The sequence below is a fragment of the Vibrio sp. ER1A genome (genome assembly GCF_000733315.1).
Taxonomy (GTDB): Bacteria; Pseudomonadota; Gammaproteobacteria; order Enterobacterales; family Vibrionaceae; genus Vibrio; species Vibrio mediterranei.
Map to the genome: position 1 here is coordinate 224899 of NZ_JPJA01000085.1, position 57671 is coordinate 282569.

55 protein-coding genes and 2 pseudogenes (2 of these 57 only partly in view) are annotated in these 57671 nt (G+C 43.9%); 21 read left to right on the plus strand and 36 right to left on the minus strand.

Going from position 1 to position 57671, the window contains the following annotated elements:
- Nucleotides 1-640: the 5' end (the start) of an EAL domain-containing protein gene (locus HW45_RS07155; protein WP_038225851.1), read on the minus strand. The gene continues 1334 nt to the left of window position 1, outside the view; only the first 640 of its 1974 coding nucleotides appear in the window; the start codon lies at nucleotides 638-640; its stop codon lies beyond the left edge, outside the window.
- 159 nt (nucleotides 641-799) lie between these two features.
- Between HW45_RS07155 and HW45_RS07160 the strand changes: the two genes are divergently transcribed.
- Together HW45_RS07160 and HW45_RS07165 are read left to right on the plus strand one after the other, a co-directional pair.
- A complete protein-coding gene (locus HW45_RS07160; protein ID WP_038225854.1) occupies nucleotides 800-1159 on the plus strand; it encodes a hypothetical protein in 360 nt (119 codons plus the stop codon).
- 102 nt (nucleotides 1160-1261) lie between these two features.
- Nucleotides 1262-1642 carry a hypothetical protein gene (locus tag HW45_RS07165; protein WP_038225857.1) on the plus strand — a complete coding sequence of 127 codons (381 nt, stop codon included), beginning with the start codon at nucleotides 1262-1264 and terminating at the stop codon, nucleotides 1640-1642.
- Nucleotides 1643-1656: 14 nt separating this feature from the next.
- Here the strand turns inward: HW45_RS07165 and HW45_RS07170 are convergent, their stop codons facing one another.
- Nucleotides 1657-2526, minus strand: coding sequence for a sigma-70 family RNA polymerase sigma factor (locus HW45_RS07170; RefSeq protein WP_038225860.1), 870 nt, complete (start codon nucleotides 2524-2526; stop codon nucleotides 1657-1659).
- A gap of 309 nt (nucleotides 2527-2835) precedes the next feature.
- Between HW45_RS07170 and HW45_RS07175 the strand changes: the two genes are divergently transcribed.
- The 4 genes from HW45_RS07175 (at nucleotide 2836) to HW45_RS07190 (ending at nucleotide 6712) form a co-directional block, all read left to right on the plus strand.
- Nucleotides 2836-3171: an Hpt domain-containing protein gene (locus HW45_RS07175; protein ID WP_038225861.1), complete on the plus strand. Its 336-nt coding sequence runs from the start codon at nucleotides 2836-2838 to the stop codon at nucleotides 3169-3171.
- 18 nt (nucleotides 3172-3189) lie between these two features.
- The gene (locus HW45_RS07180; protein ID WP_038225863.1) at nucleotides 3190-3783 is read left to right on the plus strand and encodes a CoA pyrophosphatase; all 594 of its coding nucleotides are present in this window, start codon (nucleotides 3190-3192) and stop codon (nucleotides 3781-3783) included.
- Between the two features lie 227 nt (nucleotides 3784-4010).
- Nucleotides 4011-5261, plus strand: a complete 1251-nt coding sequence (locus tag HW45_RS07185; protein ID WP_038225865.1) for an aromatic amino acid transport family protein — start codon at nucleotides 4011-4013, stop codon at nucleotides 5259-5261.
- 89 nt (nucleotides 5262-5350) lie between these two features.
- Nucleotides 5351-6712, plus strand: coding sequence for an L-serine ammonia-lyase (locus tag HW45_RS07190; RefSeq protein WP_006073710.1), 1362 nt, complete (start codon nucleotides 5351-5353; stop codon nucleotides 6710-6712).
- An 81-nt stretch (nucleotides 6713-6793) separates the two neighbouring features.
- Here HW45_RS07190 and queD read toward each other — a convergent pair whose 3' ends face one another.
- The 4 genes from queD to HW45_RS28335 are packed head-to-tail and all read right to left on the minus strand — an operon-like array spanning nucleotide 6794 to nucleotide 9971.
- Entirely contained in the window at nucleotides 6794-7156 is a 363-nt protein-coding gene (gene queD, locus HW45_RS07195; protein ID WP_006073712.1) for a 6-carboxytetrahydropterin synthase QueD, read from the minus strand.
- A 59-nt stretch (nucleotides 7157-7215) separates the two neighbouring features.
- Complete coding sequence (locus tag HW45_RS07200; protein WP_038225867.1) at nucleotides 7216-8349, minus strand: membrane protein; 1134 nt, start codon at nucleotides 8347-8349, stop codon at nucleotides 7216-7218.
- Nucleotides 8342-9367 (minus strand): glycosyltransferase family 2 protein, encoded by a 1026-nt coding sequence (locus HW45_RS07205; protein WP_038225870.1) that lies wholly within the window; start codon nucleotides 9365-9367, stop codon nucleotides 8342-8344. Before HW45_RS07205 ends, HW45_RS07200 begins: the two co-directional genes overlap by 8 nt.
- On the minus strand, nucleotides 9354-9971 hold the full coding sequence (locus tag HW45_RS28335; protein WP_051867857.1) for a hypothetical protein: 618 nt from the start codon (nucleotides 9969-9971) through the stop codon (nucleotides 9354-9356). Before HW45_RS28335 ends, HW45_RS07205 begins: the two co-directional genes overlap by 14 nt.
- Nucleotides 9972-10305: 334 nt before the next feature.
- Between HW45_RS28335 and HW45_RS07215 the strand changes: the two genes are divergently transcribed.
- The 7 genes from HW45_RS07215 (at nucleotide 10306) to HW45_RS07245 (ending at nucleotide 18679) form a co-directional block, all read left to right on the plus strand.
- Nucleotides 10306-11925 (plus strand): methyl-accepting chemotaxis protein, encoded by a 1620-nt coding sequence (locus HW45_RS07215; protein WP_038225872.1) that lies wholly within the window; start codon nucleotides 10306-10308, stop codon nucleotides 11923-11925.
- A 124-nt stretch (nucleotides 11926-12049) separates the two neighbouring features.
- Entirely contained in the window at nucleotides 12050-13450 is a 1401-nt protein-coding gene (gene asnS, locus HW45_RS07220; protein ID WP_006073720.1) for an asparagine--tRNA ligase, read from the plus strand.
- A 211-nt stretch (nucleotides 13451-13661) separates the two neighbouring features.
- Nucleotides 13662-13970: a hypothetical protein gene (locus HW45_RS07225; RefSeq protein WP_038226055.1), complete on the plus strand. Its 309-nt coding sequence runs from the start codon at nucleotides 13662-13664 to the stop codon at nucleotides 13968-13970.
- A gap of 275 nt (nucleotides 13971-14245) precedes the next feature.
- The gene (locus tag HW45_RS07230) at nucleotides 14246-14452 is read left to right on the plus strand and encodes a hypothetical protein (protein WP_038225875.1); all 207 of its coding nucleotides are present in this window, start codon (nucleotides 14246-14248) and stop codon (nucleotides 14450-14452) included.
- 286 nt (nucleotides 14453-14738) lie between these two features.
- A complete protein-coding gene (locus tag HW45_RS07235) occupies nucleotides 14739-15929 on the plus strand; it encodes an amino acid aminotransferase (protein WP_038225877.1) in 1191 nt (396 codons plus the stop codon).
- Between the two features lie 134 nt (nucleotides 15930-16063).
- Nucleotides 16064-17953, plus strand: coding sequence for a putative nucleotidyltransferase substrate binding domain-containing protein (locus HW45_RS07240; RefSeq protein ID WP_038225878.1), 1890 nt, complete (start codon nucleotides 16064-16066; stop codon nucleotides 17951-17953).
- 9 nt (nucleotides 17954-17962) lie between these two features.
- A complete protein-coding gene (locus tag HW45_RS07245; RefSeq protein WP_038226056.1) occupies nucleotides 17963-18679 on the plus strand; it encodes a 3'-5' exonuclease in 717 nt (238 codons plus the stop codon).
- Between the two features lie 45 nt (nucleotides 18680-18724).
- Here the strand turns inward: HW45_RS07245 and HW45_RS30325 are convergent.
- Together HW45_RS30325 and HW45_RS30330 are read right to left on the minus strand one after the other, a co-directional pair.
- Nucleotides 18725-19897 (minus strand): annotated as a pseudogene (locus HW45_RS30325) (methyl-accepting chemotaxis protein); the annotation flags it as partial.
- Nucleotides 19895-20608: pseudogene (locus HW45_RS30330) on the minus strand (cache domain-containing protein); the annotation flags it as partial. The pseudogenes HW45_RS30325 and HW45_RS30330, both read right to left, overlap by 3 nt.
- Before the next feature lie 402 nt (nucleotides 20609-21010).
- Here HW45_RS30330 and HW45_RS07255 point away from each other — a divergent pair.
- Nucleotides 21011-21643 (plus strand): CatB-related O-acetyltransferase, encoded by a 633-nt coding sequence (locus tag HW45_RS07255; RefSeq protein ID WP_038225880.1) that lies wholly within the window; start codon nucleotides 21011-21013, stop codon nucleotides 21641-21643.
- Nucleotides 21644-21719: 76 nt separating this feature from the next.
- Here HW45_RS07255 and HW45_RS07260 read toward each other — a convergent pair whose 3' ends face one another.
- From HW45_RS07260 to HW45_RS07295, 8 genes are all read right to left on the minus strand, one after another.
- Nucleotides 21720-23291 (minus strand): BCCT family transporter, encoded by a 1572-nt coding sequence (locus HW45_RS07260; protein WP_038225882.1) that lies wholly within the window; start codon nucleotides 23289-23291, stop codon nucleotides 21720-21722.
- Between the two features lie 295 nt (nucleotides 23292-23586).
- The gene (locus HW45_RS07265) at nucleotides 23587-24063 is read right to left on the minus strand and encodes a MarR family winged helix-turn-helix transcriptional regulator (RefSeq protein ID WP_006073734.1); all 477 of its coding nucleotides are present in this window, start codon (nucleotides 24061-24063) and stop codon (nucleotides 23587-23589) included.
- Between the two features lie 195 nt (nucleotides 24064-24258).
- Nucleotides 24259-24894: a response regulator transcription factor gene (locus HW45_RS07270; protein ID WP_006073738.1), complete on the minus strand. Its 636-nt coding sequence runs from the start codon at nucleotides 24892-24894 to the stop codon at nucleotides 24259-24261.
- The gene (locus HW45_RS07275) at nucleotides 24894-26243 is read right to left on the minus strand and encodes a cache domain-containing protein (protein WP_006073741.1); all 1350 of its coding nucleotides are present in this window, start codon (nucleotides 26241-26243) and stop codon (nucleotides 24894-24896) included. Before HW45_RS07275 ends, HW45_RS07270 begins: the two co-directional genes overlap by 1 nt.
- A 110-nt stretch (nucleotides 26244-26353) precedes the next feature.
- Nucleotides 26354-27637, minus strand: coding sequence for a TRAP transporter large permease (locus tag HW45_RS07280; RefSeq protein WP_038225884.1), 1284 nt, complete (start codon nucleotides 27635-27637; stop codon nucleotides 26354-26356).
- 10 nt (nucleotides 27638-27647) lie between these two features.
- Entirely contained in the window at nucleotides 27648-28190 is a 543-nt protein-coding gene (locus tag HW45_RS07285) for a TRAP transporter small permease subunit (protein ID WP_006073743.1), read from the minus strand.
- 106 nt (nucleotides 28191-28296) lie between these two features.
- Nucleotides 28297-29391, minus strand: a complete 1095-nt coding sequence (locus HW45_RS07290) for a TRAP transporter substrate-binding protein (protein ID WP_006073745.1) — start codon at nucleotides 29389-29391, stop codon at nucleotides 28297-28299.
- Between the two features lie 388 nt (nucleotides 29392-29779).
- Nucleotides 29780-30142 carry a MarR family transcriptional regulator gene (locus HW45_RS07295; protein WP_038225886.1) on the minus strand — a complete coding sequence of 121 codons (363 nt, stop codon included), beginning with the start codon at nucleotides 30140-30142 and terminating at the stop codon, nucleotides 29780-29782.
- Between the two features lie 211 nt (nucleotides 30143-30353).
- Here HW45_RS07295 and HW45_RS07300 point away from each other — a divergent pair, with 211 nt between their 5' ends.
- On the plus strand, nucleotides 30354-31025 hold the full coding sequence (locus tag HW45_RS07300; RefSeq protein WP_038225888.1) for a DUF2982 domain-containing protein: 672 nt from the start codon (nucleotides 30354-30356) through the stop codon (nucleotides 31023-31025).
- 52 nt (nucleotides 31026-31077) lie between these two features.
- Here the strand turns inward: HW45_RS07300 and HW45_RS07305 are convergent, their stop codons facing one another.
- The 9 genes from HW45_RS07305 to HW45_RS29715 form a co-directional block, all read right to left on the minus strand.
- A complete protein-coding gene (locus tag HW45_RS07305; protein WP_038225891.1) occupies nucleotides 31078-31731 on the minus strand; it encodes an MBL fold metallo-hydrolase in 654 nt (217 codons plus the stop codon).
- A 63-nt stretch (nucleotides 31732-31794) separates the two neighbouring features.
- On the minus strand, nucleotides 31795-32340 hold the full coding sequence (locus HW45_RS07310) for a YcbK family protein (RefSeq protein WP_081875772.1): 546 nt from the start codon (nucleotides 32338-32340) through the stop codon (nucleotides 31795-31797).
- A gap of 155 nt (nucleotides 32341-32495) precedes the next feature.
- Complete coding sequence (locus HW45_RS07320) at nucleotides 32496-34142, minus strand: L,D-transpeptidase family protein (RefSeq protein WP_051867860.1); 1647 nt, start codon at nucleotides 34140-34142, stop codon at nucleotides 32496-32498.
- Nucleotides 34143-34233: 91 nt separating this feature from the next.
- Nucleotides 34234-35322 carry a DUF1513 domain-containing protein gene (locus tag HW45_RS07325; protein WP_038225898.1) on the minus strand — a complete coding sequence of 363 codons (1089 nt, stop codon included), beginning with the start codon at nucleotides 35320-35322 and terminating at the stop codon, nucleotides 34234-34236.
- Nucleotides 35303-36334 carry an imelysin family protein gene (locus tag HW45_RS07330; protein WP_038225901.1) on the minus strand — a complete coding sequence of 344 codons (1032 nt, stop codon included), beginning with the start codon at nucleotides 36332-36334 and terminating at the stop codon, nucleotides 35303-35305. The genes HW45_RS07325 and HW45_RS07330 overlap by 20 nt, the downstream gene beginning before the upstream one ends.
- Nucleotides 36335-36344: 10 nt before the next feature.
- On the minus strand, nucleotides 36345-37742 hold the full coding sequence (locus HW45_RS07335; RefSeq protein ID WP_038225903.1) for a di-heme oxidoreductase family protein: 1398 nt from the start codon (nucleotides 37740-37742) through the stop codon (nucleotides 36345-36347).
- A gap of 64 nt (nucleotides 37743-37806) precedes the next feature.
- Nucleotides 37807-39066 carry an imelysin family protein gene (locus HW45_RS07340; RefSeq protein WP_038225905.1) on the minus strand — a complete coding sequence of 420 codons (1260 nt, stop codon included), beginning with the start codon at nucleotides 39064-39066 and terminating at the stop codon, nucleotides 37807-37809.
- Between the two features lie 182 nt (nucleotides 39067-39248).
- Nucleotides 39249-39896 (minus strand): GTP cyclohydrolase II, encoded by a 648-nt coding sequence (locus HW45_RS07345; RefSeq protein WP_006074877.1) that lies wholly within the window; start codon nucleotides 39894-39896, stop codon nucleotides 39249-39251.
- A 176-nt stretch (nucleotides 39897-40072) separates the two neighbouring features.
- Nucleotides 40073-40246: a hypothetical protein gene (locus HW45_RS29715; RefSeq protein WP_038225907.1), complete on the minus strand. Its 174-nt coding sequence runs from the start codon at nucleotides 40244-40246 to the stop codon at nucleotides 40073-40075.
- 229 nt (nucleotides 40247-40475) lie between these two features.
- On the opposite strand from HW45_RS29715, the gene HW45_RS07355 reads away from it, so the two are divergent.
- Both HW45_RS07355 and dbpA read left to right on the plus strand, forming a co-directional pair.
- Complete coding sequence (locus tag HW45_RS07355) at nucleotides 40476-40952, plus strand: WbuC family cupin fold metalloprotein (protein WP_038225909.1); 477 nt, start codon at nucleotides 40476-40478, stop codon at nucleotides 40950-40952.
- A gap of 108 nt (nucleotides 40953-41060) precedes the next feature.
- Complete coding sequence (dbpA, locus tag HW45_RS07360; protein WP_038225911.1) at nucleotides 41061-42443, plus strand: ATP-dependent RNA helicase DbpA; 1383 nt, start codon at nucleotides 41061-41063, stop codon at nucleotides 42441-42443.
- A 57-nt stretch (nucleotides 42444-42500) separates the two neighbouring features.
- On the opposite strand, the gene HW45_RS07365 is transcribed toward dbpA, so the two are convergent.
- From HW45_RS07365 to HW45_RS07390, 6 genes are all read right to left on the minus strand, one after another.
- Nucleotides 42501-43079, minus strand: coding sequence for a ferredoxin-type protein NapF (locus tag HW45_RS07365; RefSeq protein WP_038225913.1), 579 nt, complete (start codon nucleotides 43077-43079; stop codon nucleotides 42501-42503).
- 14 nt (nucleotides 43080-43093) lie between these two features.
- Nucleotides 43094-43702: a molecular chaperone TorD family protein gene (locus HW45_RS07370; RefSeq protein WP_038225915.1), complete on the minus strand. Its 609-nt coding sequence runs from the start codon at nucleotides 43700-43702 to the stop codon at nucleotides 43094-43096.
- A 76-nt stretch (nucleotides 43703-43778) separates the two neighbouring features.
- A complete protein-coding gene (locus HW45_RS07375; protein WP_031494042.1) occupies nucleotides 43779-44621 on the minus strand; it encodes a DmsC/YnfH family molybdoenzyme membrane anchor subunit in 843 nt (280 codons plus the stop codon).
- A gap of 1 nt (nucleotide 44622) precedes the next feature.
- On the minus strand, nucleotides 44623-45237 hold the full coding sequence (locus tag HW45_RS07380) for a DMSO/selenate family reductase complex B subunit (protein ID WP_038225917.1): 615 nt from the start codon (nucleotides 45235-45237) through the stop codon (nucleotides 44623-44625).
- A 10-nt stretch (nucleotides 45238-45247) separates the two neighbouring features.
- Nucleotides 45248-47695, minus strand: a complete 2448-nt coding sequence (locus tag HW45_RS07385) for a DmsA/YnfE/YnfF family dimethyl sulfoxide reductase (protein ID WP_038225919.1) — start codon at nucleotides 47693-47695, stop codon at nucleotides 45248-45250.
- A gap of 260 nt (nucleotides 47696-47955) precedes the next feature.
- Nucleotides 47956-48768: a LysR family transcriptional regulator gene (locus tag HW45_RS07390; RefSeq protein ID WP_038225921.1), complete on the minus strand. Its 813-nt coding sequence runs from the start codon at nucleotides 48766-48768 to the stop codon at nucleotides 47956-47958.
- A gap of 108 nt (nucleotides 48769-48876) precedes the next feature.
- On the opposite strand from HW45_RS07390, the gene HW45_RS07395 reads away from it, so the two are divergent.
- Entirely contained in the window at nucleotides 48877-49524 is a 648-nt protein-coding gene (locus tag HW45_RS07395; protein WP_038225922.1) for a glutathione S-transferase family protein, read from the plus strand.
- 114 nt (nucleotides 49525-49638) lie between these two features.
- Here the strand turns inward: HW45_RS07395 and HW45_RS07400 are convergent, their stop codons facing one another.
- The 4 genes from HW45_RS07400 to HW45_RS07415 all read right to left on the minus strand — a co-directional run bounded on the left by HW45_RS07400 (nucleotide 49639) and on the right by HW45_RS07415 (nucleotide 53115).
- Nucleotides 49639-50115 (minus strand): hypothetical protein, encoded by a 477-nt coding sequence (locus HW45_RS07400; RefSeq protein ID WP_038225923.1) that lies wholly within the window; start codon nucleotides 50113-50115, stop codon nucleotides 49639-49641.
- Between the two features lie 131 nt (nucleotides 50116-50246).
- Nucleotides 50247-51695 carry a winged helix-turn-helix domain-containing protein gene (locus HW45_RS07405; RefSeq protein ID WP_038225924.1) on the minus strand — a complete coding sequence of 483 codons (1449 nt, stop codon included), beginning with the start codon at nucleotides 51693-51695 and terminating at the stop codon, nucleotides 50247-50249.
- 204 nt (nucleotides 51696-51899) lie between these two features.
- On the minus strand, nucleotides 51900-52151 hold the full coding sequence (locus HW45_RS07410) for a DUF2999 family protein (protein WP_031497056.1): 252 nt from the start codon (nucleotides 52149-52151) through the stop codon (nucleotides 51900-51902).
- Nucleotides 52152-52230: 79 nt separating this feature from the next.
- Nucleotides 52231-53115 (minus strand): LysR family transcriptional regulator, encoded by an 885-nt coding sequence (locus HW45_RS07415; RefSeq protein WP_038225925.1) that lies wholly within the window; start codon nucleotides 53113-53115, stop codon nucleotides 52231-52233.
- Between the two features lie 119 nt (nucleotides 53116-53234).
- On the opposite strand from HW45_RS07415, the gene HW45_RS07420 reads away from it, so the two are divergent.
- Entirely contained in the window at nucleotides 53235-53906 is a 672-nt protein-coding gene (locus HW45_RS07420) for a type 1 glutamine amidotransferase domain-containing protein (protein ID WP_038225926.1), read from the plus strand.
- 70 nt (nucleotides 53907-53976) lie between these two features.
- Here HW45_RS07420 and HW45_RS07425 read toward each other — a convergent pair whose 3' ends face one another.
- Entirely contained in the window at nucleotides 53977-54918 is a 942-nt protein-coding gene (locus HW45_RS07425; protein WP_038225927.1) for a DUF3179 domain-containing protein, read from the minus strand.
- A gap of 315 nt (nucleotides 54919-55233) precedes the next feature.
- Here HW45_RS07425 and HW45_RS07430 point away from each other — a divergent pair, with 315 nt between their 5' ends.
- Nucleotides 55234-56607 carry a PTS transporter subunit EIIC gene (locus HW45_RS07430; RefSeq protein WP_038225929.1) on the plus strand — a complete coding sequence of 458 codons (1374 nt, stop codon included), beginning with the start codon at nucleotides 55234-55236 and terminating at the stop codon, nucleotides 56605-56607.
- Nucleotides 56608-56714: 107 nt separating this feature from the next.
- Nucleotides 56715-57671 carry the 5' portion of a glycoside hydrolase family 32 protein gene (locus HW45_RS07435; RefSeq protein ID WP_038225930.1) on the plus strand. The gene runs 486 nt beyond the window's last position, so the window shows 957 of its 1443 coding nt (coding positions 1-957); the start codon lies at nucleotides 56715-56717; its stop codon lies beyond the right edge, outside the window.

Here is a 57671-nt window from a genome sequence, read left to right on the forward strand (position 1 = left end):
TACCATCAGACAACTCAATTTTCTTTACACTGATTGTTTCTAGCCGAACTTGAGAGTCTCTCGCTCGGGTAATAACGGCTCCTTGCCATCGATTGGTTAGAGATATTCTTCCTTTGAATACGTCCATATGGTTAGCATCACTTTGCAGCAGTTGAATATCCGCTATGTTTCTGCCCAAAACGCTGATAGGAGAAATATTGTGCTCGTAGCACAATCGGTTGTTTGTGAAGAGCACATTGTGGTTTTGATCGGTCACCAACACGCCTCGATGCGGGTCGTCGAGCAAGTGTTCAATCATGGAAAATAAGTTGATTTGGGCTTGAGATTGAGATAGAAGCTCAACACTTCCTTTTACTTTATTGTCCAAAATTAGATAGATTTCGAACTTAACAATAAACAAGTCTTCTGAGGTAGTCTCAAGGGCAATGGGAACGGCCGCAGGTAGACCATTGAACTGGACATCCCTAATCAACAATAGAATTTGGTTTATATAATCAATTGATGGTGGCTGCACTGTGGTTCGTTTTGTCTCACAATGCAAAACCTTCTGCCAGAACTCTCCTTTAGAAATTACCGAGGTAATCTCAGAGAGATCTTCCGACCAAAAAGTTTTCTTTTCGTCATGCATGGTAGAAAGCATTCGCTTCTCACTTTTATAGTTATCTGCCAACAACGTGTTCAAAAGTAAACTAGGTAATAGGAATATGAAATCAAGTTAACTTAGGGGATGAATTAAAAGTTGAATACACCAAATTTGTTCCTAGCTTGTTCACTAGATTTGAGAGAAAAGGAGCAAGTCATGCAGTACGTTTATGTCAATGACGTGTACGATGAGCAATATCGGATAACGCCTCCTCTTCAAGTACAATTGGTGAGCGGCGATATTCCGGAGGAAGAGCTCGAAATAAGAGAAATACTTCGATGTTGGATTGATACTGGCTTGGGGCCGTTTCAAACTGCTAAAAAGTCGAAATTAGACTTCTGGAGGCACGCCAACAACTTTTCTCGGCTTAGTCTCATCTTGAACACATTGCTCAAACACAAAGCCTACTACTTCGCAGCAAAGCGGGTTGCCTCATTGTGGCGGTTTGGTTCAATTGAGAAAGCCTACCTGGAATACTTGCTAACAAAACATGTAGGCGTAAAGTCACAGGATTAATCAATTATCAAATGGAATTGCTTTTAATTTTCATTTAGCTAGATTATATTTAATATTGTCAATAGATAGCGGACGTTAGCCATACTGCTACCGTAGATAGGTATGTATAAGTATATAAACGATATTTTCGATACGGAGTATAACCAATCACTTCCTGAGCGAGTGGACTTTACCGAAAGTGAATTACCACTCGAAGAAATAGAAGTTAGGGAAATGGTCGAAGCTTGGTACCTATCAGGATATGCGCCTTGCTTTGAAAAGCACAAATCAAGTCTATCCAGCAAATTCGATGAACTTTCATTTGACACTTGCGAGAGTGCGGCTCGTTTGAAAAAGTTAGAAACGACTCTGATGCTTGTTATCAAGAATCAAGTATATAGAGCCGCGTTCAAACGTTTAATGACGACAATGAAGCCATCAAGCTCCAAAGCGAGATTAACGCTCTTATTAAATCAAGTAGAAAATGATTTAAAGATTCACTAACTATGTTACTTGAACTAGTTGATCCAGCCATCAAATTTTAGTTTGTTCTGTAATTTTTGAATCCCTTCTTGCTGCAACTGACGAACTCGCTCTTTCGACAGTCCAAACATTTCTCCCAGATTATCCAGTGTAAGTACTTCCTTGCCAAATAAACCAAAGCGGTGAATCACAATATCACGGTATTTTTCTGGCAGAGAAAGTACGACGCTTTCCAGACTCTTCAACAATTTTTCATTGTGGCATAAGTCATAAGGTTCTGGGATAGCTTCAGAACGACAAGTTTCTAAACTTTGAAACTCTTTATCTATAGTGTCAACTGACGAACTGGATTCTATAAATCCGCTCATATGGATCAAGTCACTCACTTGTGCCTGAGATTTCAGCGTTTTATCAGCAATCTCCTTCACTGAAGGAGGACGTTGAAGGTCGGCAATAATCTCATTTGTCTGTTTCGACAGTCGATTGATTTCCTTGATAACATGCACGGGTAAGCGAACTGTTCGTCCTGTGTTCATCAACGACGATTCAATACTCTCTCGAATCCACCAAACTGCGTAGGTACTAAAACGAAATCCTTTCTCGGGTTCAAATTTATCAATTGCTTTAATCAGTCCTAAATTGCCTTCTTCGATGAGATCAAGAATAGTATGATTACTCAGCCCCCTCTTCGTATAATTTCTGGCAATTTTCACAACTAAACGTAAATTGGATTCGATTAAAACGTCTCGAGCAGCCTTGTCACCTCTGCGCGCTAACGTCGCATAGTGATACTCTTGTTCCGGTGATAGCAAGTCAATACCCACAACGTCATGGATATATTTTGAATAGAAGTCCGAACCACGCTCTTCATATTGTTTGCTAAGCCTTTCTGTCCTTGTGCTCATGATTAGCTCCTTTGTATGGCGCTGCTCCTAGCCAATTAATTATTATTGATGTGATCTAAGTCGCACGAATAAGCATAGACGCGTTTATGCTATGCATCAAAATTTAGTCCTATCGAATAAGCATAATTTCCTTAAAAATAGTAGAAAAGTATTAGAAATTTGGTTTTGTGGTCATTCAAGTTTAGATCTCTTATTTCTGCAGATTTTAATTTTCTATGAACTATACTATTTTTGTAACTATCTGAAGTTGGTAGGTAATCTACTGAAGAACACCACTTATTCATTCTTTACGACAACAGGGACGCTACAATGATAGATTTTGAGGTCTTGCGCGGCTACATGGATAATGACGACGATATCATCGCCGCTGTATTCATGGCTTTTATCGAAGAACACGAAGATGGTGCGGAAAAAATCCAAACCTTGTTCAACGAACAAAATTGGAGTGAGTTATTTATTACCGCCCATTCGTTGAAAGGCATACTAGCTAGTTTTGGGGAAACTAAGGCCGTCGAAAAACTCGAAGCTATAGAAGGTTTAACCAGAAACAGTGATGCTCCTAACAGCGAAGATATTCAGTTTGTTGTTCAGGAGCTCGATGTTATCAAGGGACAAATCAACGAATATCTCGCTTCCGCCGTATAACTAAGCAGTAAGGCACCAATGACTAAGCACGAATTTTTAGAACGATTTCAGTTACATCAGTTAGCGGACTATCATGCTGGTTCTAAATTGAGGACGGAACATCTTGATAAATCAGCGCTCAGGGAAGCGAGCGTTCTTATCGGCTTAGTTGAAAGAAATCAGCGTCTTCATGTCATATTGACGAAACGCGCAAGCCATTTGAAGCATCATCCGGGACAAATTAGTTTTCCGGGAGGAAAAGTTGAAGCAGATGACCTAAACGCAACCTTCACAGCTCTTCGCGAGGCTGAAGAGGAAATAGGCGTGCGCTATGACGAAGTATCCGTCATCGGTCATCTCCCTCGCTTGGTCACCGTTACCCAGTTTAACGTGACACCCGTTCTTGCATTTGTGGACAGTAATTACCGCCCATCGATAGATGCTAATGAAGTGGATTTTCTATTTGAGGTACCACTTGAGTTTCTCGCTCACCCAGAAAACATGTCAGCAATGCAGTTTATTGTGCGTGGAAAATCACACCGCGTTCTCTCTATTCCATATAAAGAGCACTTCATCTGGGGCGTGACCGCACAAATAATTGAAAGTTTACAAACACAGCTGCAACTTAGTTAACAGACCACCAACACCAGCCAATCGATTGCGTTATTTAGCATTAGTTTTACTAATGCATCGCAATAGTCAATCTAATCTCTGGCACGTAAAAAACGTGACCCAAATAACGAATCCATCATTAGTATCAATATCCCGCTACAAATCATGACCTAGATCTAATTTTCACGTGAGAAAAGCATGCAAAATGCCCCCGACTTATTTCCTGTTCCCAAAATGAGTAACAAACTATGACTACCACAACTACTACGGCAACTAGCCGTTCTTCGTCTAAGTGGACCTATAAGGATTTCACCTGGGCTCTTTCTCTATTCGGTACAGCGGTTGGTGCTGGTGTACTTTTCCTTCCAATCAAAGCAGGTGCTGGCGGTTTTTGGCCATTAGTTATCCTAGCCCTAATTGCAGCACCAATGACTTGGTTTGCACACAAAAGCTTAGCTCGCTTCGTTCTTTCTGCTAAGAACCCAGAAGCGGATATTACCGACACAGTAGAAGAACACTTTGGTAAAACTGGTGCGAACCTCATCACTTTTGCATACTTCTTCGCTATCTATCCAATCGTTCTAATCTACGGTGTAGGTATCACAAACACAGTTGATTCATTCCTAGTGAACCAAATGGGTATGGAATCTATCCCACGCTGGTTGCTTTCAGGCTGTCTGATTGCAGCAATGACTTGTGGTGTAGTATTCGGGAAAGAGCTTATGCTGAAAGCGACTTCCGCGATGGTTTACCCACTAGTATTCATCCTACTTGCTCTATCTGTATACCTAATCCCAGATTGGAATACTTCAATGATGAGCGTTAGCCCTGACTGGGGTTCAATGCCAGCAGTTATCTGGCTAGCAATTCCAATCATTGTTTTCTCTTTCAACCACAGCCCAATTATCAGCCAGTTCTCTAAAGAACAGCGTCGTGTATACGGTGAAGATGCAGTTAAGAAGACTGACATGATCACTGGCGGTGCAGCGATGATGCTAATGGGTTTTGTAATGTTCTTCGTATTTTCTGTTGTTCTATCTCTATCTCCAGAGCAACTAGCGATTGCACAAGAGCAAAACATTTCTGTTCTTTCTTACTTAGCTAACGTTCACGAGTCTCCACTGATTTCTATCCTTGGTCCTGTTGTTGCGTTCGCCGCAATCACTTCAAGCTACTTTGGTCACTTCCTAGGTGCACACGAAGGTCTTGTAGGTCTAGGTAAGTCTCGTTCTAAAGCACCAGTTTCTAAGATCGAGAAAGCATCTCTACTATTTATCGTTATTACTACTTGGATTGTTTCTATCATCAACCCAAGCATCCTAGGCATGATTGAAACAATGGGCGCGCCAATGATTGCGGCAATCCTATTCCTAATGCCTGTATACGCAATGAAGAAAGTACCGGCTATGGCTAAGTTCCAAACTTCAGCACCTGTACAAATCTTTACAGCAATCTGTGGTATTGCAGCGATTACTTCTGTAATCTACGGCGCTTTTTAATTGACTTCGTCAGTTGAACATCTCGGTTAAACAATAACGATAATATTAGCCTCCATGTACTTTGGGGGCTTTTCTAGAGGTAAATCAGTATGATCAGTGTTTTTGATATCTACAAAATTGGTGTTGGACCTTCAAGCTCTCACACCGTAGGCCCGATGAAAGCTGGTAAAGAGTTCATCGACGACCTACGTTCAATGGGTAAGCTAAGAGACATCACCAAGATCACTGTAGATGTTTATGGATCACTATCACTGACAGGGAAAGGTCACCACACAGATATCGCAATCATTATGGGTTTGGCTGGTAACTCACCAGAAAAAGTCGACATCGATTCCATCCCAAGTTTCATTGCCCGTGTTGAAGAAACAGAGCGTCTTCCAGTTGGCATGCACTGTCACACCGTTTCATTTCCTCGTGACGGCGGCATGAATTTCCACTCCACTAATTTAGAGCTTCACGAAAACGGCATGCAGATCCACGCTTGGATCGATGACGAAAAAGCGTATTCAAAAACTTACTACTCTATTGGTGGCGGCTTTATTGTTGATGAAGAGCACTTCGGAAAAGAAGAAGTATCAGCATTAAAAGCTCCTTATGAGTTCAACTCAGCGGAAGAACTCGTAGAGCTGTGTAAAGAAAATGGCCTATCAATCAGCACACTGGTTATGGCTAATGAGCACGCTGTACACTCAGATGAAGAGACTCGTACGTACTTCGCTAATATTTGGAAAACAATGCGTGAGTGTATGGAACGCGGCATGAGCACTGAAGGCATTCTGCCTGGTCCACTGCGTGTTCCACGTCGTGCAGCAGCACTTCGCCAACAATTGATCACATCAGAAAAAACCACAACTGACCCGATGTCGGTAGTTGATTGGGTGAACATGTTTGCTTTTGCTGTAAACGAAGAAAACGCAGCAGGTGGTCGCGTAGTTACCGCTCCAACCAATGGTGCTTGTGGCATCATTCCAGCGGTACTTGCTTACTACGACAAGTTTATCCAAACCGTAACTGAAAAAGACTACATCCGCTACTTCGCTGCATCGGGCGCAATTGGTGGATTGTACAAACAAAATGCATCGATTTCTGGTGCAGAGGTAGGTTGTCAGGGTGAAGTTGGTGTTGCTTGTTCTATGGCGGCCGCAGGTCTTGCTGAACTAATGGGTGGAAGCCCTGAACAAGTTTGTATGGCAGCTGAAATCGCAATGGAACACAACCTCGGTCTAACTTGTGACCCAGTTGCTGGACAAGTTCAAGTACCTTGTATCGAGCGTAATGGTATTGCAGCGGTTAAGGCTATTAACTCAACTCGAATGGCGCTTCGCCGTGCTTCTGCACCTCGTGTGTCATTGGATAAAGTTATTGAAACTATGCTTGAAACGGGTAAAGACATGAATGCTAAATACCGTGAAACCTCTCAAGGTGGTTTGGCAATCAAGGTTGTTTGCTAATAGACAAATTCCAATAACAAAAAAACCGAAGCCTGAGCTTCGGTTTTTTTATGGTCATAGTAACGTTTAGCAGCTAGCGGTTTATTCGCCTTTGTAGATACAACCTGCAGTACACGTTTCTTTGATCTCTACTTTACTTAATAGCGGTAGGTTAGGCTTAAGCTGCCCCCAAATCCATTTGGCCAGTACTTCACTGGTAGGGTTCTCTAATCCCTCAATATCGTTCAAGTAGTAGTGGTCTAAACGATCGTAAATTGGTTTGAATGCTGCTTTGATCTCTGCAAAATCGACTACCCAACCAGTATGCGGATCGACTTCACCTTCAACATAGAGACGTACTAAAAAAGAGTGTCCATGCAGACGACCACACTTATGGCCCTCTGGCACATGCGGAAGATGATGTGCAGCTTCGAACATGAACTCTTTATACAACTCAGTTTTCATAGGATATCTCTGTTAAAAAATGACACGCAATCCTACTGAAAACCGAGCTCTATCTCAAGCTATACCGTAAAGAACGACGACGAGAAAAACCCGATAGATATAAATGTCGACATGGCTGCACCGCACAATAGCACTGGCATTTTTGCTCTTGGGTAAGATTCAAGCAGCAAGATAATCGCCAGATAAGTAGGATACAAACCAAAGATATAACGCGGCATCGCATTGACACCCGATGATAAAGGTATCACTAAGTTGATAAACATAAATAGCGCTTCAGCATAACGTTTTTTGTAGATTAGATAGCCGTTAAGTGCGAAGCCAAGTAAAGAAACAATGGTGAGATAGAGCTTTGGACCACCTCTTTCAAATCCATATTCCAACCAAACAAACGGATTACTAAAGGTTCTGCCCCACGCCACCTGAATATGACCGAATGCTAATGCATCTCCCATATGGAAGTACAAATAAGCCATGTAAGTAAAGAAGCCTAATGGGATGATCCAAATCGCCGCAATAACTGCCAAACCGCGAGTTTTAAATCGATAAAAACTACTTAACCCATAGTGCTGGATGCCAATAATGAGTACAGAGAACACTAACATCACACCTAGATTTCGAGTCACTGCAGCTAACATCCCTAATACAGCGACCAATAACCAATTCTGGCGATAACAAGCAATGAAGAGTCCTGCTACCAAGGCAATATACAGTGGCTCAGAATAGCCCGCTAATGAATAAACCGTATAAGGCGAGAAGCACATTAACCATATTGCCGTATCTTGCGCATTATTGCTAAGTTTCATTTGTTTCAATGCCATCACTAAAGCAGCTGTGCCGGCAATGAGGGTCACATTAGACACCAAAACCAATGACAGATTGATGTTATTAACGACGTAATTCACCGTTTTCGCGAGATAAGGGGACATGGGCATAAACGCCCAGTTAGCCCCGTTACTTTGCCTCATATAGCTAGGCACTAGCGCGTAGCCATCTTCCGCTATTCGCCTAAACCATACACAGTCAAAGCGACACATTTGATGCCAAATATCGACGTCCTTGACCGCTTCAGGGTTGAATGAGTACGTTCCTATTAAACCAAAAGCGGCAAAAACGATACGACTAGTGATCACTGCCAGCAAGAGTGTTATCCATTGATCTTTGGTTAGCATTATTGAAGAGTTTGGATTATGCATGAACTGAACTCACTTTCTCGGCTTGCTGCACCCTGGTTAGAGGGGGTTGTTCTGGGCTATTTCCCTTGCCATATTGACCATATATTCCTTCTACAAGGTAAATTGGTCTCTGTTTCATCTCTCGATACATTCTGCTGATATAGCCGCCGATAATGCCAAGCGAGATCAATTGAATACCACCTAAGAAAAGTACAACACTTATAGTTGAGGCATATCCCGGAGTCTTAATATCAAAGAAGGTTGCGCCAATCACTATCTTCAGCATAAATAGAAAAGCGAGTAGAGAAATCACACATCCGACAAATCCCCATATTCGTAGTGGCCATGCCGTAAAACTCAGTAAACCGTCCACAGCAAAATTCCACAATTTCCAGTAGTTAAATTTGGTTTCTCCAGCATGCCTTTCAGGACGCCTAAAAGTAATCCCTTTGGAACGAAACGCTCCCCAAGCTAGCAAACCTTTCATAAAGCGATTTCTCTCCGGTAGTTGACGCATTGCCTCTATCACTACGCGATCAATCAGACGGAAGTCACCTGCATTTTCCGGCAACGTTGTTTCTGATGCGAGCCAGTTGAAGACTCGATAAAAACCACCAGCAGAGACTCGCTTCATCCATGTGTCTTTGCTTCTATCTTCGCGCACGCCATAGATAGTGTCCCACTCACCGGTCTGCCACTCTTTAACAAACTCTAATATGAGTTCTGGAGGATCTTGAAGGTCAACATCCATAATGACACATGCATCACCTCTAACATGATCAAGACCTGCTGTCATTGCCGCTTCTTTACCGAAATTGCGGGCTAAATTGACTAAGGTGACCCGTTTATCTTTGGCTATCAATTCTTCAATAACCGTGCGGGTTCGATCAGAGCTACCATCATTGACGAAAACAATATCCAATTGGTGACGCATTCCGTTGAGAGCATTATCCAGCGCCTCAATAAAAGGTCTAACCGACTCTTCTTCATTAAACACCGGAACTAATATGGATAAACTAAACTCGTTACTGCTTTTCATCAGCCCCGTCCTTAATCGTTATTTTGGTAACCGTTAAACTTGCTGGAGTTTCAAATTGCATATATTGGATAGGACGAGCCGCATCGATATTCGTTGCGGGCAATGTGGCAGCAAGAGACAACAGACCGATAGGCTCCAATCGCGTCTTATGTTCACCGTCGATAGAAACGTAGACAGGTTCTGTAATGCTTTTAGCTAGATCGATTTTTACATACACGGAATGAGATGGATTTTGGTCAAAGTTAAAATACACACCGCCAGAATGAACTAGTCTCCTACCTTCGTTTTTATTCCGCTCAAGCTCGGTGTGTAAATCGTAGTTCCAGCCTTCCCGACTAATAAACGGGGATTGTTCTCCTGGCTCAATAATCCCCGATAAAGGCAGCACTAAGTTGTTATTATCCTTGCCCCAAAAAAGCGTCGCTTTATCAATGTAATACGTTTGATAACCCACTGTTACATTAGGTGTTGCCGCTAAATATAAAACCCACAAATAGTAGCCAGACAACGCAATCAGAATGGCAATTAGACCTATTCTAAGGCGACATTTTTTACCTTTAATATTGCCTCTAGACGTCGTGTTTTCGAGATTTTTTTCGGTCATAATTAATTTACAACTAGTTACATTTCATGATGTTTTACTCCTGCACCACGACTAGACTGTCAACATATAGTCAGAAGCTTATTAAGATTTGATTAACCGATAATTGAGCATAGGATACAAACTACCATTCATCCGTGCTTTCTATTTCACCGCCAATTTAAATTCATACGGACATATACCAACTCAACTTATATTTGTCTCATTTCTCAATTCCAAGACTAGTTGCATAAAAAACCATGAGCTTTTCGAGGTTTTACCAATAAATGCCTTCCAGAGCACCGGTAAGTTAACTTAATATTCACTCTGTCAGCCCATATCATTAACAATAAAAACTATGCGTCTAACAATTACAAATAAACTTTTAATAGCGCTTATATTGGTCTTTGGAACAGTGGTTATTATCTCGACAACTTATCAGTATAACCAACAAAGGGATCTCATCTATTCAGTCCTCAGTGAACAACTTCATGACAAAGCAAGTAACTATTTCGATAGCTTAAACATGATGATGCTCACAGGTACCATGGCTCAAAAAGAAACGCTGAGAAATAAAGCACTAGCTCAGGAGAATATTGAAAACGTTCGTGTTCTTAGAGGAGATGCTGTTTCCAAGCTTTATGGACAGGGTTTAGAAAACCAAGTAGCGGTCGATGACATCGATAAACGTGCCCTCAATGGAGAAACGGTTATAGAACCGTTTAAAGCAGATTGGGGAAGTGGTCTAGTCGTTGCCCTGCCAATGGAAGCAAGCACCAACTATCGAGGTACAAATTGCGTTACCTGCCACATGACAGAAGAAGGCGAAGTATTGGGAGCAATTCGCATCGAATACAACCTGAATCAAGTCAATGGATTAATCAATAAGCGAACCGCCATTGCTGTCGCTATTATGGCCGCCATCGCGTTTCTTGGTTACTTAGCAACGATATTTATTGCTCGTCGGTTTATTGTTGGACCCGTGCAGACCACGTCCAAATTTATGACTCGTGTTAGTGGCAGCAAGGATCTCTCCATTAGATTATCGCAAAGACAAAATGATGAAGTCGGTGATTTAACCAATGACATCAATGCATTTCTGGACACAGTCTCAGACAGCCTGACTAAAGTACAAACTACAGCGCAAACCGTCAGCGCAAATGCCGACAAACTAACAGACATTGCGGAAAGCAACGAGTCTGTCGCAAAGCGTCAGCTTGATGAAACCGCAGCAGTAGAATCCAACATGCAGATGCTGAAACAGCAACAGGCTACAGTCAGTGACGCAACCGAACGTGCATCGCAGTTGATGCAAGAGACGTGTGAACTGACAAAGGCGAGTAGCACCGAAGCTCAGTCTGCAAGTAACGATATCGAATCATTGGTACAAGATATTACTCAAGTCTCCTCCCATATCTCTGAGCTTAATGAACAGACAGAGCAAGTCTCAGCAATTCTGTCGACAATCAAAGGAATCGCAGACCAAACAAACTTGCTTGCACTCAACGCTGCTATTGAGGCTGCGCGAGCTGGGGAGCAAGGGCGCGGATTTGCTGTTGTTGCAGATGAGGTTCGCTCTCTTGCTAGCAGAACCACACAAGCGACTAATGATATTGAAGAGATCATTGCTAAATTCCAACAAGGCAGTAGCTACTCCGTTCAAGCGGTTCGAAACGTCTCCGAAACGGCCCACCAAAGAGCGGATGAGGTTCAAGCTCTGGCAGATAAAATGCAAACCGTAGTATCTCAAATCGAGGCCACGACTGACATCGCTAGCCAAGTGCAAGAGCAAATCCAAGCTAACCGAGAAACCAGCGAAAGCGTCGGTCAAAAAACCGTCGTAATTAGTGAGCACGCTAACGAAGCTTCGGACTCAGCGACTCACACTCACCAAATTAGCATGGATTTGCAGCAACTCTCCCACCAACTCGATACATTACTGAATCAATTTATGCTGAATAACCACAATAAAGGTTGAACCGTGAAAATTGACAGGTAATATGTCCCTTTGAAAAGAAATTTAGTAGCAACCCAATGAATTGGCTAAATGTTAGCCAAAGTCATTGGGTTGTATTGTTACCTCCATGGAGAAGATTAATAACATGACTTACGCGCCTGTAACTGACGTACTAAGCGGTAAGCTAGCTGTTGACAGTGAAGTCACTGTACGCGGCTGGATCCGTTCACGTCGTGATTCCAAAGCTGGAATCTCTTTCCTTGCCATCTACGACGGCTCTTGTTTCGACCCGATTCAGGCCGTGGTCCCTAATAATCTTAATAATTACGAGAATGAAGTACTGAAGCTAACAACAGGTTGCTCTGTTGAAGTAACAGGTACCATCGTAGAGTCTCCAGCAAAAGGTCAAGACTTCGAACTTGCAGCGACAGACGTTAAGGTTGTTGGTTGGGTTGAAGATGCTGATACTTATCCAATGGCGAAAACACGTCATTCAATCGAGTATCTACGTGAAGTTGCTCACTTGCGTCCACGTACCAATGTTATTGGTGCTGTTGCGCGTGTACGTAACTGCCTGTCTCAAGCTATTCATCGTTTTTATCACGAGCAAGGCTATTTCTGGATGTCTGCACCACTTATCACAGCTTCTGATGCAGAGGGTGCTGGTGAAATGTTCCGCGTGTCTACGCTAGATATGGCTAACCTGCCATTGACAGAGCAAGGTGATGTAGACTTCAACGAAGATTTCTTCGGTAAAGAAACATTCCTGACGGTATCTGGTCAACTTAACGCTGAAGCGTATGCTTGTGCTCTAAGCAAAGTGTACACATTCGGCCCAACTTTCCGTGCTGAAAACTCAAATACTAGCCGTCACCTAGCGGAATTCTGGATGGTTGAGCCTGAAGTCGCGTTTGCAGACCTTGATGACGCAGCGAAACTGGCTGAGGACATGCTGAAATATGTGTTCAAAGCGGTATTAGAAGAACGTCGTGACGATCTTGAGTTCTTTGCTCAACGCATCAACAAAGAAGCGATTACCCGTTTAGAGAAGTTTGTAGAATCGGACTTCGCGCAAGTAGACTACACTGACGCAATTCAAATCCTGCTTGATTCAGGTAAAGAGTTCGAGTTCCCAGTTGAATGGGGTATCGATATGTCTTCTGAGCACGAGCGCTACCTAGCGGAAGAGCACTTCAACGCGCCAGTTGTTGTTAAGAATTACCCGAAAGACATCAAAGCGTTCTACATGCGTATGAACGATGACGGTAAAACAGTAGCGGCTATGGACGTACTAGCACCGGGGATTGGTGAAATCATCGGTGGTTCTCAACGTGAAGAACGTCTAGAACTTCTAGACAAGCGTATGGTAGAAATGGGTATCGACCCTGAACACATGAGCTGGTATCGCGATCTTCGTCGCTATGGCACTGTGCCTCATTCAGGATTTGGTCTAGGCTTTGAACGTCTAGTATCTTACGTGACTGGCATGGCAAACATCCGCGATGTGATTCCGTTCCCACGTGCACCACGCAGCGCGAACTTCTAATTTTCTTACTCATTTTGCTCTTACGAGCTGAGATAGAATCCAATTTAAAGACCACCGCTTTTGGTGGTCTTTTTTTTGTTTCATCACATGCCAATTCAAGAGCGGATAATTGAATGCTTAATTTGCAAATTCGAATCGAATATTCAGTTGGTAATTCATCCTATTAGCACTACATTTAGAGTGTAAACTTTATATAGAACGAGGTCTCATGATGGGAAAATTTACAGTAAAAGACATTGAATACTATGGTGAATCAGACGGCGTTCATAAATGGCAAGCTTCAAGTGGTCAACCATACTACTGGCATCCTGATTGGCTACATGTTGCTGAAGATGAAACCGGATTGCACCCAAAACAAGCGCTAGAAGTGGATGACAATGAAAGCGCAACAAAAGAGCATGCAACAACCGCTATAGTTAAACATCTTAACGAATGGCTAAAAGATAAACTAACGCAAAATCCAGATCTAGAAACTCAAGCCGTTGAATCGGAGCATGAACTTAAAGGTCATGATGACTAAGTCGACTTATTAAGCAGCTAACATATCGATGAAAGTATGTCACTCGGTATGTTAGTTCTTCTCAAGCTCATTCAAGCACACGTCCTTTCCATTGTAAGTCCTCATAGTCTGCATTCAGGCTTTATCCATCTACCTCTCCAAAATATTCTTTACACCACAAATTTTCGATTATCAATATGATGTCAAGTTATCCATAAAGGTTACGAATAACTTCCAAATCAAGCCTTTGGATATTTATAGTAGGTATGGAAATTGTGGCCTTAACAGGAGGTTTTATGAGTCGCGAATCTGCTAGACACAGTATGCATTATTTTGGTCAGTCATACTTCAATCAAGGTTGGGGACAATGTTTTAACCAACCATGCTATCTCAGCGGTAACTGGAATCATATTGCAGAAAGTACTTTAGGTATCTCGTATACTGAACGGTGTGAACCGAGCTACGTAGATGCTTCAACAGAGAAAATTGAAGTAGATAAATAGAGTTAGATATCACTTCTGAGTTAGAAGGTACATTTCCTACAATAAGTATACCTTCTTTCTATGAAAACCAGCCTTAACGTTAGTTATCCTTCGCTTAACCTCAACTCTTAGAGCACTTAACTCGTCAAAATAATGAATTAGAGTCCTTTTCTGTTTCAAATCAAAATAATTTTCTGTTTTCTTCTTTAATGTAGTTGTCTCCTATAGCCTTGAAAGGTATAAATAGGCTGTTGTCGTTTGTTAACAAACGTTTTGATTGCCCCTTCAATTAACATGGATGAAGAATATGTTTGAAAAAGTTGTTGCAGCACCCGCCGATCCAATCCTTGGTCTTACAGAAGAGTTTAAAAAAGACACTCGCGCAGAGAAAATTAACCTAGGTGTTGGTATCTATAAGAATGAACAAGGTGAAACTCCCGTTCTAGCGACTGTTAAGAAAGCAGAAGCGGCATTGCTGGAGACTGAGAAAACCAAATCTTATCTGACGATTGAAGGGACAGCTGAATACGGTCTAGCTGTTCAAAAACTGCTTTTCGGCGCTGATTCAGAGATCGTTGCCGAAAAACGTGCCAAAACAGCTCAAGCTCCAGGTGGTACTGGCGCACTTCGTGTTGCTGGTGAGTTCATCAAGCGTCAGCTTGGTGAAGTGAAAATTTGGATCAGTAATCCTACTTGGGCGAACCATAATGGCGTATTCAGCGCTGCAGGTATAGAAACCGCGCAATATCGTTACTACAACGCTGAAACTAAAGATAAAGACTTTGCAGGCATGGTTGCAGATCTTGAACAAGCGTCTGCCGGCGATATTGTGCTGCTGCACGGTTGTTGTCACAACCCAACAGGTATCGATCCTACTGCCGATGAGTGGGAGCAGTTAGCTAAACTTGTTGCAGAAAAAGGCCTAATCCCATTATTTGACTTTGCTTATCAAGGATTTGCTAAAGGTGTAGAAGAAGACGCTCAAGGTCTACGTGCGTTCGCTAAACACAACAAAGAGATTCTAGTGGCAAGCTCTTTCTCTAAGAACTTTGGTTTATATAACGAGCGTGTTGGTGCGTTCACATTGGTTGCGACTTCCGAAGAAGTGGCAACAACGGCTTTCTCTCAAGTTAAGAGCATCATCCGTTCAATCTACTCTAACCCACCAGCACACGGTTCTGCAGTAGTCACTCACATTCTAAATGACCAAGCACTGCGCGCAGAATGGGAGCAAGAAGTGGCAGAAATGCGCGACCGTATCCAAGAAATGCGTGAACTATTCGTCGAGACTCTTAAAACCGAAGGCGTAGACGCAGACTTCAGCTTCATCGAGCGCCAAAATGGCATGTTCTCTTTCTCAGGCCTGTCTAAAGAGCAAGTTAACCGCTTAAAAGAAGAGTTCGGTATTTACATCGTTGGTTCTGGCCGTATCAGTGTTGCTGGTATGACAAAGTCAAACATGGGTCCGCTATGTAAAGGTATCGCCGCAGTTCTATAAGCTCTAGCTCATAGAATCAAGACGTTAGCATTGAACAAATGCAACTATCAGGCATAAATAATAGGTCAGCTTCGGCTGACCTTTTTTGTATCTGCGTGTAGTATTAAAGCATTGACCGACAGCTAAGGCCGCACATGGACGCAGAAATCTTGGAAATTCAAAACTTCCTAGCCTCCCACCCTCCTTTTGATGAACTTCCAGAAGAGACCGTACTTTATGTCTCTCAACATATGGAAATCGCTTACTACCGACAAGATACACCCATCATCCACTTTGGTGATGATATTCACGACCTTTATATGGTTCGCAGTGGTGTGGTTGAAATCTACCGTCGAAAAGGAGAGCTCTACAATCGCCTAGATGAGGGAGACCTATTTGGGCAGATGGGACTGCTAACCAACAACAAAGTCCGTTTTCCTGCAAAAGCTGTTGAAGACACGTTAGTTTACTGCTTGTCAGCCGAGATCTTCCAAGAGCTCTATGACGGCTTCGACTCATTTGCTGATTTTGTAGAAGTAGAGGATACGGTACGTTTACGCCAAGCGGTTTCCAACAATACCAATGAGAATGACCTGACCACATCCAAAGTAAGAACTTTACTAACGCGTGACGCTCCAACTATCGAACGTTCTAGTACCATTCAAAACGCTGCACGATTAATGGCGGACGAACAAGTATCATCATTACTGATCATTGACCCAGAAATTGTAGACAATGATGAGGAAGACACTTCTCCAGTCCTCGGCATTATTACTGATAGGGACTTGTGTACTCGTGTGCTAGCAGAGAGCCTTGACCCACAAGATGAAGTGGGTAGCGTGATGTCTACCGATGTGATTTCTCTCGACCACAATGCTTATGTTTACGAAGCCATGCTTACCATGCTTCGTTATAACGTGCATCACTTGCCGGTACTCAAAAACAAACAGCCTATCGGCATCATAGAAACTACCGATATCGTCCGTTACGAATCGCAGAACTCGTTACTACTGGTGAGCAGTATTTTCCAACAACAGTCCGTTGAAGAGCTTAAATCGCTCTCCGAACAAGTTGGAGACAGCTTTGTCCGTTTAGTTAACGAAGATGCTAATGCTCACATGGTAGGAACCGCCATGTCGGTCATTGGCCGAAGCTTTAAGCAGCGCATAATTGAACTTGCAGAAGAAGAACTCGGAAGCGCGCCTATCCCTTACTGCTTCTTAGCGCTTGGCTCAATGGGACGAGACGAACAACTTGTCGTCACTGACCAGGATAACGCCATTATTCTTGATGACAGCTACGATGAGAAGAAACATGGGAAGTACTTCGAAGCCTTTGCTAAGTTCATTTGCGATGCTCTAGCAGACTGTGGGTACAGTTACTGCACGGGTGACATCATGGCCACCAATCCGGAATGGCGCATGACTCGCAAAGAGTGGGAAGCGTGTTTCTCTGATTGGATTGATGATCCTAACCCGAAAGCCCTGTTGAATGCATCGATCTTCTTTGACCTCGATGGTGTGTACGGCAAGTTGAAATGGGCCGAGCAACTAAATAGCTTTATTGTCCGTCGTGCCCGTCGTAACAACCGATTCCTTGCTTGTTTGGCACGAAATGCCTTAAACCGAAAACCACCTCTCGGTTTCTTTAAAGATTTTGTGATGGAAAAAGATGGTCAACATAACAACTCTATTAACCTCAAACGTCGTGGTACTGCACCTTTGGTCGACCTGATTCGTGTTCACGCCTTGGCGGTTGGCTCTCGCTCCACCAATTCATTTGAACGTCTGGACGATATTCACGAAGCGGGAATATTACCCAAAGGCCGTGCTCGAGATCTCAAAGATGCACTTGAGTTTATCTCTATGGTACGCATTAGCCACCAAGCTATCGACGTAGAGCAAGGCATAGAACCAGATAACAATATCGAACCAGAAAACCTTTCTGACTTTGAACGTCGAAACTTAAAAGACGCGTTCCAGATCCTAAGTAACGGTCAAAATTTCCTCAAATTCCGTTACCAAGCCAATAACGCGTTAAAGTAGGCTCAAATGATTAAGAAATTACTTCAGCCCCCATCCGTTCAGTGGACAAACAAGTTTGCGACCTTGGCAGAACGAGTTAATGATGAGCGTCTACGAGCATTTTACTCTGCTGGACTACCTGCCGCAGACACGCCATTAAGTGAGTTAGAGTATGTTGCACTGGATTTCGAAACCACCGGACTAAATCCAGATAAGGACGGAATTCTCTCTATCGGTTTAGTGCCGTTTACCGCGTCTCGTATTCGTCTCAAGCAAGCAGCGCATTGGACCATCAGACCCAAAGCCAAGCTTGAAGAAGAGTCCGTTGTCATTCACGGCATAACTCACAACGACATTATTGACGCACCAACACTAGATGAAGTTTTGGGTGATGTCCTTTCGGCGCTGGCAGGGAAAATTATTGTGGTTCACTACCGCCCAATTGAGAGAGGCTTTCTCAATAGTGCGCTTAAGCGAATGATTGGAGAAGGCATTGAGTTTCCGGTTGTCGATACCATGCAAATCGAATCAGATTATCAATCGCGCCTGACCGGGGGCATTATTAACAAACTGAAAGGGAAACGTGCAGACTCTGTGAGACTTGGTCAAAGCCGACGTCGATATGGTTTACCTGATTACCCACCTCATCATGCGCTGACCGATGCCATCGCGACAGCTGAACTTTTACAAGCTCAGCTCGCTTATCATTTCGAAGGCAAGCATACGATTAGCGAGATTTGGCTGTAGAAGTGCACTCCCCTCTGACCGCTTTTGGTCAGAGGGGAAATAAGATTAGATCTTAAAACGACCAATCTCTTTCTCTAGTTTCTGAGATAAATTAGACAGGTCAACGGCTTGCTGTGCCGCTTCCTGAGCTTCTTCAGCTAACTCATCAGACACATCACGTATACCTTGGGTATTTCGAGTGATTTCAGAGGTCACAGACGCTTGTTCTTCCGCCGCCGTAGCTATTTGCGCAGCCATATCACTGATTTGTTCAACAGCTGCATGAATTTGCGTTAGGCTCGCTGCAGCACAGTTCGCATCGTCAACACTAGTGTCAGCCAGTTTTCGACTATCGTTCATAATACCCACCGCTTTTGCAGTAGTTGCTTGCAAGGTTTCAATCGTACTTTGAATTTCTTGAGTCGACGCATGAGTACGCTGACTAAGCACACGAACTTCATCCGCTACAACCGCAAACCCACGCCCCTGCTCTCCTGCACGTGCTGCTTCAATTGCTGCATTAAGAGCGAGCAAGTTCGTTTGTTCAGCGATGTCTTGAATAGTCGAAAGAATGGTATTGATGCTATTACCGTGCGTCTCAAGCTCTTGAATTACGCCTGTCGCCACTTGAACTTCTGCCGCCAGGTTTTGAATAGAGCCTTGAGTTTGAGAAACTTGGCCAGCACCGTGATTACTCGCACCAACCGCTTCTGACGAATTAGATGCTGTCATGTCGGCATTACTTGCGATCTCTTGAGTGGCCGCAGCCATCTCGTTAATCGCTGTCGCAACCATGTTGATTTCATCTTGCTGTGTTTGAATACGCTGGCTACGCACTCGGGCATGCGTTGCCGTATCTTTAGCTTGCTCGGATAGAGCCAATGATACATCTTTCAGGTGCATGACCGTTTCATGCATATAGCTGACGAACGTATTGAAGTTTCTAGCCAACTGCCCTACTTCATCTTTACTACGTGGTTCTAAACGCTGAGTTAGGTCACCTTCACCAGAAGCAATCTCTTTCAATGCTTTTGACACGCGCGCGAGGTCATTCACTAGGAAACTCATCAACCACGACGCTACAATACCAACCAGAATAAGAATAATCAGAGAGGTAATAATCAGTTGAGTTAATGCCGTTTTGTGACCCGCTAGTTCTGTCGCTTTATCAAGTTCAACCGCAAAAACCCAGTTTGTTCCGGGAACCTTTGAGAAGAACATCAGCTTCTCTGTACCGTTTAGTTTAAGCTCCAACATTGAGTTATCGGACGCTTTTTGCTGAATAGTTTGGATATTAAAACTCTGACCCAATGCGGTCACAGGCTTTAGAAGTAGCGATTTGTTAGGGTGTGCTAAGAACGTGCCATTAGTCAGATCAATGAGCATTGCTGTCGCATTATTACCGACGTTTAAGCTGATTACATCGTTAACTAATTGGTCAATGAGAACATCAGCCCCAACGACCCCCATAAGTTGGCCGTGCTGTTTTACTGGCTCTGCAATTGTCACCAATAGTGCATTGGTAATGGCATCTTGATAGGCCTCAGTAATAATCTGTTTATTAGCAGCCTGAGCCTCTTGATACCAAGGACGGGTGCGAGGATCGTAATCAGCACGATTACGCTCAGGGTGAGAGCGGAACATTTCGCCAGCTGGAGTGCCAAAGAAAATGTCGTCAAAGCCACCCGCGATGCGAGCTTGCTGTAAATATGGAACTTTGTCCTCTTGTTCAACAAAACCGTTGAACGCCGTGGCGATAGTTTTGCGAATATCGACCCAGTTTTTAATGCCCTCTACAGCAGCATACGAGACGTTGTTCGCACGTGCACTGATTGCAGCATTGGTTTGCGAGGATAATTGATTAGCGGCAAGAATGGTCAACGCGACCGCCATGAGCACCACCGCACTGAGTGTGGCAGCAATAAGCTTTTGTCTTAATGATAAGTTCATAGTTTATTATTCTGTCTTTGTCGGATTTTGGTTGTTATTTTTATTGTTAACCACTACGTGGCGTGCGAATAATATACATATTCAGCAGCAAAATCGAGCGCCAATATATTGACTTATAAGCACTTTATAGTGACATTTCATTGACCCCACTAATTTTACAAACATTGTTTTTATTTGTATTATGCTGGAGATTTAATCAACTCCACTATAATCGGCTGAACACTCCATTTCTTTAGGGCTCGACATGTTAAAGATCTACCAAAGACAATATTCAGTTGTCGAGGCCATTGCTTATTTGAAGCAACCTCACATTCATTAGCTAATGTTGATTTTTGTGCTGACAGCACTAAAAACTCGGGAGAATTTCTCAACATTCACTTTGGCTAATTTTAGAGGTTCACTATGAACTCCAAACATTGGACTCGGTTTGAACTACTCCATCAAACTGTGACTAACCCTAATATCCACGTTAAAGGCACGCATAGTTATTACAGCGACGCTTACGACAATGGTTTCGAGTCGTCTGTCATCCGCTACCTGCATGGCGACGAGCAAACTCGACATAAGTCGCCGCCATGGGACATTGACCAACTATATATAGGCGATTATGTCTGTATCGGAGCGGAAGCAGTAATACTTATGGGTGGCAATCACACTCATCGACTCGATTGGTTTTCACTCTATCCATTTTTGGACAATGTCGAACAAGCTTATCAATCGAAAGGCGATACCATTATTTCTGATGGTGCATGGATTGGCATGCGAGCGATGATCATGCCAGGAGTGTCTATTGGTGAAGGTGCAGTAGTTGCGGCGAATAGCGTGGTGACGAAAGATGTAGCGCCTTATTCCATTGTTGGCGGTAACCCAGCAAAGGTCATTAAGCATAGGTTTGATACCGACAGCATAAAGCGTTTGCTAACACTCAATATCTATCAATGGAGTGAAGAAAAATTCGAGGCGCTACTACACCTCATTTGCGCCAGCGATATCGATGCACTCGAACGTGCTCACACACTCTATGTAAGCCGTTAATAGCAATCATAATTGAACATCAATAAACAAAAAGAGCGGCTAATTAGCCGCTCTTTCTTATCTGCTTAAATTGCAATCAGTATTTTTCAGTTCTCATACCAAGCAATAGACTCACACACATCATCAGCAAAATGACGGTGAACGGTAGTGCAGATGAAATCGCACCGGCTTGCAGTGCTGCAATTGCCTCATTACCACCAATCCAAAGTAGCGCAACTGCGATAGCACCTTCCATAAACGCCCAGAATACGCGCTGAATAACTGGTGCATCGACTTTACCGCCCGCTGTAATACTATCGATTACCAAAGAGCCTGAGTCTGACGACGTAATAAAGAACACCAAAACAAGCACAACAGCAACGATAGAGAGCATCGTACCCATAGGCAATTCATCGAACATTTCAAACATCGCCAGTGGAACATCACCTAAGCCATTAGTACCCAGTGAGCCAACTTGATTAATCACTTGATCAATAGCCATACCACCAAATACCGACATCCACACCACGGTCACTGCGGTCGGTACGATAAGTACTGCTGTAATAAATTGGCGAACAGTACGACCTTTAGATACACGCGCGATAAACATACCTACGAATGGGGACCATGAAATCCACCACGCCCAGTAGAACACTGTCCAACCGTGCATCCATACTTCATCTTCGCGTCCATGAGGGTTGCTTAGTGGAATAATGTTCTTAATATATGCAAACAACGTCTCAGGAATCGCGGCAAATGTAACGGCATAACCAATAAAAGCAACTAATATAAGCAACAAGAAGGCGATGATCATGTTGATATTACTAATAACCTTAACACCGCCATCAATACCGCGTAATACAGAAACAACCGCTAATAATGTTACGACCGCAATAACGACTATTTGCAAAGTCATTCCTGACTCAACACCAAACACATGGTGAATACCACTTGCGGCTTGTTGAGCACCTAAACCAAGAGATGTTGCTAAGCCGAACAATGTCGCCAATACCGCAAGAATATCAACGATGTGACCTGCCCAACCCCAAGCTCTGTCGCCAAGAATCGGATAGAAAATTGAACGCATCGACAAAGGTAAACCTTTGTTGTAGGCAAAAAAGGCAAGTGAAAGAGCAACAACGCCGTAGATTGCCCATGGGTGTAGACCCCAATGGAACATAGTAGCACCCATTGCAAGCTCTCTTGCCGCCGCAGTGTTTGGCTCTACACCTAGTGGAGTTTCAAACCAGCCAGTAAAGTAAGCCACGGGCTCAGCTACACTCCAGAACATTAAACCAATACCCATACCAGCAGCGAACAACATGGCAAGCCATGACATAAACGAATAATCCGCGACCGCATCTTTACCACCAAGGCGGATTTTACCGTATGGGGACACTATCAATGCTAGACAGAAAACAACAAATATGTTCCCAGACCACATGAATAGCCAATCAAATTTATCAATGATTGCTAGTTTGATACCATCAAGAGCAGATTTTGCGGTATCCGCGTCAACAATGACGGTTAGTAATAGAAGCAGTGCAATAAATCCCGCACTGATCCCGAAGACAGGGTTGTGAACATCAAACCCCCATTTCTGGACATTATCTTGCCCAATAGTGTAGTCAGTACTATCAATACTGTACTTATCAATACCCTTTGTCATTAATCCTCTCTATGACCCATTCCTTTTAACTCAAAGCATTTTAGGTCAAAACTATGAATGCTGGACTACAACGAACAGCCGACCCTTAACGATATCTGCTTTGCAAACGCTGTATTTTACCAAATTATAAGCGGAATTTCACAAAATGTTAGGAAAGTCAGACAATTCGTACCAAATGGAGCTGAGACAATTAACGATTAGAACTCAAATTAAATCGGAGTGAGCGGGAGTTTAAGGGTCAAAATAGGAGAGACATATGGCCCCAAATTGATGAGGCCACTATTCCAATAAAATACTAGTTCTTTGAAATATTACTATCGAGTTGTAGAACCGGAGACGCGTCAATATCGTCGGCGTTCATCATCAACGAAATACGCTGGATCGACGACAGCAATAGAGTTTGCTCCCAACTTTCTAGACGCTGAAATTTCTGAACAAAGCTATCCTGAAGTGGTAAAGGAGAATCTTTTAATACTTCCTCTCCCTTCTCAGTCAGAGTTGCGTGCACTTTGCGTTTGTCTTGCTGACTCCGAATACGTTGGACATAATCTTGAGCTTCAAGACGGTCGATGATCGTCGTTGCCGTGGCTTGGCTGATATTGGTTGAGTTTGAAAGTTCACGAATTGTCACATCACCCATATCTTTGATCGCTTTCATCAAAATAAGTTGAGGCCCAGTTAAGCCACACTCTTTCTTAAGTTTTTTAGAGTGTAGGTCAATCGCGCGGATAATCTGGCGTAACGCCACTAATACTTCTTCGTGTTTTTCCAATTTCCAGTCCAGTCTTTCAAAGAGTTAGCGCGCTCTTTATAACAGAACGCGAAACAGAATGCGTCGTGATTTTGGTAAAAGTCTCAATTGATCACAGCTTTTGTCCACTTAAACACCTTAAACCCTCGCTAAATCTAGCTTCACGCCCATTTTCATGCCCGTGAAAGGTATGTTAAACCAAGTCGTTCGAGTGCTCTACGACAAGCCATTTTCTAGCGCGTATTTTGCCAACTCTGCCGTCGAATGTAGATCCAGTTTATGTTTGATGTTTTGACGATGAGTCTCCACTGTTCGATAGGATATGTCTAACATCTGAGCTATTTTCTTACTACTACAACCTTGAGCTACTAGCTTGAGCACAGACTCTTCACGTCGACTCAATGGGTTGGACTTTGCAACGACAGGGGTAATCTCTTGAGAGAATAATGTTTGGGTGACTGACTCACAAAAGTAGGTCGACCCTTGGTGAACAGTCTTAATTGCCTGCACCATTTTCTCTGCGGAGATTTCCTTAAGCATGTAACCTACCGCTCCTGCCTGCATTACCTTCATAATGTATTCACGATTATCATGCATCGTTAACATTAAAACTCGGATATTGGGCAGCTCTTCTTTTAGGACTTGCGTGGACTCAATGCCGTTCATTATCGGCATACTTACATCCATTAAAACCACATCCGGCAAAGTGCTTTTGACGACCTCAATAGCTTCTACACCATTGCTTGCAGTTGCAACCACATCGATTTCCGGTTCCCGCTCTAGCCTAGCCATAAAACCTTCAAGAACAACCTGATGATCATCGACAATGACGACTCGGATCTTGGCATCCATTACACTGCCTCCTCTACCTTTAACAACACGGTAATTTCTGTTCCCTTTCCATATTCACTAATCAGCTCGAACTCTCCCCCGATGAATTCCACTCGTTCGCGCATGTTTCTTAATCCAATCCCACGGCTATTCATCGCATTTCCAACATCAAATCCAACTCCATCATCGGTGACGATCAACTGTAGTACACCGCCAAATTGCTTCAAGAACACGGTGACCTTGGTCGCCTGAGCATGCTTTTCGATATTATTAAGAGACTCTTGAACCACTCTATAAAGTGTAGTCGCCACTTCAGATTTGAGTTTCGAGGCATTGGAGTCTAAAACCAGTTCAGTACTTGCCATGGAGTAAGTTTTAAAATCTTGCAAGAGAGTGGTAATCGCTGCTTCCAAACCTATATCATCCAAAGCACTAGGACGTAAGTGATGGGAAATTCGACGAACTTCCATTATTGCTTCTGACAATGAAGATTGAGATTGCTGTAAGTGCCCCATAGAACGATCATCAACGCTTCTCGTGTCCATCAACTCAAGATGACACTTACTCGACACCAGCAATTGATTTACCCCATCATGAAGCTCTCTGGCTAAGTGCTTACGTTCATCCTCCTGAAACATCACCGTTTTATGGGCGAGCTCTTTTAGATTTTTATCAGCTAATTTATGTTCGTGCCAATTAACCGCTAAGGTCAGTACAATAATCACCGCTACTGTTACTGCGAAAATTGTCACGATAGAAAATATCGTGGTCTCGATATTGTTATCAATGGCGGCCCTTAATATTGCCACTTCTTGCGCCACATCTTCGATATACAGCCCGGTCCCTATCATCCAGTCCCACTTATCCAGCCAGGCTGCATAACTAAGTTTGGTGACCGTTTCTCCAGTAGAAGGTTTTTGCCATAAGTACTGGTGATAGCCCCCTCCTGATTGAGCTTGAAACAACAGAGCTTCAATCAGGTAATCACCATCTTGGTCTTGAAGTTTTAACAAGTTTCGACCGACAAGCTGCGGAAGAATTGGGTGAACAAGGTTGGTGCCGTTTTTGTCGTAGGCAAAAAAGTAGCCATCGGTTCCATAACGTAGACGATTGAGCGTTTCTTTGACCTGATTTTTGGCTTCAGTCTCAGTTAATGAAGAGTTGTTATAGACCTGCTCAATGGCATCAAAGGCCATTTCGACGCTATCTTTAAGAGCAGATTCTTTTGAGCGAATAAGGCTCTCTCGGAAAATGTTAATTTCATTTTCTCCGAGGGCTTTTGCTTGATGAAGAGTTATCCAACTAACACTCGCCGTCACAATGATAAGTGGGATGAGTGTCAGTAAGATAAGTTTTGCTTTGAGCGGCATAGAAGTCCTTTTTCTAAGCTGCATTGGATGTAGCTTATTGTTTCCTATTGTAAACAGTAGCAATGTCTAAAATAGAAATGAACTACTATGCCGAGCTAACGCAGCTCCGATCACATTCCATAAAACTCTGGGAACATAAGTATCGACGCTAAGACGACTATTTGTATCGCGATAAATGGCATTACACCTCGGTAAATATCTCTTGTGGTCACGCCATTAGGGGCTACGCCTTTCAAATAAAACAAGCTAAAGCCGAATGGTGGGGTTAAGAACGATGTTTGCAGGTTCATCGCAATCAATATAGCAAACCACGTCATATTGATACCCATTAGCTCTGCCACAGGGGCAATCATCGGTACGATAATGAAACAGATTTCTACGAAGTCGATAAAGAAACCAAGAATCAAAATCACCACCATGGTAATGATTAGGAAGCCCCATTTTTCACCTGGCAGTTCAAGCATCCACTCCTCTACCAGCATATCACCACCTGTATAAGTAAACGCCATTGAGAACGCCGTTGCACCAAGCAAGATCGCAAATACCATTGCCGTCACTTTCACCGTCTCTTTGGACGCATCATAGAGCATGCCCCAACTGAATTGGCGATACATAAGTGATAAAACAATCGCACCCGCACCACCGAGAGCAGCAGACTCCGTTGGCGTCGCAATACCGGCAAAGATAGAGCCTAATACCACAACAATCAGTGCTAGCGGTGGAATAATCGCTTTCAGCGCCGTTTTCACTTCTTCTGAGCGTGAAATAGTTTCATCTCTTGGAATCGGTTGGGCACTCTCTGGGTTTAGCTTTGCATAAATGAGTATGTAAGCGACATAAGCGCCAACTAAGACAAAGCCCGGCCATAACGCCGCTTGGAATAAATCCCCTACTGGTACACCTAACACGTCACCCAAAAGAATAAGCACGATGGATGGTGGAATGATTTGCCCTAGAGTACCCGACGCACAAATAGTGCCGCAGGCCAACCCTTTATCATAGTTGTATTTGAGCATCACTGGCAGTGAGATAAGCCCCATGGCGACGACCGATGCTCCTACAACACCCGTAGATGCTGCAAGTAATGCACCCACGAGTACCGTTGAAATTGCGATACCACCACGAACACCACCAAACAAACGACCCATCGACTCAAGAAGCTGTTCAGCTAGTCGAGTCTTTTGTAAAACTAACCCCATAAAAACAAACAGAGGTACAGCCATTACTACCGTGTTTTCCATAATGGACTGTATGCGATATGGCATAAACGCAAACATTTCTATCCCTTCCGCCCACACACCGAAGATCAGCGCAATGCCGCCAAAAGTGAAAGCAACAGGAAAGCCGAGTAGTAGCGCGAATAAGGCTACAAAAAACATCACAATACCGATCATGAGAATGTCCTTATTCGTGTGAGCCGGAAGACTTAGCGTAAATGAGGTGTGGATTGAACAGTTTGTTCAATGAGTGCAGAACTAAGCCAACACCAGCAATCGCCATAAAGAAGAATGAAAGAGGAATCATCGCTTTGATGATCCAGCGATAAGGTAAACCACCAGGGTCACCAGAGGTTTCTCCTAGCGCGTAACTTTCTTTGGCAAAATCGATACCAAACCAAGCGACCAATAAGCAAAATGGGAAAAGAAAAACAAAAGTACCTAGCAGGTCGATGATGGCTTGAGCTTTAATAGATAAACGCTCGTAGAACACGTCTACTCGTACATGTCCGCCCGCTTTAATTGCGTATGGGACACCCAGTAAAAACACCGCCGAGAATAAATGCCATTCCATTTCTTGGAAGGCGATAGAAACATCATTAAATACGTAGCGCATCACTACGTCATAAACAACATTCACCAATAAGAGCAAAAACAAAATACTGGATAACCAGCCTAGCAAATCCGCTACCTTGTTAAACAGTCTTTCAATGTAAATTAAACTACGCATACAACTTTCCGCCTATCCGCCATATTTAGTTCATTGTTTTAGTTAAGGGCGTATGACCATTTTTTGGGAAAAAGTGGCGCAGGAGCAGCGCCACTTAAAGGGGGTATTAATTGTCGAACTTGTTTAGGTAAGCTTTAGACGCAATATCGGTCCAAGAGCGTACTTGCTGTAGATAAGCGGCTTGAGAAGCTTGGATTTCTTTTGCCATTTCATCTTTAGCTGCGTGCTCTTTTAGCAATTTGTCATTCGCATCACGCAGTGCATCCATTACTTCGCGTGGGAAGTCTTTAACTTTCACGTCTGGGTAATCTGTTTGGATAGTCGCCCAGTTTTTGCCACTTTCGTGAGTCGATTGGATGTACATGTCGTACGCTGCTGTCTTCATAGCGATTTGTAGAATTGCTTTCAAATCGTCAGGAAGTTTGTTCCAAGTACGTTTGTTTACTAGGAATTGCAGCTCTGTTGCTGGCTCATGCCAACCGGTGTAGTAATAAGGCGCAATTTTGTGGAAGCCCATACGAAGGTCTAGTGATGGTCCCACCCACTCAAGTGCATCGATGGTACGACGTTCTAAAGAGGTATACAGTTCACCTGAAGCGATGTTTGTTGGCTTAGCACCAACCTCTGCTAGGATTTCGCCCGCAAAACCTGGAATACGCATTTTAAGACCTTGTAGGTCATCGACACTGTTGATTTCTTTTTGGAACCATCCGCCCATCTGAACATCAGTGTTACCACCAGGGAAAGACATCATGTTATGCGGCGCATACACTTTCTCCATTAGTTCCATACCACCACCGTGATAGAACCAAGCGTACTGTTCTGGTGCCGTCATACCAAAAGGCATTGTCGTAAAGTAGAGGGTATTTGGCACTTTACCTTTCCAGTAATACGACGCTGAGTGACCCATGTCATATTGACCAGATTTAACCATATCAAACACACCGAAAGGCGCTTTGTGCTTGTTCGAAGAGTCAATGCGGATTTGTAAACGACCGTTTGACATTTCTTCTGCCATTTTCGCCATGTTCTTCGTTGCGTCACCAAAGATAGGGAAGTTTGGCCCCCATGTTTCGGCTAACTTTAAACGATAAACTTTATCGGCTGCATTTGCGGTACCTGCAACAAACGCTAAACACGTTGCTGCAACAATCGCCGTGCTCTTCATGACACGTGTTACTGATTTCTTGATTAGACTCATTATTCAGTTCCTTGAGTAGGTTCCCTGTTGAAGTCACTGTCGCGACTCCAAGTTTCACATTCCACACAACTATGGATGCAATTCTGAATAACGGGTATTAGTGAGAGCACGCAGTGATAAAACCATTAATTAGCGTTATCAGACCTTGGTATTACGTAGAAATACGTAGGAAATAACCGCAGAAAAAACTTTAATGTCGATAAATCAATAATTTAAGAAGGTAGGATTTAAAAGGAGATAGTAAAAGTACTTAGGCATTTATTATCAGGCACCAATTACACAATCGCTACTTTTGTGACATCAGTCGCTAACATTATTGCATTTTAGTCTTCTGGATCAAAAAGACCCCTAAATAAGGGGTCTTTTTGAGAATGGGTAAAGTGAACGCTTAAAGCGCTTTATAGATCACTTTATTGCCCGCAAGCTGTTCTTTAGCCACTAAGCCTTCTTCTAGAAGCTTCTTAAGTGCGCCAGTCGCCCAAGATGCTGCTTTCGCTTCTTCTTGGCCAGCTTCTAGGCCGATGCCTTTTGGATTGATACCGTCAGCGTTTTTAGCAACGATGTCTAGCACTTGTTGCTGCTTAGGAGTTAAGGCTACATCAACTTTTTTTGTCGCAGTTGCGGTTTCAACTACAGGCGCTTTCGCTACAACAGGCTTTTCTGTTTTTGTTGCAGCTGCTGTGTTGGCAACTACCGCTTTAACGCGCTTTTGCAACTTAGATTGCACTTTGCGCTTATGAGCAAGTCTCATTTAGTTTTCTCTCCAATTCACTGCACCAAGACAGTGGTCAAAATTCGAAGCGCGTTTTATACCAAAATTTTGATAGCTTTTGTAGAGGATTGACACAAAGTGGCGTCAAAAATGCAGACCTAGGACGTTTATGGCTATTATTTAAACAATAAACTTTATTATCGCTTCATCGGTATAAAGAACCAAATAGGGTAAAAAATTAGTCGTCACTATGGATACATTACATTTCAGCAATCATAACTACACATGGCAATCTCCGACCATTAAAGTCGTTGCAGCAGTTGGGGGACTAGCCTGTTTTAGTTTTCTTCTACTTTCCCCCAATTGGCAGCAAGCACTGGTGTTTATTACGCTCGTCGCTGCAGTCATGACCTTTGCTTACTTTATGCTTATCAAAAGTCGTGTCACCTTCACACTGACAGCGACTCATTTCCAGCAACACGTATTTAAAGGTGGCTGGGTCGTTAAATGGAGTAATATCGAACGAATAGGCGTATGCACTCACCACCAAGAAGGTTGGCATAAACCGTTACCTTGGATCGGAATCAGACTTAAACACTATCAACCTTACTTAGATGGCATCTGTCCTAGAGTGGCAACCGACCTTTTGCTAAGCCAACGTGCATTGCTTTATTTGGGTGCTCAGCAAACCTCACCAGCACTTAATTTTGAAGACATAGTGTTGGACTCTGAGGCTTACGTTACCAATGAGGGAAAAGAGTACAGAGGACTTCTCGCCATGTTGGCAAATCGAATGCGTTATCAGCGAGAGTTTTATGGATTCGATGTATTTGTAGCCGAGGCCGACTTAGACAGGTCTGCAGACGAGTTTGTGGGTCTTACCCGCCGCTATTTAGCTGCGGCGGATAGAGAGTTGCCATAGAGAAGCGTTACTTTTAATCGCTTACTGTCAGTACGCTTCTCTTAGACGCCTGTTAGTAAAGCGGCATCTCATCGGCAACAAACGGATTGGATGCTCTCTCCTGACCAAAGGTAGACTGTGGGCCGTGACCCGGTACAAATGTTACGTCATTACCCAGCGGCCACAACTTTGTCTTAATCGAGTTAATCAAAGTAGCGTAGTCACCTTGAGGGAAATCTGTGCGTCCAATACCACCATTAAAGAGAACATCACCAACAAAGGCGACTTTTGATTCCTCATTAAATAGCACTACGTGACCTGGAGTGTGACCCGGAGTATGAATAACGTTAAGAGTTTGATTACCAAACTCTACGGTATCACCATCATCCAACCATTGATTGGGTTCAAACGCTTTAGTTAAAGGAAAACCAAACATTTGGCTTTGGTTTTCTAAGCCTTGTAGCCAAAAGTTATCAGCTTTATGAGGACCAACAATGTTGGCATCAAGCGCCTCTGCAAGTGGCTCAGTTCCGCCAACGTGATCTAAATGCCCATGGGTGAGTACCAGCTGTTCAACTTGGACTCCAAGTTCTTTGATCAACATTTCTAGCTGTTTTACATCACCGCCAGGATCAACAACCACACCTTTCATGGTTTCGTCACACCAAACGATAGAACAGTTTTGCGCAAATGAAGTGACAGGCACTACTTGATATTGAAGACTCATCATAAACCCTATTAATTTTGCAATTAGCGGGACTATGACATCACGCTAGCGGAATGACAAGTGTTACCAGTTTCTCACAGGGCCTGTATCAATATGGACAAACTGGCTTCTTGGGTAATACCCCACTCCACCAGCCTTTATGGTTAGCGCCGCCTCATGAAGATGACTGAGTTTTACTCCATCTAATCTAAAGTCGATAGCCTGACCTAACATATGAAGACTTTTTTTCGCTACTCCATTTGAGCCTGAACGCAATGAAGCATTGGTTTCTGGAGATCGGTAGCCAGAAATAATCAACACCTCTGATTTAACGCCTAATAGGCTCTGAATCTCTGATATCTGGTCGAACAAACGCTTATCCATGTTATGGGTTTCATTACGTCGATGATCACGACAAAGTGTATTGAGGCGAGCGAGTTCAGCTTGAATATACTTAGCACCGTCAAAGTAGCGACTTTCTAGACTCTCTCCCGTGTGTAAGTTATTCATTGCTAATGTTCTTGGTGCAGAGGAAAGCATTGCAAAAGATAGCGAAGGCACCAATGACGCAGTTGCGCCACACAATGCAAGTTTGAGGGCGTCTCGTCTAGAAATATTTGTTTGGATCATACTACTCAAAGAAAGGAAACTACTGAATTGCGGCGCAAGATACGTGTTTCTCGAGCCTAGTTCAAATGCAGAAATGAGCAAAATGCGCTTATTTTTGCAGCTAGCAACGGTTAACCTTTGAGCAGAAAGCGTTTTTTAGATTGTTCAAATTTGTGTCAATTTTTTGAAAAAGCCGCACTGTTCATACTTTCTCGTTTCGCATCGTATTGGTATACGTCACCACGGAAGTGTGCCTTTCCGTCAGACATCCAAGCGGTTTGATAAATGATATGTACTGGAATTCGCTGTTTAAGGGCTATCGCTTTATTTGGGCGATCCGTTGCGACATCTTCTAGTGTTTTCCCTTGTGCTTCGAGTAACACTTGAGCGAACTGGTCAGCGTGTTCCACTCTCACACAACCAGAGCTGAACGCACGTAAACTCTCATCAAAGAGATGTTTACTAGGTGTATCGTGTAGAAATATGGCCTGCGCGTTGGGTGTGTTGAACTTGTACTGACCCAGCGCGTTCAACTCCCCAGCTTGTTGACGCATACGATACGGGAAGCGCCGCGCATTAACCTCCTGCCAATTAATCATCGTAGGGTCGATACGAGCCTGATTGTTCCAATCTTCTAAAATTTCAATTCGTTGCGAAAATAAGTAAGTGGGATTTTGTTTTACTTTAGGAATGATGTCTTTAACCATAATTTTCCAAGGCACATTCCAAGTAGGATTTAGGATAAGCGAATCCATATTAGTTTCCAGTAGAGGCGTTTGACGCGAGGTTCTGCCTACAATTACGCGAGACTCAAATCGTTCCTCTCCTTCATCCCAATATTCAAGCTGAAAATTCGGCACATTGACGACAATGATGTTTTCGCGCTGCTGTGGCCACAAGCGAGAACGTTCCGAATTGAGTGCCAAGATACGCAGTTTATCGGACGCGGACTTGTTCAACCATTCAATGGTATTGGGACCGATAATACCGTCATCGTTTAACCCGTAAATGGTCTGGAACTCTCGAATAGCAAGGTCGAGTGATTCATCGAAATACTGGTCTTCCCTTGCGGTTATAAAGACATTTGATTCGGACAGTCTTTCAAGAAGAATTAAATATGCTTCTTCAGGTAACGTATCACCGAGTCTCGTGAGTCCAACTTGCTGGTACTCTATTTTGGTCATTTGCGATTTCGACACTAGATCGATGTAGGCATTCTCAAATCCATCTTGCTTTAACATTGGCGACGCGAACGAGGTGATATAAGCCAGTGCTTCTTGCGCTTCGAAAGCTTTTACCATTAGATCCACTTCAGTTGCCGAAGGACGCGGAAGAGGTTCAATGAGATCGGCAGTAAAATACCACTCTTTACCAAGCTCTTGAGACGCTGCAACATAGCTTAAATAAAGTAAGAAAGTATCTGTAGCCACTCTATCATAACGGTCCACTTCGCCCTGCTGATAATACTGTTGCAGGAGTTCTACTCTTGATTGGAACAGCGGACTAAAGCCAGCAAGCTTCATCATATCTAGTTGCAGATTTAGCTGAGCGTTAAGCTCGTTGCCACTCCATATACGTTCAGCATCCAGTCTGGAGTATAAGTAGTCAACTAACGAGGGATAGAGAAGCGCGTCTTGAGTGCTCTCTATAAGCTCAGTTGAGCCTTTTGTATTATCCTGCTGAAGGATTGGCTTAATGTGTTTTACAGAATAAGAGGCTAGCTCAGTCGAATTTGAGACAAGCTGATCTGGCGCAGCAACCGTCAAATCAGTTGTAGCAAGAGAGAATAAACCAACAGACAATGAGAGTAGCCAGTTTCGCATCTACCAACCTCCTTTCAAACAAGGATCTTAAGTATGGCAGAAATCACACTATCAACCGGACAATTTTAAACTAAACCAGCTACCGTCTCATTTATGTGATGGCACTCCAATGATTATCCCACTGAATTCCAGAATAAAAGCGCTGCTTGTCCAGTTGTGGATTAATTTTAATTACTTGCCCCGCACCAGAGCTAACATGAAAGTCACCATTCCTGACTACCACTCCTGAAGCATCTGGGAGCGCATTAATCTCTAGCAATTCACGCGTTGCCTTGTCCCATATACCGTAGCAGCTTCCTCTGGGAGATGTCGCCAGAATATGCGTTTCTGTCGCTGCAATACTGGCAATATAATGATTAAATCTTGCCCATTGCTCAGGCTCTCCACCCAGCTCTTCCATCACCGAACCTCTCTGGTGAATAGCAACAAGTGGTACGTAGTCCTCCGCTTCACCCCGATATTGCTGACCTGTTAACACCGTAATGTCACCATCATGAGCAAGGTGGCGAATACTCTTATGATGGTCGCCAAGTGTTGCTTGCTCAAGAAGCTCTCCTTGATAAGAAAGATAACTCAAGCTAGGTTGCATGGTTGCAAGATTTTTAGGTTGCCTGCCATTGGTATGTACGCCGCCGACTCCAACGACTAACGAATCGTCTGCCATCACGATCACTTCATGAGGACCTAACCCGAAACCGGTAAACTCTTCTATTTTTTTATAGTCATTCGCAACATCATAAACGCCAATAATTCCGCGACTGCTCGACCGCTCCCCTTCTGTAGCGTACAACCATCGACCATCATTTGAATACACGCCATGCCCGTAAAAATGTCGGTTATTTGGCGCTAAAATGAGCTTTCTTACTTGTCCTTCACGATAATCAAACACCATGGCATAGCTACCTGGCCTTCGAGCAAACATCACCGCCTGATGAGTATTCGGCGATACAGCGATGCCATGACCACGGTCTGGTAAAGGCAGTCGATGCAAAGCAGCAGCATTTTCGGCAGAAACAATAACTTCGTAGTCACCCTTGTTGCGAACCGAACCTCCTATCAAAGTCTCCTGAGCCATTTTCGTTGTGGATGCGCAAGCCGTAAGCAAAGAAGGCGACATCGCCGTGATGCCTGCCAACTTTGTGAAGTTACGTCTAGAAATATCAATCGCCATCAGTCGCATTAAATCCTATTACTACTCCCAACTGAACCGCAGCCTCTTCATTGATAAGATACTTAAGTTGTTCAAGCTTGTTGAATTGCGACAGCACTGTTCGATAGCCTTGCTTAGATTGCAAAAGCGCAAATAGGCTGGTTTCGCTCGGCCAAGTTTCCAGCGTATCTTCAAATTGGTGAATGATACTATCCGCCAAAGGTGCATGACCTTCATCACGCAAAATCTTATCTAATCCTTCTCCTTTCGCAAGATAGAGTGCTTGCATAGCTTCTACGTTGGTTTTTAAATTGCTCATCGACGTTTCCGAACGCCACGACTCAGAGAAATAAGGTCGCGGCGCACCGATTTTTGCTAACGGACGAGACAGTTTTTTCATACTGTAATCCAGCTGGTTAGACAGCAAAGCCAGATATTCTGACTCCCACCCCTCTTTGTCTAAAGAGGACCATGGATTGGTTTGCCATGCCATGAATATCGTGTCGGCGCGATCGGTAAGAGAAGCGGTAATGGCGGTCGCCAATGAGCAATGCTCTTGCGAACCCTTTGCTAGTGTTGAAGCATCGTCATAAAGCAGCCATTCTATTGCTCCTAGCCCCTGAATGGTGACACTTTGCAATTGCACTGACTCCATGGTCCACACGTCGGTTTTAACCGCTTGTGACATCTTCCTACCGGTGGTGTTCTTCTTATCTGGCCAGAATTGAACATTCCAATTCTGCTCCAGTGCCATAGCAGGACCTCGCTCTTGCCCTTGCAACCACATCCAACGAGACATTCCTTGTTGCCATGCCGCAGACACCTGCGTCAGGTCCGATTCCCCTTGGCAAAACTGTGCAGTTTGCGATTGCAAGTTCATCATTGCCGTTTTGAACTTCAACGCAGAGTCGAATTCAACTTCATATACAGCTTGGCTAAGGTGTGTTGTGGCTTCTGGCTCAGGGGCTTGGGTCACACGACTCGATTGACAAGCCGTTAAAGAAAGCAAGCTCAACGCTATAGATGAAAGTTTGTAATTCACGTTGATCTCCTTATAGTGAATTTAGAAACGCCAGTAGCGCATCACGTTCTGATTTAGATAAAGCTAACACGTTTTGTTTTGCGGCTTCTGCTTCGCCACCGTGCCATAAAATCGCTTCGGTAAGATTTCTCGCTCGCCCGTCATGAAGAAAGTAGGTGTGACCATTAACTTCTTCTGTATAACCAATGCCCCACAATGGTGCTGTACGCCACTCACGGCCCGAAGCCGCGTATTCTGGTCGATTGTCTGATAGCCCCTCCCCCATGTCATGTAATAGCATATCGGTATAAGGGTGGATCGTCTGGTTCGAAATGGCAGGTAACCCTTCTTGTGTACCGGTTTGAATGCCTGTTCTATGACAGTTTTGGCAACCAACATTGTTGAATAGCTTCTCACCTGCAACAACCAAAGGATCATCGATATTACGTCGTTGAGGCACCGCCAAATGCTGAGTATAAAACTCGACGAAGTTGAGAATTTTGTCGCTCACCTCAGGATCTCCGCCACTGTGCTGCGCCGTACAAACGTCCTGATTACTGGTACAGTTCTCACTTGGAAACAGTGAACTTGTCAAGCCTACGTCACCATTGAACGCGGCCGCATTTTGCTGCATCAGATTAGGCTGGCCTGCTTTCCATCCAAAGCGCCCTAATGCCATCTTTTGGGTGCGTACATCCATTACATAGTTCGGCTTTCCTGTTACTGATGAGTTGTCCGCTTTCTGCGCTTCAGCAAATGCTAAAATCGTCGACTCTGGAATCGATTCGAGCAACCCTAAGCCAATCATTGGTGGAGCAACTCGTGCCGACATTAAAACGTCAGGGTGCATATCGCCGTAGGCTAGCTCGACAATCTTAAGGTTAGGCTTGCGTAACATGACGACCGTGCCATCTTTAAACCTTACCGCAACCTCATCATAAGTAATATCAATTTGTCCTTCTGACTGCATGTTTGGCAAAGCAAAATCTTGCAACTGACCACCATATGTTGGCTCAGGTATTACACCGTCAAGCTCATAGGCCGCTTTCTGCTGCGCAGTCACAGCTGGAATACTCAACCTAACCAGCATTGACACTGCATGTTGATCATTTGCTTCAGGAGGATGACCGCGACCGTCTTTGATATGACAGTTTTGGCAACCATTAGTATTAAATAGTGGTCCAAGTCCATCCCTCGCATCTGTGGAAGCGGGAGCTTGAACCCATGGGTTTCTAAAAAAACTGTTACCGACGCTAAAGTCTAGTCGCTTTGACATAGGCAAGTTGGCTGCAGGCATTGAGTAAGCGTTAGGCCCCTCTTTTTTTACTGTTGTTTTGCCGCCCGACAGATGAGAAGACTCAGGCTCGGCAAATACCGAACCAACAAAAAGGAATAGTAACGTGGCTAAAAAAGGATAAGATCTTGACATACAGCGCTCACAAAAAGATCGACAAAAGGGGGCAGTAGCCCCCTATTTATTATGGTTATTGTGCTTAGAATTCGTGGTCAGCAGTATCTGGATTTAGGCTATCGATACCGATGATGCCAGCGGCACGCTCAATTGAACCAGTTTGCGAAACAAGTGCAACAATGGTCTCATTCACTAGTTTGTTACCTTGAGGATTATTAGACGCGATCAACTGGTCAAAGTGTTGGTTGTCTTTTTCTGCCGAGGTAACAAGCTTTCCAACTTGAGCGCGTGCAAGATCAAATTGCTTTTGAATCTCTTTCGCTGCTGTTTTGTCTTTTGCTTCAACAAGGTTAGCGATACTTGGACCGTCAACTAACGTTCCATCAACACGAACATAAGTGCCCGTGTAAACGTTATAGATACCTTGCTCGTTGTAATAGTGAGAGTTATGCGTGTTATCAGAGAAACAATCGTGCTCATCTTCAGTAGAGTTGGCTTCTAGAGCCACTTTCATGCGCTCACCCGCAAGCTCACCTAGAGAAAGTGAACCCATGCCAAATAGCATCTTACGAATGCCGTTGTCAGCTTTGTCAGCAAGTAGTTCAGAGCGGTAGTTGCCTTTCTCAGCCGCCGACCATTGTTTCTCCATCCATTGAAGATCTTGAATCAACAGTTTTGATGCAGCTTGAAGATACTGCGCACGACGCTCACAGTTACCGTTAGTACAACCTTCACCGACAACATAGTCAGTATAAGGACGTTCGCCTGCACCTGCGTTGGTGCCGTTAAGGTCTTGTCCCCACAGTAAGAACTCAATCGCATGATAACCTGATGCTACGTTTGCTTCAGAGCCACCAACTTCATTAAGGTTAGCAATGACTTCAGGTGTAATTTCTTTAACGTCAAGAGTTGTCGCGCCGATTTTTAGGCTGTTGTTAGCAACAATGTTTGCTTGTGCACCTTCATTACCTAGTTCATATTGGTAATCCGCACTCACATAGTCGATAAGACCTTCATCAAGTGGCCATGCATTAAGCTGTCCTTCCCAATCGTCAACGATAGCATTACCAAAACGGAATACTTCCGTCTGCTGATAGGGTACGCGAGACGCTAGCCATGCTTGTTGAACATCGGCAAGACCTTTCTCTGAAGGGTTTGCCAAGAATGTGTTAATAGATGTGTCTAAATCTTTTGCTGTAATTAGTGCATCTGCGAATACCGCGTGAGCCAGATCAGCATAGTGTTCTACTACTTGGTCTTTAGTAACTGCAGAAAATGCAGCGCTTGAAGTCATTACAAGAGAGGCTGCCACTGCACCCTTCACCATGGTTGTTACATTCATGAAAAGCATCCTTGTTGAGCTTAATAGTTATCTGTAGTGCGAATTATTATCATTTATACTACGAAGTGCGATAATACTCAGTTACAATTTATTTTCAAGAATAAATACAAAAAAGCCTCACAAAAGTGAGGCTTTTCTATCATTTTACTAACAATTTTATGATTGGTGACCAAGATTACTGGCTAAAGCTTGAGGTAGTGCTTACCGTGAGAGACCTTTGCTTTAAGGTAGTTTTCATTGCCATCTTTGATATGAGCGTGCGTATTCACGACTTCTTCAATATTGATGCCGTGCTCGCGAAGTTCGCGCACTTTTTTAGGATTGTTAGTGACCAGACGAATAGAGTGTACATCCAGCGCTTTAAGCATTTGAGCGGCTTCAGTAAAGTCACGTAAGTCATCGCCAAACCCTAAATGGTTATTGGCTTCATACGTATTCATACCATCAGACTGAAGCTTGTAGGCGTCTAATTTGTTGTAAAGACCGATTCCTCGCCCTTCCTGACGTAGATACAGGATGATGCCGCCTTCTTCGCCCATTTTCTGAATGGTCTCTTCCAATTGCTCACCACAATCGCAACGTGACGAGTGGAAAACATCACCGGTAAGACACTCTGAGTGCATCCTTACCAGAGGTAAAGATTGGGTCTTGTCAGATGATTTAAAAATAATCGCTACATGTTCTTTATCTGTCTTGAGTCCACGAAACGACAGCATCTCTGCGTCTATATCACTCCTGGAACCGACTTTTAATTGTATTCTGGCACGTACTTCCGCCATAGTCTCTCTCACTAGATTATCTGAGGCTAGTAATGAACTTATCTCAGCCATCGCTCTATTCTCCATAAAGTGAACTATGGGGGCTAGTACTCGACTTTTCAACAATAAGATCAATATAGTAATTGTTATATTATAACAATTACTATTTATAAGAAACTAAAAAAGCCCCGAGTATCAATACTCGAGGCTCATAAAAATCATTTAGTTAGGCGATAAAAAGATAGGTCTTACGCTTGTTTTTGTTTCCATACAGCGAGTTGGACCCACACATTTTCCAGTTCCGCTAGCTCTTCTTTTGTTAATAGAGAGATGGTCTGGGAAGACTCACTCGAGCTCGCACCATTGGCAGTTTTAAGGTGTGCATAAAAGTCTTTTTTGAGTTGGCTGATGACTGCTTCCACTGCTGTACCACCTTACTTACGGGTTATTTCCTAAACAATGCGATAATACCACTCTGATCAGATCGTACAGCTTTTTCAAACATTTCTGGAACTGCCATCACAATCTAACGGGTTTTTACCTAGAATTTTCTAAACTTTATCGCACAGCGGACGAAGGCGGCAATTTGTTACTGAACTTTTTTATCGAGGCGGTAGAATATCGACACTTTACACTTCAAAGAACAATGTCATGTTAAAAATCATCAGCAACCAAGACTTCGATACATTCGCGCAAAACGCAAAAGAAGCGCCACGCAAACGCAGTCATCATAACCTACACGAGCATTTGGACGCTGGCGTTCAACGTTTGTTCATCTCAACAGAGCCAGAAACCTACATGCGTCCTCACCGCCACAGTGAAGAGCACAAGTGGGAGTTGTTCCTTGTTCTTAAAGGGCAACTGGATTTATTGATTTTTGATGATGAAGGCAACCTCACAGAGCGTCATAGTCTATCACCAGAAACTAACCGTGCTATCGAAATCCCACCAGGTACTTGGCATGGTTATGCTTGTATGCAATCGGGCACGGTCGGCCTTGAAATCAAAGAAGGCGCATACATCCCTACTTCTCAAGAAGATTTCGCACCTTGGTCTCCAGCAGAAGGTGAAGATGGCGCCAATGAATATCGCGATTGGATGAGTACAGCACAACCAACGGCAAAATAATCTTCAGCTGCTATCCTCACTACTAAATCTACAAAAGCGTAGATAAAAGTAGCATCTAGAGCGGGAATGTTGATAATACCCGCTCTGCATACCGACTGAGGACAGCTCTTGAACACTCCAGCCTTTTCTACCTTAAACTTACCATCTGAATTACTCGGCACATTAGACAGTCTTGGTTACGCTTCCATGACTCCAATCCAAGCCGAGGCACTACCAAAAATTTTGGCGGGTAAGGACGTTATCGGCCAAGGAAAAACAGGTTCAGGAAAAACCGCAGCCTTCTCTCTCGGCGTACTTAGCAACTTAAGAGTAAAGCGCTTCCGTGTGCAGTCTCTTGTTCTCTGCCCAACTCGTGAGCTTGCGGACCAAGTTGCAAAAGAGATTCGCACCCTAGCTCGTGGTATTCACAATATCAAAGTACTAACACTGTGTGGCGGTATGCCAATGGGACCACAAATTGGTTCTCTGGAACACGGTGCGCATATTCTAGTGGGAACGCCTGGTCGCATCCTTGATCATCTAGAAAAAGGTCGTATCAACCTAAGCGAACTGAATACTCTGGTACTTGATGAAGCGGACCGTATGCTAGATATGGGTTTCAAAGATGCCTTAGACGCTATTATCGACCAAGCTCCAAAGGAGCGACAAACGCTGCTTTTCAGCGCTACATTCCCTGAGCAAATCCAAACCATTGCTGCTCGAGTTATGAAGCAACCAGAAGTGGTGAAGGTAGAGAGTAAGCACGATCACTCAAGCATCAAACAGTTCTTCTATCAAACTAACACTCTCGAAGAACGTGATAACGCACTTGAAAACTTGCTTCTGACTCGCCAACCGGAGTCTGCTGTGGTGTTCTGTAATACTAAAAAAGAAGTTCAGAGCGTCGCGGATGAACTGCATCATCGTGGCTTTAGCGTGATTGATATCCACGGTGATTTAGAGCAAAGAGATCGTGACCAAGCACTCGTACAGTTCGCCAATAAAAGTGTTTCTATTTTAGTGGCAACGGATGTTGCAGCTCGTGGTCTCGATGTCGATAACCTCGATGCAGTATTCAACTATGATCTGTCTCGCGACCCAGAAGTACACGTACATCGCATTGGTCGTACTGGGCGCGCCGGTAATAAAGGTTTAGCCTTTAGCTTCTACAGCGAGAAAGAGTTCTATCGTGTAGCGCGTATTGATGAGTACATGGATATGCCGATTGAACCAAGCGAATTGCCTGCAAAGTCAAGCAACCAACCATTTCAAGCAAAAATGGTGACGATTCAAATTCAAGGCGGTAAGAAGCAAAAATTGCGCCCTGGTGATATTTTGGGGGCGCTAACCGGTGATAAGACACTCTCCGGCAATCAAATTGGTAAGATCAATATGTTCCCGATGAGTGCTTATGTGGCGGTCGAGAAAGCGATAGCTAAGCAAGCGTTAGGTAAGATTACCAATGGCAAGATGAAGGGCCGTAACTTCCGCGCGCGAATCATCAAAGCTTAACCTTCAACTCCATCAAAAACAGCTCTTAGTTAATACATAGAGCTGTTTTTGTATTCGCTACTGCATGGATAACGCCATAGATACGGCGGAAAAAGGACATCCCTGCTTACAACGTCCGCAGCCATCACAAGCTTTCTTATCCAACTCCGGTAGGCTGTACGACGTGATACTTATCGCTTGTTTTGGGCAGGCTTCTTGGCATAAGTGGCAATCACTAAACAGTGCATTTTGACATCCATCCGAGAACTGCGGAATTAAACCAGTATGGTTGTCCTGTCCATGCAATGCACCTGTTGGGCATACTTGGCTACATTCTCCACATTGGCTGCAGTACCCATAATCAAGTACAAGTCGAGCGAGTTCATCTTCAATAGCAATAACCTGCTCAGGACAAGCCTTGACGCAATCTCCACAAGCATTACAAATCTGTTGATAGAGCAACTCATCAACAGCTTTTGGTGGTCTAGGGATTGTTCGTGATACTTCTTGGCACTCTAACTTAGCAGCTAACGAGTCATCACTGGCCATGACAGGTGAATTCCGCGTACTGCCATTCGCCAAAGCGCGAAAAAGACCACGACGGCTTATGGTTTTGTGCTCCATATACGCTTTGTAGTATTTTTCATCTCTGGTCATGAGTGCTTACCAACCTAACGATACAGTTTCACGGCAAGTGGCGTAATATTTAACAGCTCCTGAACGGCTTCACACCATTGCGATACCAAGGCAGCTAGTTGTTTGTAGCTTTGAGTTGAAGCATGCTTCTCAACCAACTCGAAATAACGGTAACACCAAGTCAACAGATGTTGTGAAAACAGCGCTTTGACCGACTCAATGTCTTGTTCTTGTTCCACCAATTGACTCACAGCAAAGAACATTAAACCAACCTGATCTTCTGGCTCTCTCATCCCAGTATCTAAGGCAATATCGTGATCTCGAAGAAACTGACGGTACGCTACTGTGGTATCACCAAAAATCACCTCCTCTCTATCCATATAGACTGAGCCCCACGGTGGCGCCAGCATCGCCTCTCCTCCTTCAAAAAGTAAGAAGAAGTCTTGATTTAGTGCTTCGTTGCTTTCGCCATTAACCTGATGACACCATGCCTGAAGATCACTGTCTTTTAAGTTTTCATCTTGTAGCAACGTAGTCAATAAGGTCTGGTTGTTGTTGTCGGTAAGCGGGAAATAAAACAGCGAACCGAATACCTTTGCCATGGTTTGTAGACTAAGTAGATCGATAGATTGATTTTCTGACATGAATTTACCAAATTTCAAAAATGACTAAGTTGAACCAATAAATGAGAGCAGGCCGGTTAGCCTGCTCTTATCTTTGCTACATGCCTGCTGTCATGTGCAGACCAAAGAACACGCTGCGTCCGATGAGTTCCGCAACTAACACCATCGCAAAGCCAATGACGGCAATCGGCATAGAACGAGACTCAGAGCGCATCGCCCACATCCACGCAGCTAGGCCAACGAACACTAGGACAAAACGTAAGTTTTGAATCTCTGCCATATTTGGCACTAACTCACTAGCTGCAACAATCGCAGAATGAATATTAGGCAAGTTGGCGACCATTGACATAGTGACCATTGCCATTGTCACTGCGGCTACACTTGCCACAATCGCCGTGACTTTACCTAAACGTGGACATTCCAACTTAGCGCCACGCATCAAAATAAGTGACAGCATCACGCCACAAATGACAGCCGTAAGCGTAAATGATTGACCCGTAAACGGTGTATCCCAAGTTGGAACCGTGTCAATGATGTAGACGTTCGTCATGGCGACCATAAAGACCACGCCGATCACCATCGCCGCTACCATCAACCCTTTACGAATCGATTCACTGCCTTTATTGATGACAGACAATAGCCAATATAAACCACCTAAGCCAAAGAACATCGAACCAAATAGGATCTCACGCGATAACCAAGATGTTCCAATTTGGTTTAACGCATTGATTGCACGCATTGGGCTACCTAAGTGCATGGTTGACGCCATAAAGCCAAGTCCCATGAAAACCCAAATAAAGAACATATTGCGAGTTATCGCTGTCTTAACGTGTGCATCCGCCTTGCCAAATAATGTGATTAAGCCCATTACGATAAACGCACCGACTGCTGTTTGAGCAAATACAGTAAAGAAAATCAGAGGCCATTCATGCCATCCCATGTTAAACCTCCTTAGGGTTTGCTAGGTGACCAGTGGTATCATTCGTTGGACGCGCATGACGATTTGGTTTGATCACGATATTTGGTTTCGTTAACGTTGATGATGGAAGTGGCGCTACGTCAGCGTTGGTTCCATACTTGGCACGAAGCTCAGCAATAGAACCGAATTCCAACGCACGAAGTGGGCAAGAACCGACGCAGATTGGCTCAAAACCTTCTGCTACGCGCTCGAAACAACCGTCACATTTCGTCATGTGACCCTTTTCTTTGCTGTACTGTGGCGCACCGTAAGGGCAAGCGTTAGCGCAGTGTTTACAGCCAATACACACCTTCTCATCCACGACCACAAAGCCGTCTTCACGTTTGTGCATTGCACCCGATGGACACACTTTTGCACACGCCGGTTCGTCACAGTGGTTGCATGCAATAGAGGTGTAATAGGCAAACACGTCTTGACGGTAAGTGCCGTTATCTTCGATCCAGTTACCACCTGCGTATTCGTAAACTCGACGGAAGCTGCGATCAACACCAAGATCCTTAAAGTCTTTGCAAGCTAACTGGCAGGTTTTGCAACCAGTACACTTACTCGAATCGATATAAAAACCGTATTGTTTCATGAGTTAGTCCTTACGCCTTATTTGCCAGTTGAACTTCGACTAAGTTAGTGTGTTGAGGGTTACCTTTCGCCAACGGGCTTGGGTGTTGAGACGTCAGAACGTTGATCGATCCATTATGGTCAACCTTGTTGCCGTCTGGTGCATACCATGCTCCCTCTCCGAGAGCTACAACTCCCGGCATCATTCTTGGCGTGACTTTAGCGTTAATTCGAACTTCACCTCGGTCGTTGAAGATCTTAATTCGGTCACCATTGTTAATTCCGCGACGTTCAGCATCTACAGGGTTGATCCACATTTCTTGTTGTGCGGCCTGCTTCAATACATCGACGTTACCGTAAGTTGAGTGGCAACGTGCTTTAAAGTGGAAACCCGTTAACTGTAATGGATACTTATCGCGTTTCGGTGAATCCCAGCCTTCTGATGTACTCACGTAAATAGGTAGAGGATGAATCACATCACCTTCTGGCAACTCCCACTCAGCGGCGATACGAGCTAGCTCTTCTGAGTAGATCTCTACTTTGCCTGAAGGTGTGTTAAGCGGGTTATTCACCGGATCTGCACGGAAAGCTTGGTAAGCAACATAGTGACCATTAGGATCGCTACGTTTGACGATACCTTGCTGACGTACCGTCTCGAAATCTGGCAATGTCGGGTCTAACTTCAATGTTTCAGCATACAAATGACGTAGCCAACCTTCTTGGTCACGACCTTCGGTAAATGGCTGGCCCACACCCATGCGCTCCGCCAAATCAGAACAGATTTGATAGATGCTGCGTGCTTCAAATTGAGGCTCAATCGCTTTGTCAGCAAAGATAAAGTAAGGCATATTTGCCGCTTTACCATCCATACAGAAATCCGCCTGCTCTGAAGTTGTGAGGTCAGGCAGAATGATGTCGGCGTACTTTGCTGAAGACGTCATGTGGTTATCGATCACGACAATCATTTCACATGCTTTGTCATCTTGAAGGATATCGTGAGTACGGTTGATATCTGAGTGTTGGTTAATGACACAGTTACCCGCATAGTTCCAAATGAACTTGATTGGCACATCGAGTTTGTCTTTACCACGCACACCATCGCGTGTTGCAGTCATCTCAGGGCCACGAACAATCGCATCAGTCCACAGGAACATAGAGATCGACGTTTTCACAGGGTTTTCTAAGGTTGGGAAGCGCACAAACGGAATGTTGTAATCCGATTCACGAGCACCAGAACCACCGCCATGAATGCCTAGGTTGCCAGTTAATAGCGCTAACATGGCAATCGCACGTGACGCGATTTCACCATTTTGCGTACGCTGCAGACCCCAACCTTGGTAGATTGCACAAGGTTTGGTTGAACCAATCTCACGAGCTGTCTTGATAATGATATCCGCTGGAATACCGGTAATTGGTGCCGCCCACTCTGGCGTTTTCTCAATACCATCTTCACCCAAACCTAAAATATAAGATTTGTAATCACTATTTGCTGGCGCAGATGCTGGCAGGGTTTTCTCATCGTAACCAACACAGTAGGTATCTAAGAACTCTTGGTCGACCAAGTCTTCTTTGATCATCACGTGAGCCATTGCTGCTATAAACGCTGCATCAGTACCCGGTTTGATCGGAATCCACTGATCTTCACGACCCGCCGCAGTATCGTTATAGCGCGGATCAATCATGATCATTCTTGCGTTGGATTTCTCTTTGCTTTCAATCAAGTGATGAATCAAACCACCGCCAGACATACGTGTTTCGGCTGGGTTATTGCCAAACTGAACAATGAGCTTACTGTTTTCGGTATCTGAGAAAGAGTTACCGTTAGCCCAACCGCCATAGGTATAACTCAGGCCTTTGGCAATTTGAGCCGTCGAATAATCGCCATAGTGATTCAGATAACCACCCGTTAGGTTCATCAGACGCGCGATTAACGTGCTACCAGGAGGCCATGACTTGGTGACCGTGCCGCCTAATGTGCCAGTACCATAGTTAAGATAAATCGCTTCATTACCATATTCTTTCTTAATGTGGTCTAGGCTATTTACGATCTCGGTGTAAGCTTCATCCCAAGTAATACGCTTAAACTTGCCTTCGCCACGTTTACCGATACGCTTCATTGGGTACTTCAGGCGGTCTGGATTGTACACGCGACGACGCATAGAACGCCCACGTAAGCAAGCGCGCACCTGGACATCTTTGTTTGCGTAATCATCTTTGCCGGTATTATCTGCATCTACCCACTTTATTTCACCTTCAACGACATGCATACGCAGTGGGCATCGACTGCCGCAGTTTACGGTACAAGCGCTCCACACCACTTTTTCATCGTTTGATTGTGGTTTGGTTTCCGCTTGGGCAGATTTAAAAGGAAGAGAAATGGCGCTGGTTGCAGCAGCAAGACCGCCGATGGCCGAAGAGGATTTTATGAACCCTCTACGCGTCAGCGACGGCGTCAATAATTGCTTCAGTTTATTATTCATAAAGACATGCTCGATTATAGTTATGCATCATCGAGCGAATGTTACTAACGAAACCTTTAGAAACTGTTGATAAAAATCAACACTACTACTTAATGGTTGGTGGATTGACAATTCTCTGACATTTGGTGGAATATTTTTAAATCACTCATTTATAAAAACAAATAATTTGCTATTTAATAGAAAAACAAATTATCGTATTGATAGACATTCCATTTTATAAATGAATATCAACATCATTTAATCTCAAAGAAAAATACCATTTACTGGTGTTTAATAAACACGTTCGCCAACGTTGGATGAGGATTAGTGCCAGTCAACAGTACAATATCCACACTAGGGAGTGGTGGCATTCCGTTTAATATCTTAACGTCTTTGTTAGTACTTAGACGCCCCATCGCACCGACGCCCATTCCTTTAGCCACTAATGCTCGCTGAGCCGAAGCGGTATTGCAACAAGCAAGTAGTCGATGAGCGATCCCGCGCTTGGTTAAACTATCCAACGCCGCGGCATGATACTTACAGTCGGTTTGAAACAGTACCAACGGCAATGGGGTGATAGCGGTATCAAAATCATGCCCAGCAATCCAAACGCCTTTGTCTGACTCTAGCCAATAACCTTCTTCACTGTCAGGCGCTCGCGTCACAATCGCTGCGTCTAACTTTCCCTCGTCTAACCACTCTCTTAGCATAATGCTAGGCTGACTGAAGATTTGAACCGAACAAGTAGGTTCAACTTCGTTAATTACCGCCACCACTTTCGGTAGGACAGTGTCATTGTAGTCTTCAGGGCAACCAAGCCTCAACGCAGTCTTGTTTTGATAGCGTTTCACCTGGTGCAAGGCGGCATCATGTAAGGAGAGTATGCGTTCAGCGTGTGCTTTCAATGATAGTCCAGCTTCACTTAGCACCATATTCCGGCCGTCACGCTCAAACAATACAGCCCCAGTTTCGGCTTCTAACTTTTTCATCTGCGCGCTAAACGCAGATTGAGTTCGGTTTATTTGTTTTGCTGCTCGCGTAAAGCTCCCCGTCTCGGAAAAAGCGAGAAGACTTCTCAGCGCATCGATATCCATATCGCCCCCAATCCATCGATTTCATTGATGAAATACATTCAAATTTTGCGTTAGTCACCCATCTCACCATTGATTAGTATCAAAATCAAACAGGCAAAGGAGTCAAATATGAAACTGTATATTGGAAATCAGAATTACTCGAGTTGGTCATTACGTGCGTGGCTTATCTTTGAGCATTACCAGCTTGAGGTCGAAGTAGAAAAACTCAAACTGTTTTCAACCGAGTTTTATCAAACACTTGAAACGCTGACGCCAACAGCCAAGGTTCCTACTCTCATTGATGATGAAACTACGGTTTGGGACTCTCTTGCGATATTAGAATATGTGAATGAGCAATATCTCAATGGTTGCTGCTGGCCAAATGACAGCGTGAGAAAAGCCAAGGCAAGAGCAGTAGCCTGCGAAATGCACTCTGGATTCTTGGCTCTACGCAATGAATTACCAATGAACTGCCGAGCCAAGCGCCAGGTCGTACTTTCTGCAGAAGCTAGAAAAGATATCCAACGGATTGACACCTTATGGGCAGAGCAGATGTTAAAACACGATGGTCAATGGTTATTTGGCGATTGGTCCATTGCCGACGCCATGTTTGCTCCTGTTGCACTTCGTTTCCGAACCTATGGCATTGAACTGTCACCCTTAGCGCAGCAGTATCAACAAAAAGTGCTAAATAGTGACGCAATAAAAACGTGGTTAATACAAGCAAGTCATGAGCAAGACATCATCGTTCAGGACGAAGCGGGAGTTGAGCGCTAGCCAACGCAACGGTTTGACAAAATAACAAAGGCTTGCCTAACGTTTCGTTATGGCAAGCCATGAGTTCAAAACCGCAGTGCATTGACTGCTTTATCAAATCATTATTCGATTAGTTTAACGCTTTTGCTCATTTCGGATATATATAATTGCGACCATACTAAAGCCCATAAATTGCCATAGGTACTGACCATCACTAGCACCCGAAATCGTTTGAGTAAATGCCATACAACCTGCGACGAAAAGAGAGGCGATTGCCGAATAAAGCAACCAAGGACGTTCTCTATCAGTCATAAATTCTAGATTCAATACCGAACGAATAATGAGAATAAAAGGTAGGCATTGCAACAAAATCAGAATCGGAAACATAAAGTCGAATGTTGGACTTAACAAAGCATGACCAACCTGACTTTTATCCCATGTCCCCACAATATAGCCTTTCCATCCGGCCCAAGTATCACCCGCATAGGCCGTCTCAGGAGTGACAGCCCCAAGTAGTACGCCCATTACCTTGTCGATAAAGCCATTCTTAAACCAGAATACAAATAAAAAGATTTGCACTGGAATGATTTGAAACGCGAGCTTCTTTAACATTTTTTGTTCCTGTTAGCATAAATAACACAAGAACAATTATGAGTTTGCCTTTATTAAAGACGCTTGATGCAAGGCAATCGGCGTTAATTACAAAGTAAATTCAAATAAACCATTCTCCGTAGCCCTATGAACTATGGCAAGGTTTGAATTAAATTTGATTTTTGTAAAGATTCAATTAAATCATAGAGTTGCCCACCACTCTCTTTCTTCATCGCGACATAGTGTTGGTAGTTAAAATCGGCACCTTTTAGATTACCAACTTGTTTGTCAGCCACACTTAATAGGTAGTAGCCAATGGGAGTTGGCGTGCTCTTTGCAGCATAGAAAAGGTAAGGAATGGCTTGGTCAGCGCGTTGGTTTAACAACAAGGCAAGCCCTAACGTCAGGTTCGCGATATCACAACGAGGGTTAAGTTCGAACGCTTTTTGTCCCAATTTAAGACCCTCAAGGCGTGTCTGATCATCACCCGATTGCAAATAGTCAACGGAGGCTGAGTAAGAGAGTAAAGCACTGACTAAATAGTTACCGCGACCTTGAGACTGAATATTCTCTAGCATAGGTGAGAGCTTTACAAAGGCATCGTTTCCGCCACCTAAGTAGAACTGAGAAATACCGTCTGAAATCACTTCCCAATCATCGTAGTTATTAATGGCACTAACACGATGACTGGTCACTTCATACCCGTCTTCTTTAGGTTCTACCAACGCCTTAATTTCCAATACTACATCGCCAATTGCGGTGAAAAAATCTTCTTTGTTGAAAGATTTTTCAATACGCTGATTCTTAGATGGTAATTGGTTGTTCTGAATCATCAAAGTAAGTAAGAACTCACTCTCGCCGCTCTTTTTAAGCCAGCCTTTAAGCTCAATACCCTGTTGCTTTAATGCCGCTTTACTCTCCTTAGACAACTGGGAAAAGTGATAGCCGGTTAACGCTCGCGACGAATTGAGGCCATAGAATAGATAATTGTAGACGCTTTCCGACAGTTGATAGTCTTGCATCGAATCTGAAGTAATATCATGGATATAAACCGGCACAGTACCAAGCGGATTGGTATTTTCAGCCACGATGCCTGTGTTCTCTTCAACAATATAAGTGACAATCCATGACGCCATTGCCAATATCGCTAAACACCCTGCAAGGGTAGCCCAAAGCTTGTTGTTACCGCCTTTGCGCCCACTCTTTTCCGAAGATTGTGCCTCCTCAATATCATCGACTTCAACCGCGACGACTTGTGGTGCTTTTTCAATGTGAGCAATCACTTCAAGATCAAATAGGTACCCTTTCTTCGGGATAGTTTTGATCGTACGGTAAGGCCGCGCTTTGTCTTTAAGCTGGCCTCTTAATGAGCTAATCACTTGGCGAACCAAATTGTCCGATACATGATTACGCTGCCAAACATTGTCTGCGATTTGTTGAGTAGTCAGGACTTGCCCTTGGTTTTCAACAAAATACTTCAACAAACGAGATTGCAATGGTTCTAAATGCAGTTCTGCACCATCGACTTCAAGCTTATTTTTGCTTGGATAAAAAACAATCGGAGATTCGAGCTGCAATACGTAGTATTTAATGGAGTCCATAGTGGCTACAAGGGTAAGAAATAACCCTAAAAGGGTATTAATTTCGTTTCACAGAAGCAACTGAGATTTTGTATTGTTAAGTATGGACAATAACGCTGGCGAAATGGACCGATTAAGGAAAAGGATGTTGTGGGGCGCTTTGTAAGTCAAGCCGCCATTTGAGAGCCTACAGGCTCTGAAACGGCGACGAGGAATCTCAAACGATTACTTTTGAAGTTGCTCTTTTGCTGCTTCAACTTTTGCGAAATCAAGTCCTAACTCTTCAACTGCTTCTTTGATCAACGCAGGGTTTTGCATAACTTGACCCATTAGCGCTTGAAGCTGCTCTTGTGGCAAACCAAGCTGGCTGATTGTTGCCATTGCTGCAAGAGGGTTCTGTGTCAGCACTTCAAAAATTTCACTGATTTGCTCATCACTGATGTTGTTCTCTTTTAGCATTGCAATTATTGGATTCATTTCACTACCTTTCTCAATATTAAATGAAATTGCCCGCAGTTTATCATTTGAGACCTTAACTGGGTACTACCCGATTCCATCACTCCTGCCAGTTGGAGAAATGCGCAACCAAGTAGTCTATCGCTAAACGAGCCCGCATTGGCAAAAACCGTCGATTCTGGTAAACAATCCAGCTACTGGAGCCTTTGCCCCAATAGGGAGTTAAGACGGGAACCAATCGCCCGTTATGGAAAGCGTCACTAAAACTGCTTTTTGGCATATAGACAATGCCTAACCCCTGTTCACAAGCTTTAACCACAGCACTGGAGTTATTGCTGCGCCAACGTCCATCTACTCGAATACTCCCCATCGGTTTGCCATTTTCTTCAAATACCCAATGGTCATTATTTGCGATGATACAGCTATGGTGTCGAAGTTGATCAGGATGAGTTGGTACTCCGTATCGTTCAAGGTACTCAGGACTGGCCGCGGCTGCCATTGGCCTGTCCACCAGCTTCCGTGCAACTAATCCCGAATCACTTAATCGGCCGTACCGAATCGCGAAATCGATACCATCTTCGATGAAATTGACCATTCGAGTATCAAAATCCATCTCAACCGTTAGTTCCGGGTACCCTTTCGCAAATTCCATTAATGCAGGAGCAACGTAGTTTTCGGCAAACGCGCCAGCGGCACTCACCCTTAAGGTGCCATTTAGCTGTATTTGCTCGGAACTAAGTTGCTCGTTAGCTTGTTGAAGTCCAATAACTAAGTCTTTGCACTGCTGATAATACACCTGCCCCGCCTGTGTGAGATTCACCATTCGAGTAGAGCGGGCAAACAAAGCGACGCCCAAGCGTTCTTCTAAACGCGATACCTGTCGACTCACATGACTTGTGCTGCAACCAAGTTGCTTAGCTGCCGCAGAAAAACCGTGGCTTTCTGCTACCGCTACAAACTCGTTGATTCCTTCAAAGCTATTCACATCTCACCTTTGTCATATAGCAATAATATTTTGTCATTTAGCTACATTATCACCAAATCAGTTAGCAATTAGTATAACTAAGGTAATTACAACAACGAATCAGCCAGAAGGACATAACGATGAAAAAGGTACTTATTCCCGTCACTAACCATGCAACATTAGGTGAGACAGACCAAACAAACGGAACTTACGCTCCAGAACTCACTCACGCTTTACGTGAACTCCAGTCGGCAGGTTATGACTATGATATCGCATCCATTAAAGGTGGCAAAGCGCCACTTTACGGTACTGACATCGAGGGTGACAGTGTCAATACAGAAATCCTAACGGACGAGGCGTTTCAGAATCGTATTAACAACACCATTCCTGTCTCGCAAATCAATATCAATGATTACGATGCTATTTTTTACCCGGGAGGGTTTGGATTGCTATCTGATCTATCAAGTAACGAGGATTTCGCTGCGCTTGCAGCTACTCATTATGAGCAAGGTGGTGTAATTGCAGCAGTGTGTCACGGCCCCGGAGCTCTTCTACCTATTACTCTGAGCAATGGTGACAAATTACTGGCATCGAAGTCAGTCACTGGGTTTACTCGAGAAGAAGAAATCGACTTCGGCACTATCGGCGATATTCCTTTCTTACTTGAGGAATCACTGGCACGCACTGCCGCTCAGTACAGTAAAGTACAACCGTGGCAAGAGTTTGTAATTGTTGACAAACGTGTAATCACAGGCCAAAACCCAACCAGCGCACACGCTGTCGGAAAAGCGATCGTAGCGGCTTTATCTTAACTTTTGTCACAGCTGTAACCGTCCGTGTCGTGTTAACGTAACCCAACGTTCTCACGACACCTATTGTTATCTATTGCCATTTATAGACTTGGGTCTCTGGATAAAAAGCGTACCACGCGAACCAAAATAGTAAGGTTGACGGTTGAGTTTCACCCTTCTCATCAGTTATCCAAGCTGACTGGTTGCTGCTATCCCAGTTAACATAATAGCGGTCCCCGCCCAATTCAAAGCTTTGCTGCTGAGTTGCTAACTGAGATATCTCACTAAATGGAAACGCGATAGTTGACTGCTCCACTTTAAACCCTAATACCATCTCTTTCGGGTGATACTCATTGGGTGCTTGATTCGCTACAGGAAAGTAGATGGCAGCGTTTTTTCCATAACCCGCATAAGGATCTCTCTGGTAATCGCGTTGATAACCAGTGTTGGTAGAAAGAACTAGCGAGTCAGGGTAACGAGCTAGCCAATTCGACCAACGACTAAGTGTAAGCGGCACTTGCTTGAGTTTACGGGCAACTAATGGTCCAGCTATAGCCTCACCATGAATTTGCGACCATAGCGATTCGGTTTTGCGGTCGTACATAAGTACGTCCGAGTTATACAACAAACCAGAAACTCCAAAATCCAGAGCGTCACGCTCTCCCATCGGCTGGCTAAGAAATGCCATTCCACTGCCACATAATGGACAATAACTAATAACGTAACGTGTTCCGCTAAATTGATCATTAACGATTTCATGCCAGTTGAGAATTCGAATCGGATACGCCTTAACCACATCACCAACCTGCAACCCCAATACGATATCCTGTGCACGCATGAATTTTGCGTCGTTGCCTTTAATAAACTCGGGCTGATTGAGCGCTGGAATACCATCTTTAGGTGGCCCGCCTTTTTGAATGAAATGTGAAGGCACAGAAGCATTGTCGATGTTGAATCCATTGAGCACCTTAGCCAATAGTGATATCGGAAACGACAATAATATGAAGACCAAAAGAGTTAATCGCAGCTGCATTTGCTTCTCCTCCAATCAAGAAGACTGGTCATATAGACCCGCCAACAACAGCAATGCTTTCAATTGTCCTCTAGAACAAAAGCAACAAAATGCATTAATACGTATATCACCCTAATGCTTGTTCGACATAACAAACGCCGCGTTGAGCTGCTCAACAATTGTGACAAACTTCAAAACCATAAATAAAAACTATACTTAATCCGAATGATCAAGTTGATCGAATGATGCAAATGTGAAAACCTTACCACATTGAAACATGAAAACCTTTTCATGTTGTATGAAAACCTTTTCTTAAAACGTATCAGGATAGAACAAATGAATAAGAAAATCGCGGTCCGCTTGCTTGCGGCTCTCGGCGGAAAAGATAATATTCGTGCCCTAGAACATTGCGCGACAAGGCTTCGCGTTGTTGTCAAAGATGACGCGCTTATCGATGTCGATCAAATCAAATCAACGGATAATGTCGCTGGTTACTTCCTCCAGTCGGGCCAACACCAAATCATCCTTGGCACGGGCTTAGTCAACAAAATCTTCGCCCTTATCCAGCAAGAGCTAGATGGCGAACTAGAGAGCGCGAAAGGTGCTGCGTATGAAAACATGAGCCCATTCCAAAAGGCCCTGCGTTCATTAGCAGACGTATTCATTCCTTTAATTCCAGTGCTGGTTGCGACCGGTCTGTTCATGGGGTTACGCGGGTTCGCCCAACAGCTAGGCTTTGAGTTCTCTCCTGAGCTACTCACTATGACGCAAGTTGTAACTGATACGGTATTCATCTTCCTACCAGCGCTTGTCGTGTGGTCTGCATTTAAACGCTTTGGTGGTACGCCCGTTATCGGTATGGTGCTGGGTCTAATGCTTATCGCACCGATGCTGCCAAACGCATGGGACGTGGCAAGCGGTAACGCAGAAATGCTGAGCATTGGTATGTTTAAGATCCAAGGCTTCCAAGGCACCATTATTCCAGCTCTAATTGTAGGTATCTTGGGCGCTAACCTAGAGCGCTGGATTAACTCATGGATGCCATCGGTAGTTTCGCTAATCTTTACTCCATTTTTGACGATCACTATTGGCATGCTAGCAGGTCTATTCATTATTGGTCCGGTATTCAACATTGTTGAACATGGTGTAATGGTTTCTACAGAATCTATTATTAACTTACCAATGGGCATCGGCGGTGCAATCTTTGGCGGTCTACAACAGGTTCTAACTGTAACGGGTCTTCACCACAGCTTAATGGTTGTAGAGCTTAACTTCCTATCTACTATCAAGATCAACCCATTAAATGCACTGATTACTGCATCAATGGCAGGTCAAGCCGGTGCAGCGATTGCCTACACCATGTCGATGAAAGATAAGAAACAAAAAGCGCTTAACTACTCTTCAATCGTACCGTGTTTCTTTGGCATCACTGAGCCACTACTATTTGGTGTGACGCTAACCAATAGCCGTGTATTTGCTTCAGGTATCATCGGCGGTGCTATTGCAGGTGCATTCGCAACCATCATGCACATCGCACCATCTGTTATGGGTGTTACTTTCATTCCAGCTATTCCTGCTTATTTAGGTAATGGTCTTGGTATGTACCTAGTGATGATTGTTATTGGTATGGGTAGCGCAGCAATGCTAACTAAACTACTAGTGAAACCAGCAAGCAATGAAGCAAAAATGACAGTTGCTTTAGATAAGTAAACTTCCCCTCGTGGCGGTGTACCTTAGGGTCACCGCCACGGTTCGTTTTAAAACATTGAATAATTCAGTGTTAGCAACAAGTCCAACTACAGAGTGTATTAATAGCAATGACTTCAACAGAACTGTGTTCACAAAGCGAATCTTCAGTGTCGCACCAACCAAACACTGACCACTTGCGCCCACGGTTTCACCTAACTGCACCGTACGGACTGATTAATGACCCAAACGGCTTTATTGAATACGATGGAGAGTATCATCTGTTTTTCCAATGGAACCCACACGCTTGTGAGCACGGGGCAAAATATTGGGGACACAGCACCAGTCAGGATCTAGTAAACTGGACACTGCAAGGTCAAGCATTAGTCCCAGACGAAAGCTACGATCGCCACGGCTGCTACTCAGGCAGCGCGTTCGTATTGGATGATCGACTTCATCTTTTCTATACCGGAAATGTAAAAACCGACGACGGTGTTCGTCTTACTACTCAATGTCTCGCCAAATCTATTGATAACCGCAACATTCATTTCGAGAAAATAGGCCCGGTTATCCCAAAACAACCTGAGGGATATACGGCGCACTTTCGCGACCCTAAAATTTGGCAACACGATGGCACTTGGTATTGCGTTCTTGGTGCTCAGACAAATGATGAACTTGGTCAGGTGCTTCTTTTTAGCTCAAAAGATGCTTCTAACTGGACGTTTCTCGGCCCAATTGCCGGCAACCAGATCAACGGACTTCACGACTTTGGTTATATGTTCGAATGCCCAGATCTGTTCCACCTAGATAACACTGATGTTTTGATAGGTTGCCCACAAGGAGTTAAGCCCAACGGATTAAGCTTCCAAAATCGCCATAATAATGGCTATTTTGTAGGTAAGATGGATTACCTAAATACGTGCTATACACACGGCGACTTTGAGCCACTTGATCATGGGTTTGAGTTTTATGCTCCGCAAACCACCGAGTCCAATGATGGACGCCGCCTGATGAGTGCTTGGGTTGGTATTCCTGAGGAAGATGAACAACCTAGCGTCACCAATGACTGGATTCACACTTTATCCTTA

What these genes read in the sequence shown, in the direction of transcription:
- HW45_RS07160 (WP_038225854.1), top strand. Translation starts at nt 800, where the DNA reads ATGCAGTACGTTTATGTCAATGACGTGTACGATGAGCAATATCGGATA.
- HW45_RS07165 (WP_038225857.1), top strand. Translation starts at nt 1,262, where the DNA reads ATGTATAAGTATATAAACGATATTTTCGATACGGAGTATAACCAATCA.
- HW45_RS07170 (WP_038225860.1), bottom strand. Translation starts at nt 2,526, where the DNA reads ATGAGCACAAGGACAGAAAGGCTTAGCAAACAATATGAAGAGCGTGGT.
- HW45_RS07175 (WP_038225861.1), top strand. Translation starts at nt 2,836, where the DNA reads ATGATAGATTTTGAGGTCTTGCGCGGCTACATGGATAATGACGACGAT.
- HW45_RS07180 (WP_038225863.1), top strand. Translation starts at nt 3,190, where the DNA reads ATGACTAAGCACGAATTTTTAGAACGATTTCAGTTACATCAGTTAGCG.
- HW45_RS07185 (WP_038225865.1), top strand. Translation starts at nt 4,011, where the DNA reads ATGACTACCACAACTACTACGGCAACTAGCCGTTCTTCGTCTAAGTGG.
- HW45_RS07190 (WP_006073710.1), top strand. Translation starts at nt 5,351, where the DNA reads ATGATCAGTGTTTTTGATATCTACAAAATTGGTGTTGGACCTTCAAGC.
- queD (WP_006073712.1), bottom strand. Translation starts at nt 7,156, where the DNA reads ATGAAAACTGAGTTGTATAAAGAGTTCATGTTCGAAGCTGCACATCAT.
- HW45_RS07200 (WP_038225867.1), bottom strand. Translation starts at nt 8,349, where the DNA reads ATGCATAATCCAAACTCTTCAATAATGCTAACCAAAGATCAATGGATA.
- HW45_RS07205 (WP_038225870.1), bottom strand. Translation starts at nt 9,367, where the DNA reads ATGAAAAGCAGTAACGAGTTTAGTTTATCCATATTAGTTCCGGTGTTT.
- HW45_RS28335 (WP_051867857.1), bottom strand. Translation starts at nt 9,971, where the DNA reads ATGACCGAAAAAAATCTCGAAAACACGACGTCTAGAGGCAATATTAAA.
- HW45_RS07215 (WP_038225872.1), top strand. Translation starts at nt 10,306, where the DNA reads ATGCGTCTAACAATTACAAATAAACTTTTAATAGCGCTTATATTGGTC.
- asnS (WP_006073720.1), top strand. Translation starts at nt 12,050, where the DNA reads ATGACTTACGCGCCTGTAACTGACGTACTAAGCGGTAAGCTAGCTGTT.
- HW45_RS07225 (WP_038226055.1), top strand. Translation starts at nt 13,662, where the DNA reads ATGGGAAAATTTACAGTAAAAGACATTGAATACTATGGTGAATCAGAC.
- HW45_RS07230 (WP_038225875.1), top strand. Translation starts at nt 14,246, where the DNA reads ATGAGTCGCGAATCTGCTAGACACAGTATGCATTATTTTGGTCAGTCA.
- HW45_RS07235 (WP_038225877.1), top strand. Translation starts at nt 14,739, where the DNA reads ATGTTTGAAAAAGTTGTTGCAGCACCCGCCGATCCAATCCTTGGTCTT.
- HW45_RS07240 (WP_038225878.1), top strand. Translation starts at nt 16,064, where the DNA reads ATGGACGCAGAAATCTTGGAAATTCAAAACTTCCTAGCCTCCCACCCT.
- HW45_RS07255 (WP_038225880.1), top strand. Translation starts at nt 21,011, where the DNA reads ATGAACTCCAAACATTGGACTCGGTTTGAACTACTCCATCAAACTGTG.
- HW45_RS07260 (WP_038225882.1), bottom strand. Translation starts at nt 23,291, where the DNA reads ATGACAAAGGGTATTGATAAGTACAGTATTGATAGTACTGACTACACT.
- HW45_RS07270 (WP_006073738.1), bottom strand. Translation starts at nt 24,894, where the DNA reads ATGGATGCCAAGATCCGAGTCGTCATTGTCGATGATCATCAGGTTGTT.
- HW45_RS07275 (WP_006073741.1), bottom strand. Translation starts at nt 26,243, where the DNA reads ATGCCGCTCAAAGCAAAACTTATCTTACTGACACTCATCCCACTTATC.
- HW45_RS07280 (WP_038225884.1), bottom strand. Translation starts at nt 27,637, where the DNA reads ATGATCGGTATTGTGATGTTTTTTGTAGCCTTATTCGCGCTACTACTC.
- HW45_RS07285 (WP_006073743.1), bottom strand. Translation starts at nt 28,190, where the DNA reads ATGCGTAGTTTAATTTACATTGAAAGACTGTTTAACAAGGTAGCGGAT.
- HW45_RS07290 (WP_006073745.1), bottom strand. Translation starts at nt 29,391, where the DNA reads ATGAGTCTAATCAAGAAATCAGTAACACGTGTCATGAAGAGCACGGCG.
- HW45_RS07295 (WP_038225886.1), bottom strand. Translation starts at nt 30,142, where the DNA reads ATGAGACTTGCTCATAAGCGCAAAGTGCAATCTAAGTTGCAAAAGCGC.
- HW45_RS07300 (WP_038225888.1), top strand. Translation starts at nt 30,354, where the DNA reads ATGGATACATTACATTTCAGCAATCATAACTACACATGGCAATCTCCG.
- HW45_RS07305 (WP_038225891.1), bottom strand. Translation starts at nt 31,731, where the DNA reads ATGAGTCTTCAATATCAAGTAGTGCCTGTCACTTCATTTGCGCAAAAC.
- HW45_RS07310 (WP_081875772.1), bottom strand. Translation starts at nt 32,340, where the DNA reads ATGATCCAAACAAATATTTCTAGACGAGACGCCCTCAAACTTGCATTG.
- HW45_RS07320 (WP_051867860.1), bottom strand. Translation starts at nt 34,142, where the DNA reads ATGCGAAACTGGCTACTCTCATTGTCTGTTGGTTTATTCTCTCTTGCT.
- HW45_RS07325 (WP_038225898.1), bottom strand. Translation starts at nt 35,322, where the DNA reads ATGCGACTGATGGCGATTGATATTTCTAGACGTAACTTCACAAAGTTG.
- HW45_RS07335 (WP_038225903.1), bottom strand. Translation starts at nt 37,742, where the DNA reads ATGTCAAGATCTTATCCTTTTTTAGCCACGTTACTATTCCTTTTTGTT.
- HW45_RS07340 (WP_038225905.1), bottom strand. Translation starts at nt 39,066, where the DNA reads ATGAATGTAACAACCATGGTGAAGGGTGCAGTGGCAGCCTCTCTTGTA.
- HW45_RS07345 (WP_006074877.1), bottom strand. Translation starts at nt 39,896, where the DNA reads ATGGCTGAGATAAGTTCATTACTAGCCTCAGATAATCTAGTGAGAGAG.
- HW45_RS07355 (WP_038225909.1), top strand. Translation starts at nt 40,476, where the DNA reads ATGTTAAAAATCATCAGCAACCAAGACTTCGATACATTCGCGCAAAAC.
- HW45_RS07365 (WP_038225913.1), bottom strand. Translation starts at nt 43,079, where the DNA reads ATGACCAGAGATGAAAAATACTACAAAGCGTATATGGAGCACAAAACC.
- HW45_RS07370 (WP_038225915.1), bottom strand. Translation starts at nt 43,702, where the DNA reads ATGTCAGAAAATCAATCTATCGATCTACTTAGTCTACAAACCATGGCA.
- HW45_RS07375 (WP_031494042.1), bottom strand. Translation starts at nt 44,621, where the DNA reads ATGGGATGGCATGAATGGCCTCTGATTTTCTTTACTGTATTTGCTCAA.
- HW45_RS07380 (WP_038225917.1), bottom strand. Translation starts at nt 45,237, where the DNA reads ATGAAACAATACGGTTTTTATATCGATTCGAGTAAGTGTACTGGTTGC.
- HW45_RS07385 (WP_038225919.1), bottom strand. Translation starts at nt 47,695, where the DNA reads ATGAATAATAAACTGAAGCAATTATTGACGCCGTCGCTGACGCGTAGA.
- HW45_RS07390 (WP_038225921.1), bottom strand. Translation starts at nt 48,768, where the DNA reads ATGGATATCGATGCGCTGAGAAGTCTTCTCGCTTTTTCCGAGACGGGG.
- HW45_RS07395 (WP_038225922.1), top strand. Translation starts at nt 48,877, where the DNA reads ATGAAACTGTATATTGGAAATCAGAATTACTCGAGTTGGTCATTACGT.
- HW45_RS07400 (WP_038225923.1), bottom strand. Translation starts at nt 50,115, where the DNA reads ATGTTAAAGAAGCTCGCGTTTCAAATCATTCCAGTGCAAATCTTTTTA.
- HW45_RS07405 (WP_038225924.1), bottom strand. Translation starts at nt 51,695, where the DNA reads ATGGACTCCATTAAATACTACGTATTGCAGCTCGAATCTCCGATTGTT.
- HW45_RS07410 (WP_031497056.1), bottom strand. Translation starts at nt 52,151, where the DNA reads ATGAATCCAATAATTGCAATGCTAAAAGAGAACAACATCAGTGATGAG.
- HW45_RS07420 (WP_038225926.1), top strand. Translation starts at nt 53,235, where the DNA reads ATGAAAAAGGTACTTATTCCCGTCACTAACCATGCAACATTAGGTGAG.
- HW45_RS07425 (WP_038225927.1), bottom strand. Translation starts at nt 54,918, where the DNA reads ATGCAGCTGCGATTAACTCTTTTGGTCTTCATATTATTGTCGTTTCCG.
- HW45_RS07430 (WP_038225929.1), top strand. Translation starts at nt 55,234, where the DNA reads ATGAATAAGAAAATCGCGGTCCGCTTGCTTGCGGCTCTCGGCGGAAAA.